Below are 57,671 nucleotides of genomic sequence, written 5' to 3'. Positions count from 1 at the left end.
ATAGGCCTTCTTGCGCGCCCAGTTCCAGATCGCGTTGAAACGCTGCGCTTCCGGGTTGTTTCGTTCCGAAACAATCACCGGAATGTCCAGCCCCGCAGCCGCCACAACGGATACGACGTTTATCTTGGTCAGGAAGCTCACCACAACGTCGGGGCGGATGCGTTTCAGCGCATTTCTAAGCGCCTTTGCGCGCCTGACCACCTGCCAAATCGAAATGACAAGCGGCGCAGCTGTGGCGCGGACGCCGAGTTGGACAAGCTCGACCCTCTCGTCGATCGGATAGTAAGGTTCGGTACCGGGCGGCTCGAACGTCACGATCGTCACCTTGCCGCCGATCGATGCCCAATGATTTGCGAGCCCGGAAACGATCCTTTCGCTTCCCCCGGCGATGAGGCCGGGCAGCACGAATACCACCTTCCCCTCCGGCGGACGTTCGCCTGCCTGCCGGCTCGACAAGGTTGAAATGTCCGACTGCGCTTCCACCTTGCACCCCCAACTCATCCGGCGGATCGACCGATACCGCCGGTCTATGTTCAGTGTAAAATCTTCACTGCCGCCCCTTCAAAGGCGCCAACGGCGGATGTCGGCATCCGCGACGGGAACGAAGAAACCAAATCCGGCAGTACCAGGATGTCATAAACCCGTCGCACCGATCCGGTAAGGTTCGAAGCGAGCAAAGTAGGAAAGCCGTCTCAGATTTCCCATAGTCGACACGCTGCAGATACCGCTGCGTCTTCGCACTCTTCACTTACCATCAATGCCGCATTATTCTTTTCTTTGTCTATGTTAAATTGGATTTGATCGGGTAACGTGATGTTCACAGCCAACCGTGAGGTGATATTGTCCGACACGCCCCGTTAAATAAGAATAGATGAATGATCAGTCGACAGTCAGGGCAAAGCTTCACCATATGATCTCTTTTTTGATGAACTTCGAACTGGAACCATCTTGGCTTCCCTGCAGCGATGTCATTCAACTTGGTATCTATCCGCCGCCTGAGAGATCGCCTGGGTATTGAGTGGAGAGCTTTGAAATGAAGGGCCGGTTGCGACGTATCGGGGCATGGCTTTTATATTTCGTCTGCCTCGCCGTTATCTTTGAAGCCGGCAGCTATTATCTGCTGAATTCCCTCGACAACCGATTGGGGGATATATCCGAACGTCATCTCTACAATTCCATCCGTGGTCATGAGCTTAATCCTGACTACCGGAGAAAGTTCGATACGGATGACCGAAAGATCCACTCCGATCAGGGCTTTCGTCGCGACGGCCCGGTCGAGATGAGGAAACCGGACGGCACGTTCCGGATTTTTGTCATGGGCGGCTCGGCCCTATATGGCATTGGCGTTCAGGCCGGCAGCGTCTATCCAAAGTACAGAACCTTATTCAACGACGAAACAATCACGCACTTCCTCGAGAAAAAACTGAACGATGCTGCGAAAGTCGCAGAAATTCCACTTGACATCGAAGTCATAAACGCAGGGGTAGTCGCTTACCAGACTTTTCAACACCCCCTATATTTCTTCGAAACAATTTATCAATATGAGCCAGATGCGATTTTATTCCTGGATGGGCATAATGATTTTTATAGAATCACAGACGACAATCAAATCAAGAGCTACGGATATTCTTCTTCGAATCTGATTAAAAATTTCAATGACAGGATGCCGCTCATAACGATTTATTCGGTCACGAGATATTTTGGACAATACAGTTATTTCTTCAAACTACTAGAAAAGATATCACGCCAACTCTATGCAAACTACGAAGGCCGACCCCGCAATATACGCTTGCCGAGCGAGGCTCCCGACTCGACCTTCGCCAAACGTCTTGAGGCATCGGCCCGCAACGGGTTTTTACGAAATTATCGGCTCATGCAAGCCTTCGCGGATTACTACGACTTCAGTTACCATGTCTTTCTCCAACCCGAGGTCGTTTTCGAGGACCCGAATAACCTGAACGATGTGGACCGCACAATAAGGCAGACGACCTTCGACCGGCAGGTGGGAGATGTCGGGCTGCTGAACATGAACAGAATGCGAGAGGAATTTCCTCGGCTTTTCGCAGATTTCGGAATTCCCTATACGGATATCGGGACGATCGCAGAGCCGGGCAAAGGCCAGCCGCCGCAACTCTATATCGACTATTGCCATCTCACACCTGCCGGCTCCGCAATTGTCGCCCAGCGAATGTTCCCAGCCGCCTTTGAGATCTTGCAACGCGACTGGCACGCCGGCAAGGAAACCGCAAGCGTCAGCGGGGCGGCGCCGGTTGAGTTGCCATAGGCAGCCGGTAGGGCTTCAGCGCCATGAGCGCGCATATCCCGCCAAATCCGGCTCCGGCACGGCGAGAGGCATATACTCCGACTGGAGTAACGGACACATGCGACCAACGGAGTGCCCGGCAAATGGCTGGCCGGATATTTCCTGAAATGCACGAAATCAGTCCACCTCCCGTTTCCCCTATAGAAAACTGCTCCTCATTCGTTTTACTCAAATATATTCCGATTCATTTATTCAAAAATATCGATATTTTTATTAGATTTACCACGTAATAAATTAAATATTACATACATTCGCAATATTATTTCTTTTTTATTTCGGATAATAAACTTAGATAATTTGATATATATTTTTATTCCCAAAATATGTTACTGTCATTCGAAAGAGAGTCCTTGTTAGCCAGCCCAAGAGGCATTGAAAATGGCCACCAAATCGACACTCCTTGCAACAACGTTCATTGTTTTTTGCGCCCTTGAATTTCCAGCCGGCAACGCAGTTGCGGAACAGACCAATCCCGCATTTCAGGGTGCCGTCGGTTTCGGGCGCAATGCTACAGGATGGCGCGGCGGCGAGGTGGTGCGCGTCACCAACCTTGAGGATTCAGGCCCCGGATCCCTTCGCGCCTGCGCCGAGCACGAAGGCAAACCCCGCGTGTGCGTTTTTGCCGTCAGCGGCACGATAATGGTCGATCGTTCGATCATTGTCGGCTCGAATACATATATCGCCGGCCAGACCTCGCCTGGAGATGGTGTTCAGCTTCGCCTTGGAGGGGCAAGGAACACGGCGCTGGTCATTGCGGATGCGACCGATGTCGTTGTCCGCTATCTGAAGATACGGCCCGGCCCGAGCAAAGAACCGTCACCATCGGTGGACGGTATCCTCGTCGAAAGCAGTAGCAGGGTTTATCTGGACCACCTCTCGATCCAATTCGCTACCGACGAAAATGTCTCCATCGGCACCGAACATCATCCGACCGAAGATATCACCGTCGCAAACAGCATAATCGCCCTGGGCCTCGACCGGGCCAATCACCCGAAAGGCAAACACTCAAAAGGTGCGCTTGTGTGCAGTAAGGACGGCCCGAGTTCCGAATGCGGGCGCGTTTCGCTGATCAAGAACCTGTTCGCGCACAATCGGGACAGAAACCCGGATATCGGCTCTTCGCCATCGGGCCCGATCGAGATCATCAACAATGTCTTTTACAACCCGACCAGCCAGTTCGGCGAATTCTACAACTACTACGGGAAAACAATGATCAGCTACGTTGGAAACGTGGCTCTTCCGGGCCCCAGCACGCGCAGTGCAAACAGACCCAGCGCATTTGACGCCTTCCCGCTGAGTTCGGAATTCCGCATCGAAATTTTCTCACAGGACAATATAAACCTCGACCGTCAACGCGGTGGCGAATGCAATTATCATCAGGAGTTGAGTATTGCAGGTGAGCGAACGAAACCTTTCCTGGTCGACGCCCCCGAACTTCCCTTGACGGTTTCCCCTATCCCCTCGACATCGACACTCGACGAGGTTCTTGAAACGGCGGGAGCCCGAACCGGGCCCGAACGAAATCTCGACATCCTTGACCGAAAAATTGTCGACGATGTTCGCAATTGCCAGGGGTCGCGCATCGACTGGCCGGACGAAGCCGGCGGATGGCCGGACCTGTCTATTAGCCATGCGCCCGAGGATGGCGACAAGGACGGCATGCCGGATGAATGGGAATTGGAAAAAGCGGGTCTTGACCCGGAAAATCCTTCCGACGCCTGGTCGGATCGGGATGGCGACGGATGGTCAAACCTCGAAGAGTATCTGAGCTTTCTCGCGGGAGATTTGCAGGATAATTCCAGGTAAGGGCAGCCGCCTTACGGATATATATCACGGTAGCGCGACACGATCGCTCCGGAATACCGATCACGAGGGCCCCTTCCCGACCAGACGTACCGCCCCGACCTCGCTATCGGCGGTTACCGTGATTGCTGGATGGAAGAACCGGCATTTCCGCGCGGGCCCACCACGGGATGGATCCGTCTGATGGCGCGTTTTTCTCTGCCCGGAATTTTCTTTTCTTTCGCTCGTTGAGGCGCTTTTTTCAAGACGCCTGCGGGATCGGGGCGGAATCCGGGAAGCACGGAGCGGATTACCCCGACAACCGCACTCGAATCTCCAGCTGCGACGGCCGCCTCCAGCTTGGAAAACGCATCGTAAAGAACCGGCAGCGGAACAGGTTTGGGTACCGCGCCCAATACATCGGGCACCGGAGGCGTCACGCGCTCCTCGGTGGAATCGAAGAGCTCTTCATAAAGCTTCTCTCCGGGGCGGCAGCCTATGAAGTTGATCTTCACATCCTCATCAGGGGTCAGGCCCGCAAGGCGGATCATGCGGCGCGCGATATCCACGATCTTGATGGGCTCTCCCATATCGAGAACGAAAATCTCGCCCTGTCCGATTTCCTTTTCGAGACCATAAGCCGATGCCTGCAAGGTCAGTTCCACCGCCTCGCGAATGGTCATGAAGAAACGTTTCATATCCGGATGGGTCACGGTGAGCGGGCCGCCGCGCGCAAGCTGGCGCTTGAAGAGCGGGATCAGCGAACCGCTGGAACCAAGCACGTTCCCGAAGCGGACCGTCATGAACCTCGGCGAGCCTTCCCGGCTGAGGCCCTCCAGGTCAAGCGCCTGGCAATAAAGCTCGGCCAGCCGCTTCGTCGCCCCCATGATGCTGGTTGAATTCACGACCTTGTCGGTCGAGACTTGCACCATGCCGAGCGCGCCCCAGCACATCACCGCCTCGGCCACATTCTTCGTGCCCAGAACATTCGTGTAAACGCCCTCGCAGGAGTTTAGCTCCACCATCGGCACATGCTTGAGCGCCGCAGTATGGAACACAAGCTCGGGGTGGTGCTTGGAAAACACGTCGTTGAGCCGGTCGACATTGCGCACATCGCAAAGATGGGCCGACCTTGGCACCTCGGGGAAGTTTTCCGACAGCTCAAGGTCGATCGAGTAGAGGTTGAACTCGCAGTTGTCTATGACCACGATGTGCGAAGGTCCAAGGGCTGCGATCTGCTTCGTCAACTCGCTGCCGATAGACCCACCCGCTCCTGTGACGAGCACACGTCGCCCACCAATGAAGCGATGCAGCGCAGCCACATCCAAAGACGCCTGCGGCCGCTCCAGAAGGTCAGTCAGTTCGATCGGGCGCAGCTCAAATTCGTCCGATTTGTGGGTGTTGCGCAGCGATGTTGCGGGATTCAGGCGCGAAACTGCCATCCCTAGCTGCTCCGCACGATCGACAATACGGTCGGCCCCTTCTATCGAGGCAACGGGCATGGTGAAAATCAGATGCCGCGGCCTTTTTCCCTGACTGTCCAGTTCCGCGATTACCGCATCGAAGTCACCGGGCGTTCCCAGAACCGGGACCCCGCGCAGCATGGTTCCGGTCTCGGTCTCGCAACTATCGATAAATCCCACCGGACAATACGCTGATGAATTGTCCCTCTGCAGGGCCCGCAAATAAAGATCTGCTTCATCGCCGGCCCCAACCAGCAGCACGGGAACCATCGAGCGAACATCGGGTTCGGCAATTCGCGATATCTGACCCAGGCTTTTGAGATCCTCATGCCTGAAGGTAAGCCTCACAGCGGCGATAAGCGGCACAAGGGCCATGATCTCAATGAGGATCACCGACCTGGGTACAAACGCAAGACGCGAATAGAGGAACATACAGGTCGTGAGTATGAGAGAGGCGATCAGCACGGCCCTGACAAGGATGATGTAGTCAAGCACCGAGGCGTAACGCCAATTGCGCTTGTAGAGACCGGCAACCGGGAAAGTAATGGCGCAAATCGTGACGAAGAAGAGGGTTGCAAAGGCAATAGAGCGCGCAAATTCCACATCGGCTATAAAGGCTTGCGGCCCAACACGAAGGGCGGCCGCGAAAACCAGGGCAAACGCGGCAAGAACGAGATCCAGGGCGTAGAGGCGATAATTCCGAACGACCGACTTTAAAATACCCAGAAATTTCGTACGAATCTTACCCAAAAGGCCTTCATTGCGTCGCTTGTGAGAATGCACCCAATTCTTGATGAATTCACCGGAGATTATATCGGACGCAAAAGATCTTACCTCAGCAACGAAGCGTTCTACGATAGACAACCTCCGGGAATACTGACCCCTTGGTATATAATCATGCTCCATCACCGCAGCTCCCTTCACGCGATACAAAAAAGAGACTTAAGTGTGCTTGAGTTATTTAAAGTTTTTACAATATTTACCTTTTAATATATTATTTTTACTTTGCTCTTCTTTTTGAAATAGAAATCCAATCAAGAAATAAAAAAAGATTCAAAGCCAACACACTTTATTAATAGTGCGTTAACTCGAGCGATATGCATAGGAGCGATAAGCGCAAACCATGTCAGTTAAACCCCTCCGCCACTACCGATTAAGCGAAGCGGTTCGGCAACGGTTTGATGCGCGTATACGATTGTTATTTCACCTGAATTTAAAGTCTCTCAGAGACGGGTCAGGCGGCAGTTGAAGCACTTGGATTGCGAAGCCAGCCGGACAGGTCCCGCCCAAGGAGGCGGCTCAATTTCTCTACGTCATTTGAATAATAATCGACAAGTGAATCGCGAATATGTTCAGGGATCGGTCTGTAACGTATCTCGGACGCCAGAACGCCACGCACTTTCTCGAAAGCCAGGCTCCCGCGCATCGGCGCCACGAGTGGCTTCAATGGGCTCAAAACCCGGCGAAGTTTCGGCTCCAGCGTAGGCGTGGTCTTGTCCTTGACCTTCGATTGGAGGAAACGCCCCGATTGGCCGGGTTCGAGGTCAAGAAAGCTCCTGACGGTTTCGAGCTGCCTCTCCGATTCCGTATTTATTGCCTCATAGAACGTGATGAGGATCTGTTCGGCTGAAAACATCTGATAATAGATTTGCAGTTGATTGTAATACTCTCCGGCCTCGATAAAACGCATGCCCTGGGAGTTGGCGGGGTCGAGATAGCGTTCGATGTCACGGCCAACCTCACCACGCCGGTAGAGCATGCAATAATCGGAGTAGGCGCGGTCGACCGGGTTGCGCAGTTGGACAATCAGCTTCGCGTTAGGCAGGCTTCGGGAAATGCGCGCCGCCGCTTGCGCATCCTCCAGATAGGAATTCGACTTTTCGCCGGTGACCTGCCCTCTTTTGCGCCCCTCGAACCGGACGAGATACCAATCTTCGCCCCGGTTGTATTCGCGGCTGAAGAAGTGGAGCTCGGGGTCGGGCATGAAGACCTTCGGGTCCGCCTGCAACGATCTTTGCAGCCATGTTGTCGCGCTTTTCGTTGCCCCGATAATCAGAAAGTCGATGTCCTTCATCTTCATTTTCTCGGCCCCTTACCCATTACAACGCCGATACGATCTGTTTTGAACGCTCACGCACCTCCCGTTCCGTGCGGTCCGGCCCACTTTCCATTCCCTCATCACGCCTAAATTCCGTTCGCCCAGCTGTCACTTTCGGCCTTCCAGGCTCGAACCTCGCAATGGTTCGTGCCTGCCGATACCGTCTTTGCGGCTTGCGAGCAGCTTCTCGTATATCCCGGTGATTTTCTTCACATGAACATCCACGCCGTAGCTTGCGTAGGCACGTTCTTTAGCCGTTTTGACTATTCGCTCGAGAAAGTCCGGCTGGCTGTGCAGCTTGTATATGGGCTCGACGAACTTCTCCGGCTCATCCGCCGGCACCAGAATTCCATTTATCCCGTCCTCGATCGCTTCCGGATTGCCGCCATCGTTCGTTGCCACCACAGGCGTACCGAGATACATGGCTTCTATGAGAGTTCTGCCAAAGGGTTCGCGAACGGCGGTCACAGGCATGATATCGATGGCGTGGATATAAGGTTCTATCGGCCTTCTAAAGCCCATCAGGCGGACGCAGTTTCCAATTCCCAGTTCGTCTATCCGCTGCTGAACCGTCTTATCGTAGTCCGGATCGCTCAATACCGGCATGCCGAACAAAAGCCCCATGACCGGCACCTCCGGATGACGCTTGAGAAAGGCTGCCACCGCCTCAACGAAGGCAATCGGCCGCTTCCTCGGCACGATACTGCCGAAATAACCCAGCAAAAGCGTATCTTCGCCACATCCCAATTCTTCCACCAGCGCGGCGCGCGCCGCAGCGCGATCGGCCGATTTCGATGGTGCGTCGAAGGGGCTGTGCACCACCGCGAACTTCCGGTCCACGTTGCGTATCGGCTTGCCGGGTTTGGCGAACCGGGAGACGGCGACAATCTGGTTTGAAACGATCGGAGCCAGATAGTTGACGCCAAACGCATCCGGATCCCCTCTGTGATGCCAGATGTGTCGCGCGCCGGCCAGGCGCGCCGGCAGGCTCCATACAGAGTGGATCTGGCCGTCATTCGTATGGAGGATGTCTACTTCGTGCTGCTTCAGAAATTTCATGATGGCTGGAAAGGCGCCCGCAACGAAACGGGCCATGGAAAGCATATTCGAAAACGTCGCCCCGCCCTGCGAGCGTAGCGAAGGCGGCGCCCCGACAGACAAGACCTCGTAAGGCACACCTCGTTCTTCGAGATAAGGCGCAACCGGGCCATCCCTCACGTGGAGTACGACAAGCGGGTTGTAGATTTTCGGGTCAAGTGCTTCGATCAGCTTGACGGCGGAGAAGTGGCTTCCGCCGATGTCATTGCCCACGAAGGGAAAGCATATCGTCTTTCGGCTTTTACTCATTACACCCACCGACTTCGACCAGAATAGGTTATAACCCGCCCGACACTGCCCGTATGATTACAACGTTTCCCTATTTTCTCTACGTAATATCAAGAAAAAACCTAATGCAACCACTGCTCTTTTATCGCGATCAGCATACCAGGTAATTCCGAGGCATTTTTTCTCTCACCTCACTTCGCCGGATACTCATTCGGACTCCATGGAGACCTTTGCGGTTGCCGTACCGACATCCGAAGGCACAAGCGTGGATGCGCGTAAAGCGGACGAATAAGCCGTCAGCAAGCCGGCCAGCCAGATCGCGGCCATGACCGCGTGAGCGACATTCGCCCCCATCGCCCCCATGAACGGGATTACGGCGACGGCCGTCGCATGGAACGCAACCGTCGCCACGACGACGATTTTCAGCACGGTCAATTGCCGGCCCATGGCAAGCAATGCCGCACGGGCTACACTGCCGCTCAGCATCATCGCCACCGCAAGCATCTGCACCATGACCAGCGGCGCGGCATCGATGAACTCCTCACCCAAAGTCCAATAAAGAATAGGATGGATGGTAAGTGTTATGCCGATGAAAACGAAAAGTCCGAAACCGGCCAGCAGCAATTCCATTTGCAGGACGGTCTTTCGGAATTCGTCGATAGCCCTCTCCGCCCAAAGGCGGGCGACATCGGGATAAAGCACCGCCTGCACCTGCACGCCAAGTTGAAGGACCAGACGGCCGAAACGCTTTGCAATGTGATAAAGCCCCGCCGCGGCCGGGCCGGCAAGGGCGCCCACAAGCAAAGTGTCCAGTTCGTTCGCGCTTGAACGGACCGTCAGCTCCACGTTCGAACCGATCGTGAAGGCCCAAAGCCCCTTGAACCTCTTCGAAACACCCTTGATCGGGGCGCGCAACAGGCCGCGTATGCCCTGGCGGCGCAATTCATGCACCGCAAGCCCCATGAAGAGAAGCGATCCAAGTATCTGGGACGCAGCGAAAACGATGACAAAATAAAAGACCCCGGCTTCGGCAAACAGCCCGACCAGGCACAGGATCAGGCGCAACGCCAAGCTCAGCACGGAGGTGTAGGCCATTATGCGAAAGCGGCCGGCTAGCCGCATTATCGCGGTTGGAAAACCGTTGATATGAAAGAGGAGGATCGTCGAATAGATGACAACGTGATTGACTGCCTCCTCGCCGACGCCGATCAACGGCCCGAAAAGAAGCACGCCACCAACCGCGACCAGGTAGGCGATGACGGCCGCCGATGCGTCGACTAGGAGACCGAATTTCATCAGCGACTTATAATCCTGCCGATGCTGTGTTTTTTTCAGCTCGGCACCGTATTTAATAAGCGGCTGCCAGGATTGGAAGGCTACCAACCGCTGTACGGCGCGGCCATAGCTGAGTATCAACGCGAGTATGCCGAAATTTTCCGTACCCAGCGCCCGGCCCGCCACCACGAATACGAAAAGACCGATCACCGTGCCGAAGAAGTCGCCGGTAAGAAGGTGACCGATATTAATCAGGCGCAAGCGCAGCGCGGCCCGTTCGTAAAAGAAGAGCGTGAAGCCACCCGTGATTTTCCCGATCGTGTCACGCAAAGATCGTTGTCACTCTTCGCTGGGACCCGGCAACTTCTCACTCCGAAGTTGCCGGTGTCGTTGATGAAAAAGCCGCCTCAGGCAATTGCCGACGGTTGAAATGCCATCGCCGGCAAGAGCCTGATGTTGATGATTTTTTACCCCTCAGCATTTCTCCATCAGTTCGTCGAGCATCGGATCAAGCTCATCCAGATTGTTTATCTTGCCATGCGGTAGATACTCATCGGCTGGAGCAGCCACATCGTGCACCCTCAGCGGGCGCTCCACCTGCACGGTGAGCCACCCCCGCGCGCGCGGCGTGACGAAATCCTTCAACGGGTTGTCTGCCACGTAAGCCAGGGGGGCGCCGAAGGGCCGGGCCCAGGATTCCACGATCTCGAATGCACGCGGATGAGGCTTGCCGAATCCCGGGCCGAAAGCGCCGGTATAGACGATGCGGTCGATGAGGCCTTCAAGGCCCAGCGCACGGACTTTCGAGCTCTGGGTTTCAAGAGGACCGTCGGTGATCAGTGCAAGCGGAAGGTCCCGTTCCCGCCGCGCAATGTAGCGCGCGCTATCTTCCGTAAGAGAAATTTCCGGCTCATGCGAGCGGTAGATTTCGACAAGCCTTTTGATGAGCGCGGGGTTCCTTTCCCGTCCGAGGCACTCAAGCGCCTTGTCGAAAATATCTCCACGCGCCCCGCTGTTCAAAAGCTCCTCGCAGATCTGCGAAAACCCCTCCACCGAAAGCTCATCGCGCAACCATCTTCCGACAGCCTCAAACCCGCTTCGCGCATAGTCGCGCTCCAGGTAGAGCGTATCGTCAAGATCGAAAACCAATATCACTTTGGCAGTCATCGCTCGCCCGTTCATCCTTCGAATACTGCCGCGTCATAGCGCAACATAAGCGCACCGGATCTCCAGTCGTCGCTGGCGGAGGACGGCTGCCCCGATATCTCCTCTAGCAGCCAACGCGTGAAATGGGCGCCAGCATGATGTGCCAGCGGATACCCGCCTCCGAACCGCGCATTGATCTCAAAAACGCAAGGGCCGGCCGTCTTGTCCTTTATCACCTGGAAACAAAGCACCCCACGCGCCTCAGGAAGCGCACGCAAGACGCCGAGAGCAAGCTCACGAAAAACGGGAGCGCGCTCGGTAATTCCTTTCTCAACCTCGCCCGCGCGCACGCGCAACCGGCGATGGGGGATCGCGCAACGCAGTTTTCCACTCTTATCGATGAAGATATTGACGGTGAACTCTGGCCCTTCGAGCAACTGCTGCAGGATCATCGGCTCTTCAGGCCGTTCCGGCAGCCCTTCCGGCCCGCTCACGGCACGGATTCCGCGGCTGGCGCTGCCGCCAGACGGCTTCAGGAAAAGCGGCCATTCGAGTTTTTCGGCATTTTCCCGGCCGAACTCGAGCGTGTAGGTGTCCGGTACGGGCACGCCGGCTGCTTTCAATTTTTCTGCCGTGAGGCCTTTGTCCCGCACAACACCGATCACGGCAGGCGGGCTGACGTGGACATGCGTTCCACACTCCGCGAAACGTTGGATGTTTGCCGAATAAACACTTAGTTCGGGGTCTATCGTCGGGACGATCAGATCGACGTCGCATAGAGTGGAAATTTCCAGCATCCGTTCGGCAAATGACGGGTCGTCGCATCTCGGCACCGAAAACGCCTTGTCCGCCAGCCGGCAGGCGGGGCTCAGTTCCGGGTCCATGTCGCAGGCAAGCACCTTCAGGTCGATATTCGCGTCGCGTGCGCTCGCGCGAAAACACTCAAGAAGCCCCACCCTTCTTCCCGCCGACGATATCAAGACAGTAACGGCCATCAGCGGAACCTCATGCCGAAGTTCGCGCTTGTGCTTCGGGTACAAACCCTTGAGCACTTTCGTTGCAGGCGGTGTCCACAGCCTCGCTCATGACCGAGGCGACGCAATCCGCAGCGCGCCGCATATCGGTTTCGTCCTGGCAGGGATCAACCAGAAACGCGAGGCTGGTTTCACCGAGTTCCGCAGCGACCGGCAAAGGCTGTGACGGTGTGAAGCCCGCTTTGACAAACGCCTTTTCCCGATAGATTTCCGAGCAACTCCCGCTGAAGCAGGCAATGCCGCGATCTGAAATCGCCTGCATGATCCGGTCTCGCGACCAGTCGGGCTTCAGCATTTCGGGCCGCGCGAAGGTATAGAACCGATACCAGGCATGGCGAATTTCCCCAGGCGGCTCCGGCGTCCTCAGGCCGGGTATCTGCTTGAATGCCCGCATCAGGATTTGGGCGTTCTCGCTGCGTTTCGCATGCCAGCCGGGCAGCCTTTCAAGCTGCCTCAGACCGAGCGCCGCCTGGATTTCCATCATCCGGTAGTTGGAGCCGAATGATTCATGAAGCCATCGAAAGCCCGGCGGATGGCTTCTCCGATGCACCGCATCGAAGGATTTTCCGTGATCTTTCCGGCTCCATGCCTTGCGCCACCAGACATCGTCATCCATCGCGAGAAGCCCACCCTCGCCACCGGTCGTGATGATCTTGTCCTGGCAGAACGAGAAGGTAGCGATATCCGCAAAGCTCCCGGCCGGACGGCCTTTGTACTCACCGCCATGCGCCTGCGCGCAATCTTCGATAACGAAGAAACCGCGCTCCCGTGCAAGCTGCATGATCGGCTCCATATCCGCCAGCCACCCGCCAAGATGCACGACGATCACCGCTCGCGTTCTCGATGAATGCACCCTGGATATCGTCTCGGCGGTAATCGCCTGCGTATTCGCATCGACATCCGCAAATACCGGAGTGCCGCCCGCCATCGCGACGCAGGAGGCCGACGCGACGAAGCTCCTCGGCGTGACGATCACTTCGTCGCCAGGCTGTAGATCGAGTGCGAAAAGAGCGAGGTCCAGCGCGACCGTGCCATTCGCAACCGCGATCGCATGCCGCCGGCCGAGTGCGGAAGCATAAGCTTCCTCGAACTCGCCGACCTTGTTTCCGGTCCAGGCGTTCACCCGTCCGGATCGCAACACCTCGGCGACATCCTCGATCTGTTCTTCATCGAATTCAGGCCAGCGCCGCACTACACCCTCCCCCGAATGCTCGAGAAACGGCTGAGGCGCGGACAGGCGGTTCTTCCATTTCCGGAACCGGCGTCGGCGCCTTGGCCGAACGCCTTTCGGCGTATGTCCAGGTCATCTATTGCCCCCCAGCACGACGTGCGGAGCGGGTGGGGCTTGCGCGTCATCGCTCCGCCATTTCGTCACCTCGATGCAGTCGCCATTGCCGCAGCAGACGACGAAACCGAGGTTGGTATGCCCCCGCACCTCTCCCGGCGCACCTCCTCCGGCATATTCACCGGGAGGCCACGGCCTGGCGTCTTCGATGAACAGGTTGCAGCCATCGAGCGATGTGAAAGCTCCGCTGTGAAACCCGTCGAATGCCCGAATGCGGCGCAGCACCGCCTCAGCGGGATCATTCCAGTCGATCAAACCCTCCTGCGGCCGCAGGTCATCGCAGAAGGTTGCTCGTTCATGGTCCTGATCGATTTTCGGAGGGTTCCCGATACGGATGAGGTCGAGCGCGCTTGGCAACATCAGTTCCAGCGCATCGGCTTGCTTGCGCCAGAGGCTGGCCGCCGTTTCACGGGCATCCAGCATAATCGGCGTTTGCATCAGTAACGGGCCGGTATCGCCCGCCTCCACCATCCAGTAGAGCGATGCGCCCGTGGCTGGCACACCCTTGAGAATTGCGCAAGGAACGGCGGAGCGGCCCCGCATCAAGGGCAATGGCGAAGGGTGAAAGCCGATGGTTCCCAATCGGGGGATCGAACCGATTTTTGGCGAAAACAACTCTGGATGATCGAGAATAAGGAGGATGTCCGGATCGAACGCTTCAAGCAGGGCTGCAAATTCGGCTTCGTCCATGCGCGCCGCGCCTGTCGCGACATCGCGGCCGCTTATGGTGCGGAGCCTATCGCTTCGAACAAGGTTGGAGCCAGCCTCAGGCGGGACCGGAATATCGATCATGAGCGCCGGCTCCTGGCCTGAATCTTCCAGAGATCCGCGAGCGCGCGCGACGAGGTCGGGCACGCCGGCCAGCGCGACCCGCATCTGAAGGCGCTCCTTGAAACGATTTCCCTTTTCCTTGGGTTCGCGCGATCTGACGATCAGGTAGGCCTGCGCCTCCGCAAGTGGTTTTCGGCGGATACGCTCCCCGCGCACTAGCATGAGCGCTGTCAGCACCAGAACCCACGCATTCAAGAGCATCGTCCGATGCTCGATAAACCAGAGATCGAGCGCGAGCTTTTCGATATTGGTAAGTTTCGTTCCGCCATTTACCTGCGCCCAGCCGGTCAGCCCCGGCCGAACGCGCCCCCGCATCACGCCCCACTCCCCGAAGGTGGAGACCGTGACAGGCAACAATGGCCGAGGGCCGATGAAACTCATGTCGCCGTACAGGATCGTCAGTAATTGCGGAACTTCATCGAAACGCAACCTGCGAACCAGGCGCGTAAGCGCCGTTTCCCGCTCACGATCGGGCAGCAGATGCCCGTCCGGGCCACGTCGGTCGTTCATCGTCCTGAATTTGACGACCGTGAAATTTCGCCCCTCAAGCCCGCTGCGGGTCTGACGGAACATGAGCGGGCGCCCGAGCGTGGCCCAGATCAAGACCGCCGTTAACGCGGCAGGCACCGCAAAGACGATCAGTGCCAAAAGCGCGGCAACTCGCCCACCGATGCCGGACAACGTCAGCGAAGGGCGCGAACGCGCGATCGTTTCGTTGTCCGTTCCTGCGAACACATCGCTCCCCTTTTCCGGCGCCTGGGTCAATCGGCGTCTGCCGGCAGCGCAAATGCCGACTTGGGTTCACCCGGTTCTTCGTCGGATGATGGCTGGGAAGCGGGGTCCACATTTGCGTAGCCGCTGCTCTCGCCCTCACGAAGCATCCGCACTGTCACCACATCGCCCGGCGCCATCAGCGTATCCGGCGATCCGCTAAACACCCTCGTTTTGCCGCCGACAGTGCGACGGATCATGAAGTCAAGGATAACCTCCTTGTTTTCGGCCAGTTCCTGTTCCGACATCGTCGAAAGGAGCACGAGTTGCTCTTCCGCAATGCGCCTGCTGAAGACGATCTTCGCGAGCCTCGCATTCCGCTGCTGCATTTCGGACAGGATGTTCATTTTCCGCGACTGCTCCAGGCCGGCGAGCTTGCGCTTCAAGGTGCCGATACCACGGCGTTCGTCGGAAATAACCGTCAGGATCTGAAGCATCCTGGCTTCTTCGTTCGTGAGCTGGCGTTCGATATTCGACACGTTTGACAAGGTTTGGATGCCGCGCTTCTGCAACTCCTTGGCGCGTTCCAGGTCGCCTTTTGTGAAGCCCACGGCTTTTTCAAGTTTCTGGTAAAGCTGCTCGAAGAGGCGAAGGCTGTGCTCGGCCTCCTTCAAACCTTCTTCCAGATTGTCCCGCTGCTTGATAAATCCTTCGATGTCGGCTTCCAGGATTTGCAGTTCCACATCCCGGTAGATCCGCGCCAGGGATTCATCCATATACGGGCGCGCCATCGGGGGAATGTCGTCGTTGCTGATCTTCAGGCGACCGTCCAGTTGGGCGTTGAGACGCGCGTGCGCCAGACCTTCCGCGATGATATTCGCCTTGAGCGCGGAAAGCTCTCCGCGTATGCGGGCCCGCTGAAGAAACGGGTCCTCCGCCGGTTTTGCCTTGATCTGACCGCCGGCAAGCCCGACCGCCTTTTCGACGGTAAGCTGAGGCTGATAAGGATAAGATCCGGGGCTCTGCACATCGCCTATCACGAAGACAGGTCGAAATTCCGCTACAGAAAGACCAATCTTCGGCCGGCGGAATATCTCGCTTTCAATATATCGGCGGTTCAGTTCGTCTAGCGCCGCCGGCAGGGTTAGTCCCGCGATATTGACGGCGCCGAGAAGCGGCGCCTGGATTACGCCTTCGGTGGAAATCAGCAGATCGATGGGGTCCTTGTCGTCGTCAAGGATGTCGAATTTGACCGTATCACCCGGCGCAAGGACGATCTGGAATTCCTGTTCCGCCCCTTGCGGGGAAGAGGCTGCGTGGCCAACCGAGACCGGCAAGGCCAGAAAGACAGTTATCGTGGCCAGCCGCTTCAGGATTTTCATGCAACGTTGCACCGACATCTCATTACCTCCGGCTGCAGGATGTCCGAGACATCCTTTGCGGCCAAACGAGCCGCGTAACTCATCACATCATCAACAAGTTCCTGGCCTTCACGGCATGCAGCATCCACTTCATGAATTCCGCAGGAAAGCCGCCTACCGTCCAAAGTAGGCCCTGGCCTCTTGCTGATAACTCGAAGCACCCAGCGGCTCCTTCACGGTTTGCGCGCGCGGGTCGACAAAATTCAGCACCGCGCCAATAAGAGGAGCACGGTTGATCCTTAACCGCTCGACAGCGCCCTGAAGATCCTGATCCCGTGTCTTGCCGAAACGCGCGACAAGGACGACTGCATCTACGTAAGGTGCCAGCGAATTCGCGTCTTCGACGATAAGCACCGGGGCGCAATCCAAGACGATCAGGTCGTATTTCATGCGCAGTTGGCTTAAAAGGTTTCGGACGTCGTCCGTATGCAACGGCTCGCCGTTTGAGCCCCTGTCCAGCAAGCTCGATCCCGCAATCAGATCGAGACCCGGGATATGCGGCACATGCTGAACGGCATCGATGTAAGGATAGACGCCGTCCTTGCTCGATTGTGGCTGGATTGCCTCCTTGGGCTTCGGCAGGCCGATCATCCCCAGGTCCATGACGCGAGGGTCGAGGTTGACGTAAATGGTGCTTGCCCCGTCCTTTGCCGCCGCAATAGAAAATCCCATGGCGACGGAAGTGGTTCCGCTTTCCGGAAGAGGGGCGGTGAACAGGACTGTCGAGCTATTGCCGGGGGCTTGTGCCCGGAAAGCGAAATAGAGGGACCGCATCGCTTCCGAAAACGGGGTGCGCCCTTGTTTGATGAAGTTCGAAACAGGCGTTCGGCCCCATGAAATAAGGGACCTTTTCGCCTTCGGCACCACCGCAAGCATGGGCTGCGCCGTCAAATTCATGACCTGCCTGACGGAGCGGATACGCGTATCGTTCGCCTCAAGGAGGATCGCCAGGATCATCGAGAGGGCCATGATGCCTACGAAGCCTCCGGCGACGATCTGTTTCTTCAGCGGATAGGAGGGATTTCGCGGCACTTCGGCGAAGGACACGACGCGAGCGCTGGCCTTCGCTATCTCCGCGAAAGGATCAAGACTGCCGATCCTCGCCAGCACGAGATCGTGCAGCTTTTGATCGGCCTGCACCTCCCTTTCCAGCTCGCGCATCCGGATTTCGGCAAAGCTGCGCTGGTGAACGGTGTCCTGCCATCCCGATATCTGCGCTTCCAGTCGCCGCACCCGGTCTTCGATGATCCTTTCCTGACTGGAAAGTTCGTCGATAATCCGGCGCATCTCGCCCGTCATCATCTCGCCTACGCTCGCAAGTTCGGCGTTGGTCCTGATAACCTCGGGATGATTGCTGCCGAAATTGGAGGAGTACTGTGCCCTTTCACGCAACAGGCGCGCCTGTTCTCCTCTCAGCGTGTCGAGCAGCGCCGAATCCAGAGTGGTCGTATCGAGATCCTTGTTTCCCTCGATCACCAACCGCGCCTGCTCCATGCGAGACTTGACCTCGGCCCATTCCACACGTGCCGCCGTCAACTGGGCGTTCAATCCGTCGATGCGCTGGCGCACCACGTCGTCGCGAGAGTTCGCGGACAACTGGTTCTCCTGGATCATCGTGGCGATTGCCCGTTCGTTTTCCGCGATGCGCTTTGCGATCTTGGTGGAGCGTTCGCGCAAAAAACCCACCGCTTCGCTCATGGCCTTGCGTGTATTTTCGCGCGAAAGCTCCACGTAAATTCGGGCAACCGCATTCGCCAGATCGGCGGCGAGCTTTGGCTCCGGCGCGCGTGTCCTCACAGTGACGGCAAGCGTCTGCCCGTTCCGCGAAACGCCGAGGTTGGAAAGGAACCTCGAGATAGCATGGTCGCGCTGAACGGCGATTTCAGGCGGCTCAGGCTGCTCTTCCGGGGCGAAAATGCCGAAATTTTCTTCAAGCCAGGCTCGGGCCGGCTCAATCGCGAGCGCAAGCTTCGATGCCTCTTCTTCCGAAGGAAGATAAGAATTGAACCATGGATGCTCGATGAGGTTCATCTCATCCACGACCCTGCCAGCAAATATGCGTGAGGAGACGATGTCCATCTCCGTCTCAATCGCAACCAGATCGCGCGTTTCGCCCTGTATCTGCGTAACCGCCTCCAGCATGCGCGATTCATTCCTTTCCAGCACGAAAGTCGCGGATGCCGAATAAATGTCCTTCATGGACATCACGAGCAGCACAAGAAAGATGATGCTCACAGCGCCTATGCCTGCAAACAGCAAAAGCCTGCGTCTTAGAACCGACAGGATTTCACGAATGCCGATGATGCTGCCGGAAGCAGGCGCATGTTGCACGACATCATCCGCATCGACGGCTGAGGGATATCCCTTTTCCTTGCCTGTCATCTTCTCGAGCATATCATACCCTTACGTTACCTTCGTTACATTACACATGATTATAAGTATTTCGAGGCGTAATTTTTGTAATATATTTTTTGAATTGCTAATGTTACTGTTTTTCTCCTGCATGGTTTGATCCACAATCCGATACGAACCGGAGTATTGTTAACCTTGTCCAGAGTATTGCAGATCTCGGCAGCTGCGAGCGATCGCCCCAGAGCCCACCGGATCGAATTCTTTCTGGCCTGCATGTTCGTCTATCTGTCGCCAATGAACGTGTTCATGGTGCCGACGTTTTTCTTCACCGCGAGCGATGGTTTCGCATGCTTGTGCCTTCTTGCCATGATCTCCCATCACAGCCTCAACCTGCGGCCGCTTGGCCCCGGCACTTTCCTCTGGGTGATCGGCTTGGTGACGATGGTGGGAGCACTGTTCATCAGCAGCCTCGCGGCCGGGGTTCCCGTGCGCGGGCTTATTCTCGTGGGTCAGTACCTCTTCGCCTTCCTCGTCGTCCCCTTGATCCTGCTGACCCGCTCCAGAAAAGAGACGAACATCCTCCTGAAGGTGTTCCTGGCTTCGATCCTGACCGTGGTACTCCACGGCATCTATGTTATTCACTTCGTCGGGGAGACGAATACCATCTTCGTAAGCGGGAGCGGCAGGCTCATGGGCCTGGTTCGGCGCATTAACGCCGGCGGCTACCTGATGGCATTCACGATACCGATCGTTTTTTCGATGATGCACGCCAGGCTCATTCATCCTCTCCTCGCCAGCATCTCCATCGCCCTGCTGGTTTATGGCGTCATCCTGACAGCTTCCAACACGGCCTTGTCCGGGCTTGTTTTCGGCGTGGCCATATACTTCATCATGTCCGCGAATTTTCAGCGCATCTTCATTGCCGGAACCCTGTCGGTGCTGGCAATCGGCGTTCTCAGTTTCACCGATCCGCACACCATCTTGCCGGAGATTTTCCAAAGGCGCGTCTTGGCGGGCCTCGAATCCGGCGACATCAACGAGGCCGGCACCTTCTCCGACAGGTTGCTGCTTATTCGCGAAGCTCTTCAGCTTGCCGGCGATACGATCTGGCTCGGCGTCGGGGCCGACCAGTTTCGCGTGATGAGCCAATACAACCTGCCGGTTCACAACACCTATCTGCTGCTGTGGACCGAGGGCGGCCTTATCTCGCTCTTCGGGTTTGTGCTGATGATGATGGGTATCGCGCTTCTTATCGTTTATGCATGGCCGATCGAACGGGCCCGTCCCGCCGCAAAGGCGGCTATCGCGACGACAGTTGTATTCCTGATCATAATCAATTCCTCGACGCACATTTACGGCCGTTTCGTAATCATCCCCATCTTCATATCGCTTGCCCCGCTGGCGGCCGCCCTTCGCGAGGAATACCGCAATGGAGGTCGGCCCACCCACGCGCGAACCTGAGCTGCCGTATGAATGGCCCCGGTCAGCAAGCAATATGCCAATGAGGTGAATTTCGTAGCCCGCTGCACTGGCGCTCGCGCTCGCCTGGCGGACAGCAAGGCGCCATGACGCCGGCAATGCCAAACTCATGCGCCCGCGATTTCGCAACGCCCGATTACGCCGTCGGCACAATTGCGCATATATTAATGAATCGAAAAACGAGGCGCCGGCGGAGGCATTCACACGCCCTCTAAGTCTGGCCTGCGCGCCCGCGGTGTCAGGATAGTCGATATACCTGTGCGAAATTATCACAATGAATGCCCCATTCTCTGTGCGACGCGAGAACAAACTTCAGAGAACGCGATGCAAGGCGCGTTGAAACTTCATGCCACGAGGCGTATCTCGGTCTCTGCGCCCCTCCCGGACTCAACCCCTTTTTTCTTGCCTGCGCCACCGTGAGCTATGGCTTTACCGCACGCTTTACGGAAAGATAACACAAGATGAATCATGCATTGAAAGCTGCTCGCGGATTTAAAACCTGACAAAGCATGCGCTACATCCGAAACTTGTCAGGGAAATAACTACGAGACACCGCTTCAACTATTAGCAGCCGGTTCTTCCCACCTCATGACGGCAGGCGTTTATCGAATATTCAGAACCCCAGAACGGACGATGATTTCCAGACAACCCAGTCTTACCGCTTGTGATAATTTCGCCTAACGGTTGAAATTATTGCCAGTTTTTCAGGGGGTGTTCGACTGCTTGACTCCTTCAGTTACTCAACGTAAAATGTTGTATTAATTAATAATTTTTTGTTAACATTAAGTTGAATAACCTTAATAAGAATGTTTTTATCTACGTATTCATTTCCTGTGTTTGTTTTTCTAAAATCCTATTAAAATGTCTTTGAAATAACACTGATCCAAGAGGCGTATAAAACGAGTGGGGGCTGGTAATGCGTAATTCCCCAGAGGGATCTACATTCAGATCCCAAATCCGGAAACTGACGCCTGTTGATGTCACCAGGCGATACTTGAACACAATAAGCAATCGAGAGCCTCACGTCGTTGCAGGCTCGCCAGCATCAATCGAATTTGTACCGGTTGCCGGGCAAAAAGAACGCGCGGGTGGCGGATCGATCGAGATCCCTCAATCCCCGGTGTCGGATCCGAGGAAGCCCGTTGCTTCCGGACGTCCTCGCATGGCATCCGCCACGCCGCCGGTACGCCGTGGCGAGGCGGAAGGGGCTGAACGTGCGGTTGTGGAAGCGGCTGTATCCGCAGAGCGCAAACGCATCGCCCTTGACCTGCATGACCACTTGGGCCAGCAGATCGTCGGCGCCAAGCTCATCCTTGCAAGCCTGGAGCGAAATTCCGAAAGTCCAGAGTTGGTGCCCCAGATAGCCGCCTTACGCGCATCCCTTGAGCAATTGAGCTTGGAGATCAAGGCCATCTCATCCGGAATGCGTCTTGGCATCCCGTCTCCGGACCGGCTCGTTCTGGCCTTGGAAGAGATGGCGAACCGTTGGATGGGCCACACCCGCATCCAGGTGAATGTTTCTTGCGATATCCTCAAAAGAGCGCGGTTTTGCAAGAAAATATCCGAAGTCGTCTACCGCGTGGTTCAAGAATCCCTGACCAATATCGCAAAGCATGCGGCGGATGCTTCGCTCGTCGAAATCCGAACTGAGTTGCAATACGGATTTTTGATCCTAACGATAGAGGATGACGGGCCAGGCTTTGCCAATTCACCGGAAAACTACTTCGCGTGCCAGCAAGGACGCTACGGAAACGGCGGGATTTCGGGCATTCGCGAGAGGGTCGGCAAGCTTGGCGGCGATGTGACGATACGCCGGCCTATCGGCAAGAAGCGAGGAAGCGCGATCTCGGTATCGATACCCATCGGACACCCGAATAATCGTTCCAACACCGGGTAGGTCGATGACTGAAAGGAAGATCCGCACAATCGTCGTCGACGATCATCCACTCGTGGTGGCCGGTGCGCGCGCCCTGATCGAAGCATCGGATGACATAGTCTGCGTCGGCGATGCGAATAACGGTGCCGAGGCGGAAGCCCTGATCGAGGAACTGAAGCCGGATGTCGTTGTACTGGACGTTTCGCTACCCGACGTGAACGGGTTGGCGCTTGCGGAAAAGCTACTGAACGGAGGCTTCCCGGGGCACATCGTGATGATGACGCTTTATGAAGAACGAACCTTCGTTCAAAAGGCGCTGCAGATCGGTGCGAAAGGCTTCATACAAAAGCGTTCGGCAGACCAGAACCTGCTTCTGGCGATACGCTCGGCCATGCTTGGCGGCCTGTTTCTGGATCCGCCTACCGCGCGCGATGTGATGGCCCCATCGGCGGAAGACGGTACCGACTTCACCCATTCGAACAACGAACTCGGACTGACGGAGCGCGAGGAATATGTTTTGAAGATGGTTGCCCTCGGCTACGCCAACAAGGAAATCGCGGCACGCGCCAATGTCAGCATAAAGTCGATCGAAACCTACAAGGCCCGCGCGACCGAAAAACTCAAACTGCATTCACGGGCGCAGATCGTCCGCTTCGCGGTCAGGCACGGGTGGATGAACCTGACGGATGCCGGCGAACCGACGATCCCGAATTGAACATCGAACCGGAAGCGTTTTCGCATCACGACTGCGCTCCAGGAACACAGCCGTCGAAACAACGCCCTTCCAGCAATCGCTGAATGCCTTCAGCCGGATCCCCATCTCTCAACCCAGGCGTTGAACATCAAGATATTCCAAAGCTTGGGGCCCCAATTGCGGCGGCCTGACTGGTGTTCTTTCCAGCATTTCCGGACAGGGTCAGGGTTGAATATTCCATCGCGCTGGAGCCGCGAGCGGGACAAGCTTTCGCTCGCCCATTCCTCAAGCGGACCACGCAGCCAGTCGTTGATCGGAATGCCGAAGCCGCGCTTGGGCCGGTCCATGAGTTCGGCCGGCACCCTTCCCTTCAGCATCCTCCGCAAAGCGAGTTTGCCATTTCCGTTTTCGATGCAAAGCCTCCTTGGGCTTCGCCATGCCAGTTCGATCACCCGGTGGTCGAGCAGCGGCGCCCTCATCTCCAGCCCGACAGACATTGACGCCCTATCGACTTTCACCAGCACGTCATCGGGCAGATACGCTGCGGTATCCCTGATCATCATGCGGTCGAGTTCGCGAAGGCCGGCCAGCGACCGTGCGCAGGTCATTGCGGTTTCCGGTTCATATCCGCCCGAAACCACCTTTTCCGGCTGGGACCATTCCGACAAAAACGCCAGATAACGTTCGTCGAAATCGCGAACCTGCATGAGTTCGGCCAGCTTCTTGATCCTGTCGGTGGATATCTCCTCCCTCAGCGAAGACGGGATTGCTGGGCCGCCAAGCGTCAGCGCTCCGCCAACCACCCATGCGGGCGCAAGGTCCACGGCTTTGTTGACGAACCCCGGTACCTTCCTCGCAAGGCTGTCGAACGTCATCATCTGCCGATACCTGTTATACCCTCCAAAGGTTTCGTCGCCTCCGTCGCCGGACAGCGCAACCGTCACATCCCGGCGCACCAGTCTGGAAACAAGCATTGTCGGGATTTGCGACGGATCGGCGAAAGGCTCGTCGTAGGTTTCCGGCAAATCGTCGATCAGATCGAACACGGCGCTCGGTTCCGCGAGGATCTCCGAGTGATCCGTTCCCAGATGTCCGGCTATGGCAGCCGCAGCATCCGCTTCGTTATGAGACCCTTCATTGAAGCGCACGGTGTAGGTGCGCACTTTCGATGAGGAGACTTCCTGCATCATGGAAACGACCAGCGAGGAATCGATGCCGCCAGACAGGAGCGCGCCCACGGGGACGTCCGAAACCATGCGTTCACGAACGGCCGTCTTCAAAGCTCCTTCCAGAAGCTCCATTGCCTCTTCATCGTCGATGATGGGATCGGCGCATCCGGCTTCCGCGACTTTGAAAACATTCCAGTAGCGCTGGAACCTGTCCCGCAGGCCATGCGCGAAATCCGGCCTATCGTCGGTGGAAACAGCGAGCCAGCAACCGGGTGGAACCTTTATGACATCCCTGTAGATCGTATAGGGGCTGGGAATATAATTATGCCTCGCAAAAAGGGTCGCCGCACCGCGGTCGAGAACGGGACTTGAAAACGCCGGGTGCTTGCGAAGAGCTTTCAATTCGGAGCCGAAAGCCAGGGTCTGTCCGGCAAGCCCGATATAAAGCGGCTTCTTGCCGACCCTGTCCCGCGCGAACAGAACTTGTCTCGCCGCGCGGTCGTATAATGCGAAGGCGAACATGCCGTTCAACCGGATCAGCGCGTCCTGAAAGCCATATGCCTCCACGGCTTCAAGCAGCACTTCCGTATCGGAGTGACCGCGAAACCGCGCACCTCGCTCTTCCAACTCGTCTCTGAGTGTCTTGAAGCCGTAAATTTCACCATTGAAGACAATAGTGTAGCGTCCGCTGGCGGAATGCATCGGCTGGGCCCCGGCAGGCGAAAGGTCGATAATCGACAAACGCCGGTGCCCGAAACAGACATTGGCCTCATCATCAATCCACGTACCGGTATCATCCGGGCCGCGGTGGGCGAGCGAAACAGTCATTCCGGTGAGTATTTGCGTCGTCAGTTCAGGGGCTGCCGGAGAATAATTTATAAAGCCCGCTATACCGCACATGAAGGTGCTCCTATGGCACGCAAAACTTGGCCATTGAGACAACGAAATCCGATAAACTTTCGCAATAGGGTACACAACTGCCCGGACCGCTGCCTGCCATCACTATAGCAGTGTCTTACCTAAGGGCATCTCACAATTTTTGGGTCGAATTCATTGCGCACCTTTGAAAATCTTCATTCACCTCAAATCGATCAACCGATTGGAGCAATCAATTCGATACCAATCCGTCGCCGTCCTTAAGCGCGCAAGAGTGCCTCGATCTCGCCAAGCTTGGGCATTGACGGCGCCGTTCCCGGACGGGTTACGGAAATACCCGCCGTCGCCGACCCGAAACGAACCGCATCCACCGGGTCCTCTCCTCGGGCCAAAGCGGCCGCAAACCCTCCGTTGAAAGCGTCTCCCGCCCCGGTGGTCTCCACGACGGGGCCCGCCCGGAAAGCCGGAATGTGCAGGCTGCGCTCACGATCGCGGAATAGCGCCCCTTTCTCGCCAAGCGTGATGATCGCCGTTCCAACACCTTTCTCAAGCAGCGCATTCGCCGCGCGCTCCGCATCGGACAATGTTTGGACCTGGATGCCGGTAATACCTTCGGCCTCGGATTCATTCGGTGTCACGAAATCGCAAAGCGCAAGCATTTCGCGCGGAATATCGGCAGCCGGTGCCGGGTTGAGCACCGTCCTGACGCCCGCGGCGCGCGCGATTTCCAATGCCCGGTGCGCCGCATCCATCGGCTGTTCAAGTTGAGTCACGAAGACGGACGCCGAGGCGATCAATTCCCGCCTCATCTCGATATCGGCGGGCGAAATTGTCCGCGCCACGCCAGGGCAAACTATAATCGCGTTGTCGCCCGTGGCCTCCTCCACGAAAATATAGGCTGCTCCCGTGTAACTGTCGTCATGCTGGGTGACTTCCGGCACCACGCCCGCATCGGCCCATGTCCGCAAGGCCATGTCCGCGAAGGTGTCCTTGCCGAGCTTCGTGACGAAGTGCACATCCCCTCCGGCGCGGGCCGCCGCGACTGCCTGGTTCGACCCCTTACCGCCGGGGCCGAGGGCGAAACTGTTGCCCAGGATCGTCTCGTGCATTCGTGGCGCGCGGTCGGCTCGATAAGCCGTGTCGGCAACGAAAACTCCCAAAATGACTATTTTTCCGCCCATTTTTTCACCTTATTTCACCTTTCACGACGCTGGCGGGATAACGCCTTTCCGGAACATGAAACAGCCGTAAAACCGCCGTTCCCCGGTCTGAATGACAGCGTAAGCCCGCTTGGCGCGATCATAGAAATCGAACCGCTCGATCCCCACCATCGGTCGACTCCGGCCTTCCGCGGTATCGATCGCAGCTTGGACCTCAGCTTGCACGGGCGGAATTTCATTTGGCGAATCAACGATTTCCATACGGCCTGCGAAATCGTCGACGAAGGTATCGAGCGGCAGAACCGAAAGAATAGCCTCGGCAGCTTCCGCCGCCGTCAGGTTGTCCATCCGCAGAAGATCGCCATAGACCGTTTCCCGGGCAATCGAATCGGCGGGAAAATTTGTGTCGGCAATCACCAAAAGATCGCCATGCCCCATCGCCCGCAAAGCAAAAAGGACTTCGGCATTCAGTCTCGGGTCCAGCCCCTTGAGCATTGTCTTCCTCCCAATGGTGTCAAACGGCGAAGCGCGGAGTGTTTCGCTTGGGCGCGTTCAGTTCAAAGCATTCTTGCGACGTCTTCGGAAATTACTTTGCCAAGCGCGGCATGCGCGTCCTCTTCGAAATGCACACCATCCACCTGTGAAATCTGAATTACCTTCCCCGCGTCAACAAATCCCGCGCCGTGCTCCTTCGCCACATCCGCGAGCAAGGGTGCAAAACCACGAGATTTCGTACTACCGCCTTCAAAAATACCCGCGAGGCACCCGCGCTCCTCGATCGGCGGCGGAGCGATCAGAAGTACCTTGGGAACACCGGAGTTCGGCCCGCATTCAGACACTTTCACAATGCGCAGCAACCGATCTATCGATCGCGCGACGTCCGCTGCGGTAACGGAATAGCGCGCCTTGAAATCGTTCGTGCCAAGCATGATCAGAAGCAAATCGACGGGGCGATGGGTCTCAAGCGCGACCTGTAGCGCCGATAGCCCGTTCTTGTGCGCGCCTTCGATCGGGTCGTCGTGAACGGTGGTGCGCCCTGGATGGCCCTCCTCGATCAGCATGACATTTTTCGGCAGTGCCCCACGAAGATACCCGGTCCAACGCACGTCGGCTGCATATCGCCCGCGTTCGCCAAAATGCGCCATGGGTTTCGTTCCATGGGTATTGGAGTCTCCGAAGCAAACAAGTGTTTTCGGATTTGCCGCCATGCTCACAGGATCCTCACAGTCGTCGTCTTGTCGAACAGATGGATCGCATCCGGTTCGGCCGTGAAATGCAATGGCTGGCCAGGTTGAAGTTGATGACGGTCCCTGAATACCGCCACGATTTCGCCGCCGCCCGTCTCGACCACGACATGCGTTTCCGCGCCCGTGGGTTCCACAACGGAGACTTTTCCCTCAAGGCCGCTATGTGCCAGCAAAAGTTTTTCCGGCCGGATCCCGATCGTGACCTCACGCCCCTCCTCGATACCTTCGCGCGCCACAATCGGCAGATGGGTTCCGTCGACTTCCGCCGCCCATCCGTCACCATTCTTCCGCACTATCCCATCGAGCATATTCATCGAGGGCGAACCGATGAAACCTGCAACGAAGGTGTTGGCGGGCATATCATAAAGTTCCAGCGGCGAGCCGATCTGTTCGATATGGCCGTTCTGCATGACCACGATTTTATCGGCCATCGTCATCGCCTCGATCTGGTCATGCGTGACATAAACCGTTGTCGTCTTAAGTCTCTGGTGTAACTCGCGGATTTCCGTGCGCATCTGAACGCGCAATTTGGCGTCGAGGTTAGACAGGGGTTCATCGAAGAGGAACACCTGCGGGTCGCGTACGATCGCGCGGCCCATCGCCACGCGCTGGCGCTGCCCTCCGGAAAGTGCGCGCGGGTAGCGGTCGAGGTATGGCGTAAGGCCCAGGATTTCCGCCGCACGGTCCACCCTCGCCTTGATTTCGGATTTCTCCATGCCGCGCATGCGCAACGCGAATGCCATGTTCGATGCCACGGTCTTATGCGGATAAAGCGCGTAGTTTTGAAAAACCATCGCGATATCGCGCTGCGACGGCGGCAGATTGTTCACCACCCGATCCCCGATCGCGATCGTGCCGGAAGAAATAGCCTCAAGACCCGCGATCATTCGCAGAAGCGTCGATTTCCCGCAGCCCGACGGACCGACCAGCACAACGAATTCGCCATCCTGAATATCGAATTCGACGCCGTGAAGCACCTCGACCGTGCCATAGGATTTGCGCACATCGCGAATTGTGACTTCGGCCATACGTCCCCCGCTGCGAAAATTTCACAGCACGATAAGCCGAGTGGAACGCGGCTGTCCATTCTCTCGACATGCTAACATGTTAGAAGCTTGACAGGTCCCTACATCGTTGTGACACTTTTGCAATCGGTCAGGCTTGGTCGCGCAATATCCGGCCGGCCAGGGGCGATACGGCAGCGGATACCCATAAAAATCCAGAGATTACCGTCCACCGCCACCCGCCAAAGTCGCCCGGCCGCCTGCCAGAGGGAGGAAACATTCATGAAGGTCGATTTGTATAACCAACTGATGCGTGCGGGGCGGCTTGGCCGGCGCGACGTGCTTAAAGGAATGGCCAGCACCGGCGCACTTGCCGCGTTTTCCGGTGTTGCAACCGGCATCAGCGCGCGCCCGGTGTGGGCGGCGGACAACGCGAGCCTGCGCGCGCAGATATTGAAAATCCCGGGCGTCGGCGCCGGATCACCCACGGATGCCGACTGGCAAAAGGTAGGCGAATTGTGTCTCGGCCCTGTCAAGGAGGTCGTGCAGGAAGGGGAATTCGCCGGCGTCGAACTTACCTTCATGGGCCTCAACAACCAGAACCTCCACAACTTTTTGTTCCGCGGCTTCCTGAAGCCGTGGGAGGCCTATACCGGCGCTAAGATCAACTGGATCGACCTGGCCCAGGCCGATTACAACGCTCGCCTGCAGCAGTCGATTGCCACCCAAACGGTGGATTTCGACATCATCGAGATGGGCGCTCCCTTCGAAGGCGACGTGACGGGCCGCGGCCTTGCGTCCGTCATGCCCGACTGGGTGAAGAGTATCATCGATATGGACGATTACGTCGGCTATCTCAAAGCGCCTGTCGGCACCTGGGACGGCAAGACCTACCGTGTATCTATCGACGGTGACTGCCACACGTTTGCGTATCGAACCGACTATTACGACAACGAGGAATTCGCCAAGGCCTGGGCCGAAGAAGGCGACGGAACGCCCTGGGAGCCGCCGACGACCTGGCAAATGGTGCAAAAGCACACCAAGTTCCTGGCCGGCAAGAAGGACCCGCTCACAGGTCTGGATGCGCACGGATACCTCGACCCGCTGAAAGGATGGGGCGGCTTCGGCTTCTACTTCCTGGAGTCGCGGGCAACCGCCTACGCCAAGCACCCTGACGATCCGGCTTGGCTATTCGACCCGGAGGATATGAAGCCGCGGGTGAACAATGCCGCTTTCGTGCGTGCGATTCAGGATGTGATGGATGTCATGTCCACACAGCCACCCGATCAGATCAACGCAGACCCCGGCACGACCGCCTTCCAGCAGTTTCTTGCCGGAACCGGCTCGATGATCAGCTGGTGGGGCGATGTAGGTTCGAATGCGCGCACCTCCGATTCCTCGGTCGTGGGCGATGTGGTTGGCTTCCGCCATCTGCCCGGTTCCGACGATGTGTGGAACCACAGGAAGGGCGAATGGGAAACGCTGGCGAGCGGCCCCAACGAAGCACCCAACATGGCCTATATCGGATGGGGCGTTTACGTGATGGCCCGCGTGGATTCCGATTCCAAGAAGCAGAAAGCCGCCTGGTCGGCCGCAGCTCACCTTGGCGGCAAGGATCTGTCGCTTTGGACATCGGCCTACCCCTCCGGCTTCCAGCCTTACCGCAATTCGCACTTCAACTACGGCGAATGGGAAGAGGCCGGGTACGACCGTGCCTTCGTGGAGGACTACCTCGGGTCGAACGCCGACAGCTACAATCACCCCAATGCGGCGATCGAACCGCGTATTCCGGGTATCTTCCAGTACTATTCGGTCGCGGAAGACGAACTCGCAAAAGGCTTTGCCGGTCAATATGGCTCGGCCCAGGAAACGGCGGACGCGATTGCCAAGGCCTGGGAAGAGATTACCGACCAGATCGGCCGCGAGCGTCAGGTTGAACTCTACAAGGCCTCTCTCGGGCTTTAATGAAAACCGGAGCCGGCGGACAACCGCCGGCTCCCTTGAATCTCTTTCCCGATTACCCTTCCAAACCGGCAGATTGCATTGTTTGATTGCTGGCTAGCCGGCCGTTATCGCCGGCGTGGCAAGAGGACCCGATCCATTGAAATCATCACGAGCGCATTCGGCATGAAGGCATGAGCAAGGAAGGCGACCTCCTCCACGTCGTCACATTCGACGATATGACGCCGATGCGATTGCGCCTCGGCAAACTGCTGATCTGGGGCTCGGCGGCGGTCATGGCGCTGACTTTCGCCGCACTGGCGCTTGCCGAGGCCGGATATATCGGGCTGGAATTCGAGAACTGGCGGCCTGCCCTTTACGGATTTCTGTTCTGGAGCGTGTGCCTTTGTATCGCTCAGGTCGTACTCCATGGCGAACAGGGAAAGCGCACCCTCTTCGTGCTTCCCGCCGCGCTGTTCGTCGTGGCGATGGTAATTTTCCCGCTCGTTTTCGCGCTCGGGATTGCGTTTTCCGACTGGAACCTCTCCTCGCCGACGGGACGTCAGTTCAACGGTTTCGACAACGTGCGGCAGATGTGGGGCGACCCGTTCTACTGGAACGCACTGAAAAACATGGCGTATTACACGCTCGCGATCCTCGTGGAATACGCCGTTGCCTTCGGCCTCGCACTATTGCTCGCCTCGGATATCAAGGCGCGAAAGTTCTTCCGCGTCGCCTTCCTGATGCCGCTGATGCTCTCCCCCGTTGCTGTGAGCTGGATGGTCGGCAAATCCATGATGGAGATCCGCTTCGGCCCGCTTGCCCGGCTCGCCCGCTGGCTTGGCTGGGAGAGGCCGTCCTTCTTCGGCGATCCCGAGGTTGCCCGGGCCATGATCATGATGATGGACGCCTGGACGTTCATTCCCTTCATGATGATCATGATACTGGCCGGGCTTCAGGCGATCCCGCGCGAGTTGCAGGAGGCGGCGCGCGTGGATGGCGCGAGTGCGTGGCGTGGCTTCTGGGAAATAACCTTCCCGCTCATGCTGCCGGTTTCGATCACGGCAATCCTGATCCGCATCATCTTCAAGCTGAAGCTTGCCGATATCATCATCAACGTCACATCGGGCGGCCCGGGAGGCGCGACCGACAGCGTGACGAGCTTCATCTTCCGGGAGTATCGCGACCGCTCCAACGTCGGCTACGGAACGCTGCTGGCCATTGTCTATCTGGTGCTGATCGTCGTCGCGATCACGACCTTCATGAAGCTCGTAGACCGCTGGATGAACCCGAGATACTGAGATGTCCGACAAGCAGATTTTCCACGATAGCGAATTCGACCTGCTTCAGAAAACGCGCTGGTTTTCCGGAAGAGTCGCGGTCTATGGCATCCTGATTTTCTGGACCGTGGTCTGCCTGTTTCCGATCTACTGGACGATCACGACCTCCTTCAAGATGGCGCCGAACGTCATGCAGGGGCATCTGGTGCCTCTTGTCGACTTCACGCCGAGATGGCTCGGCTGGAAATCGCTTGGCCTTTCGCCCGACACGATCTGGGCGGAATCGACCGTGCGCGAAGAATTTCTGAAACGCTTCACGAATTCCACGATTTCAGCTCTCGCCTCCTCGACACTCGCCGTCATCCTCGGCAGCATGGCGGCCTATGGCCTGAGCCGCTTTCGCTACCGTTTCGGCTTCATGCGAAACCCCGATATTTCCTTTTTTTTCCTGAGCCAGCTTATCCTTCCACCAGTCGTTCTCGCCCTTCCGTTCCTCGTGCTTTACAAGCAGTTGGACCTTCTGGATACGAGTATCGGCCTCGTCATGCTCTATACGCTGACGGTGCTGCCGATCGTCATCTGGATCATGCGAGACCAGTTTTCTTCAATTCCCGTCGAGCTTGAGGAAGCAGCTCTCGTGGATGGTCTTTCAATCTGGGGCGCTTTCCTGACGATCGTGCTGCCGATCGCCCTTCCAGGCATGGTCGCCGCCTTCATCCTCTGCCTCGTGCTCACCTGGAACGAATATTTCTTCGCGGCTCTTCTGACCTCGACGGACGCCAAGACGCTGCCCGTCATGGTCGCAAGCCAGACGGGCAGCCAGGGAATCAACTGGTGGGCGATGGCAGCGCTCAGCACGGCCGCGATCCTGCCGCTGATCATTATCGGCATCGTGCTGGAGCGTTACATCATCAAGGGCATGGCCGCCGGCGCGGTGAAATAAAAATTCGGACCGGAGCGCGTTAATCAGCGCTCTCGCCGAGGGCGGCAGCGATGTGTTTGGTGCTTTCGTAAAGCTCCCGAAACAGCTTGTACTGGCTCTTGTAGACGGCATGTTCTTCCGCCTTGATCGTGGAATCTGGCGGGTTCCAGAGCAGGATGTCCTCTGGTGCCGCCGCCCCGATCGCGACAGCTGCCAGAAATGCATCGCCATAGGCAGCACCCACCGTCTTCTCGCAGACGATCTGGTCAAGCCCGCCGATATCCGATGTAGCCTGCAGCCAGACGTCGTTCTTCGTGCCACCACCGACAGCAAGGATGCGGGCAGGTGCTTGCCCGGCCTCCCGATAGGTCTCGATCACATGCCCGGTGCCATAGGCGATACCTTCCAGGAGCGCACGATAAAGATCGCCGCGCCCATGCGTGAGGTTGAGACCAAAGAACGCGCCTTTCGCCAAAGGGTCATGTATCGGCGTTCGCTCACCCGAAAAATAAGGCAACATGATCAGGCCCTTCGCGCCCTTGGGCGAGCCTCTTGCCTCTTCCGCGAGTGCCGCAAAGGCAGCGTCTTTCGAAAGTTCTGCGGCGAATTCGTCTCGAAACCAGTGGGTCAAGGTTCCGCTTGTGGCAAGGCCGGCCATAGATGCATGAGTGCCGGGATATAGCCAGGGCGCGTACCACAGGCGGCTGTCCTGCACGCGCTCCCCCGTCACCAGGATGATGAACACGGTGGAGCCGTACATCATCATCATATCGCCGGGTTCGTGCACTCCAACGCTCACCGCTTCCGCTGCCGCATCGATCGTGCCGGCGGTCACCGGCGTGCCTTCCGCCAGCCCCGTTTCGGCTGCGGCTTGAGCCGATATGCGGCCCGCGATCTCCGTCGACCACATGAGGCGTGGCAGGCGAGAGGGATCGGCAATTCCATCCGAAAGGTCCGCAGCCCAGTCTTGCATACGGACATCATAAAGCGGAGAGAAATTGGCCGCCGTGTAGTGGTCGATGACATATTCGCCCGTGAGGCGAAAAACGACATAACTCGTAGAAGTCAGGAACTTCGCGGCTTTTTCATAAATCTCCGGTCGGTTCCGCTTCAGCCAGAGAATCTTCGGCCCGACGGACTGCGAGGTCAGCGCATTGCCGCATCGCTCGAGGATTTTATCCGCGCCAAGGTTATCCGTCAGTTCGACAATTTCCTGCTCCGCCCTCGTATCGACGCCGTAAAGAACACCGTTCATCAAAGGTATTCCGGCTTCGTCGACCGGCAGCATGCAAGGGCCGATGGCGCTGGTCGCGACACAACGGATATCGGATGGATCTATGCCTGAAGTATCCAGAAGCTTTCGGCTAATGGTCTTGAAATCATGCCACCAATCCTCGTCCGCCCGGTGTTCCGCCCAACCCGGCCGGGGCACGATCATCTTGTGCGGCGAAGCGGCACTGGCGACGATTTCGCCAGCCTCATCGACGATAACGCCCTTGGATTCAAAAGTTCCGATATCAATACCGAGCGTATAGCTCATGCACCCTCCCCGTCGCGCCCAAGTTCGAAATCGCCGCCAATTCTTGCGAGCGCGGCAATCAGCAATCTGGCAAGTCCTTCGAGGTCTCCGAGGTCACAGACTTCGAGGCTCGAATGCGAGTAGCGCATCGGAAAACCGACATCGACCGAGACAACCCCTTCACCGATCAATTGAACGTACGAAAGGTCGGTCAGTACACCCACCTGCGCGCTGCGTTGCAAAAGCACTCCCGCCGTAACCGACGTTTCCTCAAGCAAACGAACCGCCGAAGGATGCGGGATGACGCCATTGAGCGTGCCGCGCCCGTGAAACGAATAAAGGCTCAGGCCCGGCCCGCCGCCGAGACGCATATCGCCGCGATCCGCCATTTCGGGCGTGTCAGTCGCGAGCATAAGGTCGATCTGGATGGCGATATCAGGCTTGAGCGTTTGCGCAGCGACCACGGCGCCCCGAAGGTTGAATTCCTCTTGAACGGAGAAAACGAGGTGAACCGTTGGCCCGGTTTTTCGATCCTTCAACGCGCTCGCTATCTCCATCAGTACGGCACAACCAGCGCGGTCATCAACGCTGGTACCGGCAATCCGGTTCCCGGCCAATTCGAAGACATTCGGCCTGTAGACCACCGGGGTCCCAATCGTGATACCGGCAGCTTCAACCTCTGACTTCGACGAATGTCCGGTGTCTATCCGCAAGTCCGCCGCCTTCAGGACGGTGTATTTCTCTTCCGGAGAAGTCGCATGGTGGCTCTTGTTGTAGAGCACGCCCGGAACGTCGCAGCCGTTTCTTCCGCAAAGCAAAACCGCCTGGGACGCCAGCGCACGTTCCGGAACCCCGCCCAGCCGCTCGACGCGGATCAGGCCGTTTTCCTCGACTTTTCTGACGATGAAGCCGAGTTGGTCCATATGTGCGAAGACCATGACGGAGGGCAGTGCGGTATCGCCTTCGAACGAAGCGATGAGGTTACCGATGCGATCCGATCGGCATCCAATGCCATCCACACGAAGGCGTTCGGCGATCCACCTGCGCACACGATCCTCATGCCCGCTCAGTCCCGGGATCATCATGAGGTCGCTCAGATTGGAGCGGAGCCGGTCCTTCATCAGGCTTCACCCCGCGCAGCTCTCGCGCGCTGCATGAAATCAGCCGCACGGTCGGCGTCGACCGGCTTCCATGTGTTGCCATCGACTTTCAACGCGGACCCGACGATGCAGCCATCCGCCACTTTCAGCACATCCGCAATGGTTTCATGCTTTACGCCGGTGTTCGCCAAAACGGGTGTTTCGGGAAGAACTGCTTTTACCGATTCAAGATCCGAAAGCGCGGCGGCCTCGCCTGTGATCTGACCGGACACCAGCACCGCATCCGGAATGCTGGAAAAGACCGCGCTTCTTGCGCGATCCGGCAAGGAACGCAGGTCGAGGCTGTCCGCAAACTCGGCAGAGACATTGTAGAACATGGCCACGTCGTCACCTCCCAACCGATTGCGATAGCGCATGGCCGCACCCGCATCAGGCTTCCACACACCCATGTCCGACGCGTAGGTGCCGGTGAAGATTTCCCGCACGAACCGGGCACCCGTCGCGGCGGCAAGCGCAACCGTGCTCATCGGGTCCCAAAGCACGTTCACGCCGAAGGGAACGGTGATTTCGTCGCGCAGGCGCCCGATCACATAGGCCATTGTCGCAGTTGACGCGGTATCGACCTTAAATTCATAAGGCCGGTCATTCTCGTTGCCAAACATCACAGCATCGAAGCCTGCCACCTGCAGGGCTGAAAGGTCGGCGCGCGCACCCTCGACCAGACCTTCGAGGCCAGACTCCCGATCATGGAGCGGAGTGCCCGGCAACGCGCCGAGGTGTACCATCGCGATTACCGGCTTCTTTCGCCCGAACACGCTTTGAAACCGGTTCATGCAGCCTTCCTCCCGACGTTAATTTTTAGCGAACCCGATGCTGAACCCATTGGTTCCCAATAATAATCATACTAACATGTTAGAAAACAGGGAGAGATTTATGAGCATCGCGACACGCCACTGGGACAGGATCGGCAATGGCGGCCTGACATTCACCGAACTGGGGTTCGGCAGCGCACCACTCGGCAACCTATATCGGTCGATTACGGATGAGGAAGCCGACGCCATACTTGCATTGGCGTGGGAATCTGGCGTGCGCTACTTCGACACCGCGCCCCTTTACGGCCTCGGCCTTTCCGAAACACGATTGAACCGTTTTCTCCGCGGAAAGCCACGCGATGAATACGTTCTATCCACAAAGGTCGGCCGGCTTTTGAGCCCGGCGACTGCGGAAACGCGCGACGGCATCGGCAAGTGGTTCGATGTGCCAAACCGGAAGGAAATCTACGACTACACCTATGACGGAGTGATGCGTTCACTTGAATTTTCCCTGGAACGCCTTGGCGTCGACCGTGTCGATATTCTCTACGCCCACGATCTTGATGTCTTCAACCACGGAACGCAAAGCGCGCTCGACGAAAAGCTAAACGAACTGATTGCCGGCGGCTACAAGGCGATGCTCTCGCTCAGGGACCATGGCGTTATCCGTGCCTTCGGCGCCGGCGTGAACGAATGGCAATCCTGCCAATGGATGGCAGAGCGCGGCGACTTCGACCTGTTCCTGCTTGCCGGCCGCTATACCCTTCTGGAACAGGAAGCTCTCGACAGTTTCCTTCCGCTTTGCGCGGAGCGTGGCATCGGCATCGTGATCGGCGGGCCGTACAACTCCGGCATCCTGGCGACCGGGCCGCGCCAAGGAGCTTTCTACAACTACGACCCCGCCCCGCCAGAAATTCTGGATCGTGTCGGCAAGATAGAAGCGGTGTGCGAGCGCCACGGCGTGCGCATGCTGGATGCGGCCTTCCAATTTCCGCTGCACCATCCTGCGGTCGTTTCCATTATTCCCGGCGGTCAGGGTGTTGAGGAAATGCGCTCCAATCTTTCAGCGAGCAAGGCGGATATTCCACCAGCCCTTTGGGCCGATCTGAAAAGCGAAGGCCTGCTGAGGCAGGACGCCCCAACCCCTTGAGGAGAACGACTTGACTCAGGTGGACGCTCATCAGCATTACTGGAACCCGGCTCGGGGCGATTACGGCTGGATGCCCAAGGACGATAAGGTTCTCACCCGCATCTATATGCCTGCCGATCTCTCGCCGGGACTGGCAAGGCACGAGATCGAGGCGACGGTGCTCGTCCAGGCCGCCCCCTCGATCGAAGAGACCGAATATTTGCTCGGCATTGCCGATGCGACGGCGCATGTCGCAGGCGTCGTCGGTTGGGTGGATTTCGAGCGCCCGGAAGACCGCAGACAACTGGAGCGACTTGCCCGGCATCCGAAGTTTCGCGGGGTCCGTCCCATGATCCAGGACATTCCGGATAAGGACTGGATGTTGCGCGCGGATGTGCAATGGGGCTTCGAAGCCTTGAACGAGCTGGACCTGACGTTCGACGCGCTCGGATTTCCGATCCATCTGGAAAACTTTCTGACCATCCTGAAGCGCTATCCGGAAATGCGAACCGTTATCGATCACTGTATGAAGCCGGAAATTCGCAATCATTCACCCGAGAGTTTCCAGCATTGGGCGAACGGAATGTCACAGCTAGCAAATGAGACGAAAGCCTGCTGCAAGCTGTCCGGGTTGGTCACCGAAGCCTCGCAAAACTGGATGCTGGAAGATCTGAAGCCCTATGCGGAGCATGTGCTATCCGCATTCGGTGCTGAGCGCGTGATGTGGGGATCGGACTGGCCGGTTTGCCGGCTGCGGGCGGAATATTCCGATTGGAGGAAAATCGCAGAAGACCTGACGTCTCACCTCTCGAACAAAGAAAGGCAGAGAGTATTTGGAGAGACCGCCGCCGAATTTTACCGTTTAGACGTTTGACTTTTTCGGTTCGAAAAGATCGGGGTGTTCCTTTTCCAGCGGGGCAAGGAAAGTCATGAGTTGCCGTAGATGGCCGCGCATTTCCTTGCGGGCGAGTTCCGGGTCCCGTTTCTCCAAAGCCGTCAAAATCGCCCGATGTTCGTCGAGCGTGGCGGCAACCCGTCCGGGTACCGGCAAGACGAGACGCCGCGCGCGATTTACATGCACCCATGCGCTTTCAGCGACCTGACCCAACTTCCGGTAACCCGTGAACGAAAGAACCATCTCGTGAAATTCGCGGTCCAGCTTGTAGAAACCGGCGTAGTCCCCATCTTCGATCAGGACTTCCTGAACGCGGATGTTCCTGCGCAGTTGGACCAATTGCTCATCGGCGACGACAGGCGCGAGTGCCTCAATTGCGGCAAGTTCTATCGCTTCCCGCAAAAAAGCGCCTTCACGTATTTCGTCCATTGAAAACCGGGCGACGAAGGTTCCGGCTTGCGGGATGACATCCACAAGACCTTCCGCTGCGAGACGAGTGATCGCTTCTGCGGCAGGCGATCTCGATATGCCGAGTGTTTCACAGATTTCCGCCTTGCGCAGCAGCTCTCCCGGCCTGCATCTCAAATCCAGGATCGCCTCACGAAGGGACATATATGTGCGAGCCGCCAGCGATCCGCTAAACGCATCGAGCGAGCGAAATCGTCCACTTTCCGGCGCTTGTTCTTGAATATGGTCGCTTTGGCCTTGCAACATGCTAACATGTTAGCTTTAGGTAAGATTGAGTCAACTACTGCCGCCCGAAGTACAAAAGGACCATGGACATGGCAAGCGCAGGACATCAGGCGATCCGTCTGAATCCGTCAGACAGCGTCGCGGTAGCCCTCGCGAATCTCGCTAAAGGTACCAATCTCGACGACATTCCCGTCGTCACGCGTGATGAAATCGGAAGAGGCCACAAACTGGCGATCACCGATATCGCGAAGGGAAGTCCAGTGCTGCGGTACGGACAGATTATCGGCTATGCCAAGGAAGACATTCCCGCCGGCTCACACGTCCATTCCCATAACCTCGGTATGGGCGATCACAGCCGTGATTACGGCCATGCCAGCGAATCCACTCCCCTTCCCGTCATCGAGGAAGAACGGTTTTTCGACGGATACCATCGCGCGGACGGCAAGGTGGGCACCCGCAACTACCTTGGCGTCCTGACGTCGGTGAACTGTTCGGGAAGCGTCGCCCGCTTTATCGCCGAAGCCGCGGAACGAAGCGGACTTTGCGATGAATTCGCGAATATTGACGGGGTCGTGCCGATCACCCATCAGACCGGCTGTGGCATGTCATCCAAGGACGAGGGGTATCGCACTCTCTTTCGCACATTGTCAGGCTTCGCGGCGCATCCGAATTTCGCGGGTATCCTCCTGATCGGCCTCGGCTGCGAGGTCATGCAGATCCCCGATCTCATCGGCGAGAGGAGGATGCGCGAGGACGGCAACTTTCGCTACATGACCATCCAGCAGTCCGGCGGCACGCGCAAAACGATCGAACAAGGCCTTGAAGCCCTGCGAGAAATGGCGAAAGCCGCCAATCAGGTTACGCGGGCACCGGCGCCCATAAGCCACCTTACCATCGGCCTGCAATGCGGCGGTTCGGACGGATACTCCGGCATTACCGCCAACCCGGCATTGGGGCACGCATCCGACCTTCTCGTGCGCCATGGCGGCACGACGATCCTTTCGGAAACGCCGGAAATCTATGGTGCCGAGCACCTTCTGACACGCCGCGCCATCAGCCGGGAGGTTGGTGAAAAGCTGATCGAGCGCATTCGCTGGTGGGAGGATTACACCGCCCGCAACGGCGGCGAGATGGACAACAACCCGTCCCCCGGCAACAAACGGGGCGGCTTGACGACCATCCTTGAAAAATCCCTCGGCGCAGTCGCCAAGGGTGGCACGGCACCGCTGACGGACGTCTTGAAATTCGCCGAACCGGTCACGCAACGCGGGTTTCTCTATATGGACAGCCCAGGCTACGACCCCTGTTCGGTAACCGGCCAGATCGCATCCGGGGCGACGCTCGTCGCCTTCACGACGGGGCGCGGGTCGGTTTCCGGTTACAAGCCCACGCCATGCATCAAACTTGCAACCAACACGGAAATGTACGAGCGCATGCAGGAGGACATGGACATCAACTGCGGCGACATCGTTTCAGGCGACGCGAGCGTGGAGGAAAAGGGCCGGGAGATTTTCGAGCATTTCATCCGCATCGCCTCAGGCGAGAAGACAAAGAGCGAAACTCTCGGTTTCGGCGGAGTGGAATTCGTGCCCTGGCAAATCGGCGCGGTAATGTAAACTGATCGGAGAAAACATGCTTCTTCAAGGAAAAAAAGCATTCGTTACCGCAGCAGGGGCTGGCATAGGGCTTGCCACCGCGCGGGCATTCGCGGCCGAGGGCGCCGAAGTTATCGCGACCGACATCAACGATGCAGCCTTGGCCGAAATTAATGACGAGAGGATCACCGCCAGGCGTCTGGATGTCATGGACAAGGCTGCGGTTCAAGCAGTGGCTGCCGAAATCGGTGCCGTCGATATCCTCTTCAACTGCGCGGGCTTCGTGCACCACGGCACGATCCTCGACTGCGAGGAGGATGACTTCGACTTCAGCTTCAATCTGAACGTCAAGGCGACATATAATGTCACCAAGGCGTTCCTGCCGGCGATGCTCGACGCAGGCGGCGGCTCGATCGTCTTCATGTCATCGGCGGCATCATCGATCATCGCCGCTCCGAACCGCTTCGTTTACGGCGCGACGAAGGCTGCCGTCATCGGCATGACGAAGTCCATCGCCGCGGATTTCATAACTCAAGGAATTCGCGCCAACGCGATTTGCCCCGCGACAGTCGAAAGCCCGTCCCTTCGCGAGCGCATGAAGGCCACGGGCGATTATGAAGCCGCCCGCGCGGCATTCATTGCACGCCAGCCGATGGGGCGTATCGGCACGCCCGAGGAAATAGCCGACCTTGTCGTGTTCCTGGCGAGCGACAAGAGCAGCTTCATCACGGGTCAGGCGATCGCGATCGACGGCGGCTGGACGAACGTGTGAGAAGCACGCAAGCCATCCCGGATTATTGCGCCTTCACCGCGTTTTCATACCAGGCAACGATCAGGTCCCGTTCTTCGTCGGTGATGAAGCTGACATTGGCGGGCGGCATCGCATTGCTACGCCCGGCCTGCAGGTAGATCTCCCGGGCGTATTTCGCGACCTCGGCATCGGTCTCCAGCTTCACCCCCTTGGGCGCGGTATGGATACCCTCCCAGTAAGGTTCGTTTGCGTGACACATGGAGCACCGCCCAAGCACCGTGTCCCGCACTTCCTCGAAATGCGCGGCGCTCGCGAACCGCTGCGCGCGATCCGTAAACGTCGCCTCATCGGCAGCATCCGAACCCGCACGCTGCATCGTCGACAGCCAGATTATGATGATGAAGATGACAGCCGCCACCGGCCACGTCCAAACCGGATTGCCGGTACCTGCGTGGCGCGAGTTGAAATAGTGGCGGATAAGTGCGCCCATCGGGAACACCAGCGAGGCGATTACCCAATTAAATTCCGTGCCAAATGCGAGCGGGTAGTGGTTCGACAGCATCAGGAAAAGAACAGGCAACGTAAGGTAATTGTTGTGCGTCGAACGCTGCTTCGCCTGGGCACCGAGGGCCGGGTCCGGCGTTTCACCGGCTTTCAGCGCGGCAACGACCTTTTTCTGGTTCGGGATGATGATCAGGAAGACATTCGCCGACATGATCGTCGCGGTGAATGCGCCGAGATGCAGCAATGCCGCCCTGCCCGAAAACACCTGCGTATAGCCCCAGGCCATGGCGACAAGCACGACCATGAGGAGCAGCATCAGCCTGGAGTTATCCTTACCCAAGGGCGACTTGCACAAAAGGTCGTAAAACACCCAGCCGATCCCTATGGACGCGAGAGAAATCAAGATGCCAGTGGTTACGGAAATGTCGAGAACGTTGGGATCGACAAGGTAAAGTTCCGCCCCGGCGTAATAGACGATGCAAAGCATCGCAAAGCCGGAAAGCCAAGTGGCATAGGATTCCCATTTGAACCACGTCAGGTGCTCGGGCAGGCGTTCGGGAGCGACCAGGTATTTCTGGATATGGTAGAAACCACCACCATGGACCTGCCATTCCTCGCCATGCGCACCGGGCGGCAGATCGGGGCTTTTGCGAAGGCCCAGATCGAGCGCGATGAAATAAAACGACGACCCGATCCAGGCGATGCCGGTGATCACATGAAGCCAACGCACCGCGAACGCGAGCCAGTCCCACCAGATTGCAAAGTCAAACATGGATTTCCCCTCAAATGCCTAACTAATGCTCTTGGCAAATTTGCCCGGCATTAGGAAGCGGTTTAAATTCCAAGCACTTTCAAATTTTTCCGAATAATGAGCCGCCTCACATGGCATATGTCAGCAATCTGAAGACGTTCGTCAGGGTCTACGAACTGGGCAGCATGTCTGCGGCAGGGCGGGATCTGCGCGTATCAGCCGCTGTCGCAAGCAGCCGCATATCGGAGTTGGAAAAGCATCTCGGCGTGCGCCTTTTCCACCGCACGACGCGCAGTCTGAGGCCCACCCAGCAAGGGGAAATCTTCTATAAGGGGGCGACGCGTATCCTGGAAACGATCGACGAGGTGGAAGGCCAGATTGCAGAAATCACTGCAAGCCCGAAAGGCACGCTCTTCGTGGCGGCTCCGCTCGGCTTGGGCAAGAAGCTGATCACGCCGCTGATCCCTGAATTCAAGGAAAGATATCCGGATATCAATGTGCGGCTGCGGCTTTCCGACCGAAAGATCGATGTCGCCAACGAGGGGCTGGACCTTGCTTTCGTCACGGGCGACCTGACGGATTCCGAACTCCGCGTGCGCCATATCTGCGATTTCGAACGCATTTTATGCGCATCGCCTTCCTATATCGCCGAACATGGAATGCCCCGCAGCGGCGACGATCTCGTCACCATGGCTCATAAATGCCTGCTGCTGCGCTATCCGGGAGCCTCGGAATTCTTCTGGATGCTCAAGGTGGACGGGAAGCTGAAGCGATACGACGTATCAGGCTCTCTGGAATCGGACGATGGAGATGTCCTGACGTCCTGGGCGCTCGCCGGCTGCGGCATCGTCAACAAGCCGCTGTTCGAGGTGGCGGCGCTGGTCGAAGCCGGAGAGCTCGTGAAAGTGGCGGCCGATACGCCGCCCACCCCCTTGCCGTTTTCATGCGTCTATCCGCACAAGCGCCTGCAGGACCCGAAAGCGCGGCTCTTCATTGAACATATTGTCGACGGCTGCCACGCCGCGTTGGGGCTTTGATCCGCGAAGTCATCAGCTCCCGCGATAGGTCGAATATCCGAATGGCGAGGCAAGCAGCGGGACGTGATAGTGCTCGCTCGCATCATCGATACCGAAGCGTACGGGAATAACATCAAGAAACGGAACTTCGCTCACAAGTCCGCGCGCTTTGAAATAGTCGCCGATATGGAAGACGATTTCATAGGTACCCGCTTGAAGGTTGCCTTTGCCGATTACGGGCTGATCGGTTCTGCCATCCGAGTTCGTGCGGGCGTTCGTCAGTTCTTCCCGATCCTCGCCTTTAATGCGGAATACCGTGATCACCACATTCGCGGCGGGACAGCCATTCGCCGTGTCGAGAATATGTGTTGTCACATATCCGGCGTTATCGGACATCATTGCCTCCATCCGGTTCGTCTCCGCATTTATTTGCGATCCAGAGTCGTTTGAAAACGACAACCTGCCTGAAGGTTCTTCAATTTAATTTTGAAATTACCAGGGATTATCCTGCGGTATAGGTAAATTCGATATCATAGGCGGCCTTTAATCGGGGGATGTAGGGTGACCATTCGCTATCCGCGTGACCTTCATGGATATGGTGCGAAGCCACCACAGGCCGGTTGGCCTGGCGATGCCAAGATCGCTGTCCAATTCGTGCTGAACTACGAGGAAGGTGGCGAGAACTGCATTCTCCATGGTGACGAAGCGTCCGAGGCCTTCCTTTCCGAGATCATCGGCGCAGCCCAGTGGCCGGGCCAACGCCACTGGAACATGGAATCGATCTACGAATATGGAGCGCGCGCCGGCTTCTGGCGGCTACACCGGCTTTTCAGCGAACAGGATATCCCTGTCACCGTTTATGGTGTCGCAACCGCCCTCGCTCGTGCCCCCGCTCAGGTGGAGGCGATGCTCGATGCCGATTGGGAGATTGCATCGCACGGCCTGAAATGGATCGAGCACAAGGACTATGCAATCGAGGACGAGCGCGAGACCATACTTGAGGCAATCCGCCTGCATGAAGCGGTAACCGGCTCGCGGCCACGCGGGTGGTACACGGGCCGTTGCTCCGTCAATACCGTCGACCTTGTCACCGAAGAAGGCGGCTTCGACTATATTTCGGACACCTATGCCGACGATCTGCCCTATTGGCGACGCCATGCCGGGCGCGACCAGTTGATCATCCCCTACACACTCGATGCGAATGACATGCGCTTTGCGACCGCGCAAGGCTTCAACTCCGGCGACCAGTTCTTCGCCTACCTGAAGGACAGCTTCGACACCCTCTATGCGGAGGGCGAAGCGGGCAGCCCCAAAATTATGTCGGTCGGTCTGCATTGCAGGCTCGCTGGACGTCCCGGGCGAATGGCATCCGTCAAGCGCTTCATCGAATACGCGAGGTCTCACGGAAGCGTTTGGTTTGCAAGAAGGATCGACATCGCCGGGCACTGGGCGAAGCATCATCCGCCAAAAGCCGCTCCCATTGTGCCGTCCCATATGGAGCGCGAAGACTTCGTAAGAACCTTTGGAGGCATTTTCGAGCATTCGCCCTGGATTGCAGAACGCGCCTGGGACGGCGAACTCGGGCTCGCCAATGATACCGCCGTCGGCCTTCATTCCGCACTTTGCATACAGTTTCGTTTGGCAAGCAATGAGGAAAAGCTCGGCGTTTTGAGGGCTCATCCCGATCTAGCGGGCAAACTGGCGGCTGCCAAACGCCTGACGGCGGAATCTACGAAAGAGCAAGCCGGCGCCGGCCTCGACGCCCTGACGGATGAGGAGCGTGAGCGTTTCACGGTGTTGAACGAGGCGTACACGGACAAATTCGGCTTTCCCTTCATTATCGCGGTCAAAGGGCTCGACAAGGCACAGATATTGCTAGCATTCGAAGCGCGTATCGGGAACGACCGCGACACCGAATTCGCCACGGCCTGCCGCCAGGTGGAGCGCATCGCGCGTCTTCGCCTCAACGACATGCTTTCGGGATGAGGACAGAAAAATGACCGCCCGCACATACTACGCACCACATGGCGGACTGCCGGGTCAAACACAACTGCTGACAGATCGTGCCGTCTTTACAGAGGCCTATGCCGTTATCCCGAAGGGTGTGATGACGGATATCGTGACCAGTGTCCTGCCGTTCTGGAAAAAGACGCGCGCATGGATCATCTCCCGGCCCCTGTCCGGATTTGCCGAAACTTTCTCGCAATACATCATGGAAGTGAGACCGGGCGGCGGCAGCGAAAGGCCGGAGCTCGATCACGGCGCAGAAGGTGTGCTTTTCGTCGTCGAAGGCGAGTTGTCGATCGCCATCGATGGACAGCCTCACTCGCTACAGGCAGGCGGCTATGCCTTCCTCCCTCCCGCCAGCAAGTGGACCATCAGGAACGAAGGAAATGCACCCGTTCGCTTTCACTGGGTCAGAAAAGCGTATGAGCGCGTCGAGGGGATCGACGCGCCGGAAGCTTTCGTTACCAACGAAAGGGAGGTTGCGCCAACGCCGATGCCCGATACCGACGGCAAATGGGCGACAACGCGCTTCGTCGATCCGGAAGATGTGCGCCACGACATGCACGTCAATATCGTGACATTCCAGCCGGGCGCGGTCATTCCCTTCGCAGAAACGCATGTCATGGAGCACGGGCTCTACGTGCTGGAAGGCAAGGCCGTCTACAGGCTGAATCAGGATTGGGTGGAAGTGGAGGCTGGCGACTACATGTGGCTGCGCGCCTTCTGTCCGCAGGCCTGCTATGCCGGCGGCCCCGGCCTCTTCCGCTACCTTCTATACAAGGATGTCAACCGACACGCCAAACTGGGCGGAACGCGCGCATAAGGAGTGCAATCGCCATTTCCGGCCAATCGGAAGCCGGAGCAATCACTGCAAATATCGCTCAAAACATAAAATCCAGAGGGCGATTGTGCATGTAACCCATCACGCGGAGGAGAATGCAATGGCATTTGCAGATTCGGATATTGGTACCCCGGCGCAATTGAAAGACCCAAACTACACCCCACCGATCGTCAAGGCGATCCCGCTCGGCATCCAGCACGTGCTGGCGATGTTCGTATCGAATGTCACACCAGCAATCATCATCGCAGGTGCGGCAGGTTTCGGCTTCGGCTCGAATTCCCCAGATTTTCCGTCTCTTATCTACATGATCCAGATGTCGATGCTCTTCGCCGGCATCGCCACTCTTTTCCAGACCATCGGCTTCGGCCCGGTCGGCGCCCGGCTTCCCATTGTCCAGGGGACGAGCTTCGCGTTTCTGCCTATCATGATCCCGCTGGTCGCGGGCAAGGGCGTGGAAGCGCTTCCCGCGCTTTTCGGCGGCGTCGTGCTCGGCGGCCTCTTCCATGCGTCCCTCGGCGCCGTGATAGGCAAGATCCGCTTCGCCCTTCCCCCGCTCGTCACCGGCCTCGTGGTGACGATGATCGGTCTGGCGCTCGTCAAGGTAGGCATTCAATATGCGGCAGGCGGCGTTCCCGCCGTCGACAAGCCTGAATACGGCAGTCTTCTCAATTGGTCGGTCGCCGGCACCGTTATTCTTGTTACCCTTGGTCTCAAGTTCTTTGCCCGCGGAATGCTTTCGGTTTCCGCCGTGCTGATTGGTCTTCTCGCCGGATATGCGGCTGCCTATCTGCTCGGCATGGTGAGTTTCACGAATGTCGAGCGCGCGGCCGCTTTCCAGGTACCAACTCCTTTTCACTTCGGGTTCGAGTTCAGTCTGGCGGCCATCATCGGCTTCTGCCTCATGGCTTTCGTTTCAGCGATTGAGACCGTCGGAGACGTTTCAGGCATTACCAAGGGCGGCGCCGGGCGAGAAGCGACCGACAAGGAAATCGCCGGCGCAACCTACGCCGACGGCCTCGGGTCCGCGATCGCGGGTGTCTTCGGCGCCCTTCCCAACACCTCGTTCAGCCAGAACGTCGGCCTCATCGCAATGACCGGCGTCATGAGCCGGCATGTTGTTACGCTCGGTGCGATATTCCTGATCTTCTGCGGCCTCGTCCCAAAGGTTGGCGCGATCATTTCAACCGTTCCCATCGAAGTCCTCGGCGGTGGCGTGATTGTCATGTTCGGCATGGTGGTGGCGGCCGGGATCTCCATGCTTTCCGATGTTGACTGGAACCGCCGCAACATGGTGATCTTCGCCGTGGCGCTTTCACTTGGCCTCGGTCTGCAACTGGAGCCCAAGGCGCTGCAGTACCTGCCGGATACCCTGCGTATTCTTATGACATCAGGGCTGCTGCCTGCGGCGTTTATCGCGATAATTTTGAACCTCATCCTGCCGGAGCATCTTTCCGAGGAGGCGACAGAGGAGGTTTCAGGAGGAATGGCCGGACACAACGCAGGGCTGAAAAAAGACCCGGCCGAGTAAAACGCGGAACGGATGTAAAAGACCCGGCAGGTCGGCCGGGTCTTTTTGCCATTCTGGCGCTACGCGTCGTTATTCTTCGATCACCAGATAAGGATCATCAAAAAAGAATTCCTCAAGGTTGTTTCCTTCTCCGCCACGATCGACGACGACGAAATCGGAAACCGCTTCGAGTGGCGTCAGCACCCCATGCCAGGTGCTTGGGAAAAAATTTATGCCCTGACCGGGAGCCGTGCGGAACGCACGCGGTCGTATAGGTACGCCATCCTCGTCTTCACAGGCGATCACCAGGAAAGGGCGGGCGGACAAGGGCACGAAAGCCTGGCTGCCAAGGGGATGACGCTCAACCATCTTGAGCTCATAGGGAAAAGATATGGGGGCGCTTTCAAAGATGTTGACGAGCACCCTGGCCTTGGAACCCGTCGTTTCCACGGTCGCCAGATCATGATAGCGCGTGCAGCGGCCATCATTGATCCTGAAACTCTCGGCTCCCGCCTTTTCGATTACTTCGCCAAACGGCGCAAATCCCGCATTAGTAAGGCTTTCCACCTTGATCGATTTCACAAAGCATCTCCCTTATTAACGCAACACGTTCCATGGTTTTTTACACATTCGGCACTTTCGAAATCCTTTTGATTAAATAGAAGGTGCCGGCAAGAACTGCTTTCCCCTTCGCCGAGCTTCTTTCTCGATCATGGCCGATATATCGGCGATGATCCGGTCGACGCTCTGAGAAACGTCAAAGCACGCGCCGGGCGCTTCATTCGCAGATGGTCGTTCTAGGTCACCTAATTGACTGTCGAGCAGCGCAGGCGGCATGAAATGATCTTTCCGTGCCTCAAGACGCCTCAAGATCAATTCGCGATCCCCGTCGAGATGAATAATGAAGAGTGGCCCGAGCCGCTTACGCATGAAATCACGATATTTCTTCTTTAACGCCGAGCAGGCGACAAATACCGAGGCGCTCCCTCCGCCACTTTCCGCGCGAACATGCTCGCAGAGGCTTTCCAGCCAATACCACCGCATATCATCGTTCAGGGGAATCCCAGCCGACATCGCCTCGACGTTTTCCGGTGGATGAAACCGATCGGCCTCGACGAAACTGCCATTGAAATGCTGGGCAAGCCTCACCGCAACAGTCGACTTGCCGACACCACACACCCCCATAACCAAATAGATCGCACGTGTCTCCGCCACCACATCTCCTCAGCGCGGCTATATCATAAACACTCGCAATGATTGTCATGATAGCGCTGTCATTGTCAAATTCACCATGGTTCGCCAAAGGCATGTAACACCCGACAAATAAGAGAGAACCTGATCATACTTTCAAGTACTGCATGCGATCTAATGCAATCAAAAATAAAATTTACATTACCATAACCTCAATTATGCAGAATAATATTCCAATAACATATATAATTAAAAATCTATCGTATTTTTATGTACATTTTAAAAATCTACGATAACGCTTGCAGATCTTCACCAAAGAATAGTTGTCGTCAATGCGCTGTCTCGCCGCTTTGGAAAGTTCTGAAAATTCTCTTGCAGGCACGTGATACATCATCTTCATTGCGTTACACAATGCGAACGCATCTCCCGCCGGAACGATTCTGCCGGTATCTCCGACGATCACCGCAGCCTCTCCCACATCCGTCGCAACAACCGGGATACCATGCCCCATCGCTTCCGCGATAACATTCGGAAAGCCTTCGGTCCTGGAAGATAACACCAGCACATCAATACTTCGATAAAACGATTCCATGTCTTCCGTCTCGCCGCGAAGTTCGATCGCATTTTCCTCGAGGCCCGCATCTGAAATCATAGTCCTCACGGTTTCATTTTCCCAATTCAGCCCCCTGCCTACCGCGATAAAGCGAACGTCGTCCTCCTGCGCGGCTAACTGAGCAGCAGCCTTGAAAAACAGTGCGTGGTCTTTTTGAGGATGAAAGCGTCCGGCAATACCGTAGATTCTTGGTCTTCGGGTATAATCTCTCACGGAATCAACGGGCGGAAACCCATTGGGAATTACTTCAATATTATTATTTTCAAACCCGAAACGGCGATGCAGTTCCATTGCTCTTTGTGAGTTGTAAATTATTCCGTCCGGTAAGCGAGAAAGCACACTTGAGATCTTGGCGGCGATCCTTGAACTGCGCGAAAGCACATTCACATCGTCAAGCGATTGCCTGACATTCCAGTATATAAGCGCTTCGGTTCTTGCAAGGCGCCCGGCAATTATACCCGCCACCATGGCGTGATACATCCAACAGACAATGACTTCCGGCTTTTCTCGCCCGATCAACCGCGCTAGACGAACGCCAGCACCTGCATAGCGTGTCCATGAGTTCATGCCCAGCGCCACACACTTAACGTGGTCACCGGCAAGCTTTTGATTTCGTTCTGAAACGTCTTTCAACGATACTACGAACGCCTTTTCGGGAGAAGCTCGCAGGAGGCGTGTAAGCATCGTCTCCGCGCCACCGATATCGCCAAAATTCGTAATTATATGCATGATCATCGGAGGACCAACCTCAGACCCTGTACTGCTTTACTCTGGCCAGCGAACGCGTTCTCCTAAAGAGAGATTCACGCAATTCAAGCTCTCCTTACGATTGAATAACACAATCGCCCTTGGATTTTGAATTATGTTTCAGCTTTTTATCCTTCGATTAGCAGATATTCGATAATAAAAGATGTTTTAACCAAAATATCTCCTTTCATATGCGTTTCCATTCCCTCTATTATTGATTGATGAAGTGCCGCCGTACCAATCCTTGGCAAGCCGATCGACTTGCCTATCCAGATGTGCAAGAACGACTTTTTCCATTTTCTGTTCATTCGTTGCATTTTCCGGGATCAACCAGGATTGGAATTTCGAGATGATTGAAGCTATCGCGGAGGTCGTTGCGTGAGTTTTGCGAAAATCCGCAGGCTCGTCTCGACAACCCCAAAACTGCAATCCGCATTCGGTGCGCAAGACTAGCGAATGAAATGAAAAGGAAAATTGATCAATATCGATTAAGTTGAGTTGGTTCTTCTCTGTCGAGTAGCGTAATGGAAGTGGAGACCCGAATGATGGCTGCAAATACCGAAGCTTCTCCGAAGCGGGTCCGCGTGGCCATGATCGCAAGCCTCACCTTTTCCCTTGTGAATTTTCGGCTGGAGTTGCTGCGCAGCCTCGTTCGAAGCGGCTGCGAAGTTTACGCGCTTGCACCGGATGACGATCCTGAGAGCATTGCCAAGTTGGAAGAGTCCGGCGTTCGTTTCCGCCGCATTTCCATGGAACGCGCAGGAACCGGGCTGTTTGCGGATATCAAGACCCTTCGGTCGATAAATACCGAATTCAAGAGCATCCGCCCCGATATTGTCCTGCCCTATACGATGAAACCGGTCATCTATGCGGGTATCGCCGCACGAATGGCCAACATACCGAAGCGTTATGCGCTCATTACGGGCCTTGGCTACGTTTTTACGGGAGGCAACCCGAATTTTAAAAAGAAATTGCTACGAAAAATAAGCATACTTCTTTATAGATCGGCTTTGAAGAATGCCGATCGCGTTTTTATTTACAATAAAACGGATTCTGAAATATTTCGAAGCCTCGATATAGTAACCAGCGAGAACTCGATGCTCGTGCCCGGTTCGGGAATCGATACCCGCCATTTCAACGAGAGCGCCCCTCCCGACGGACCACCGGTCTTTCTTCTGATTGCGCGATTGCTGAAGGACAAGGGTATTAGGGAATACGTCGAAGCTGCAAGGATACTGCATGCTAAATACCCGGAATCGAAGCTGCAACTGCTCGGCCCCTTCGACCCAAACCCGGCAGCGATCTCCAAGGAAGAAGTCGAAGAATGGACGGCGAGCGGGGCGATAGAGTATCTGGGCGAAGCGAAAGACGTGCGCCCCTATTTGCGCGGCTGCTCCGTGCTTGTCCTTCCGTCCTATCGCGAAGGTATACCCCGTACCGTACTCGAGGCGATGTCGACCGGCCGTGCAGTGGTCACCACCGACGCTCCAGGATGTGTGGATACCGTGGCGGATGGCGAAACGGGCTTCATCGTGCCTGTCTCGGATTCCATCGCACTTGCCGGTGCGATGGAGAAGTTTATTACGACGCCGTCATTGATTTCGGAAATGGGCGTGCGCGCGAGGCAACGTGCCGTGGACTGCTATGATGTGCACGTCGTCAACCGTATCCTGATTGAAGAAATGGGTTTGCCCTATGTTCCTCCGGTCGATTCCCACCGCGAAGCGGTCTGCTAAGGAGTATCGAGTATGAGCATCGGAACGTCTCCGCTATCGGAACGGATCGCGATCATCGGGTTGGGCTACGTCGGCTTGCCTGTGGCCATAGCATTCGCGAAGGTAGCCGAACATGCGGTTGGTTTCGACATTTCGCAATCAAGGGTCGAAGAGCTCAAAGCCGCCCACGATCAAACAGGTGAAATCTCAAGGGAAGAGCTGCTCGAAACCAGTCTTCGGTTGTCGAGCGATCCACAGAGCCTTTCCGGCGCAAGCATGTTCATCCTCACCGTGCCTACACCGGTTGACGATGCCCATAGACCCGATTTCAAACCGCTTCTCTCGGCGTGCGAAACGGTCGGCCCGCATCTGAAGCACGGGGCGATTGTCGTGGTGGAAAGCACCGTATATCCCGGAGCCACGGAAGAAGTTTGCGGACCCGCGCTGGAACGGGCTTCCGGCCTGAAATGCGGAACGGATTTCTTCCTCGGCTACTCGCCTGAGCGGATCAATCCGGGCGATCGGGAGCATCGCCTCGAAACGATCGTCAAGGTCGTCTCTGGCCAGGACGATGCGACCCTTGAGCGTGTCGCGGCGGCTTATGGCGCAATCGTTCATGCCGGTGTCCACAAGGCAAGCTCGATTCGCGTGGCCGAAGCGGCGAAGGTGATCGAAAACACTCAGCGCGATATCAACATCGCACTGATGAACGAACTCTCCATGATTTTCGAGCGTCTCGATATTCCCACTCGCGATGTGCTCGCGGCAGCCGGAACGAAGTGGAATTTTCTACGCTTCTTTCCTGGCCTCGTTGGGGGGCACTGCATCGGCGTTGACCCTTACTATCTGACCGCGAAGGCCGAGCAGGTCGGCTACCAGCCAGAAGTTATTCTGGCCGGGCGGCGCATCAACGACGGCATGGGCAGGTTTTTGGCCCGCAAAACAATAAAACTCATGGTTTCCGCCGGCCGCTCACTGACCGGAGCCCGGATCGGTGTCTTGGGCCTGGCTTTCAAGGAAGACGTTCCGGACCTTCGCAATTCGAAGGTGCCGGACGTCATCGACGAAATGCGTTCTTTCGGCCTTGCGCCACTCCTTCACGATCCGCATTGCAATGCCGAAGAAGCGCGGCACGAGTTCGGTCTGGAAATTGACGACCTGGAACGGTTTTCGAAGCTCGATGCACTGGTCCTGGCAGTTCCACATCGAGCCTATCTGGACCGCAAATCCGAAATCTTGAAAATGCTGGTCGACGGTGGTGTCCTGATCGACCTGAAAGGCGCGCTTGCCCCGGAGGACATTCCGGCGGGCATCCTTTGCTGGTCTCTATAGAATTGACTTCGCTGCGACATTCAATTCGAAACGATATTCGCTGATCTGGCGATACTTCTCGCCCGGGCGCAATATCGCTTGAGGGAAATGGCGGTGGTTCGGCGCGTCGGGCCAGACCTGCGGCTCCATGGCAAAGCCCGCATAGGCCCCATAGTAACGGCCTTCCAGCCCGGGAATTGGCCGGGCAACCTTTTCGCCGCTGTAAAATTGCAATCCCGGTTCCGTCGTCCAGACTTCCATTGCAACGCCTGAACGCGCGCCTTCCACTTTCGCCGCCCGTCGCAGTCCCGCTCGATCCGCGAAAAGGCAGAAATTGTGATCGTAGGCAAAGGTCCGACCTTCGGCCAAGGACCGGATAGCTCTCGTCTCGCGAAAGTCGAACGGAGATCCTCCGACAACCAGAACATCCCCCGTCGGTATTAATTCCGAGTCCACCGGGAGATAGGCTTCCGCCTCGATCATGACCTTGTGATCAAGACAATCCCCCTCCCCTCCATCGTCGAGGTTGAAGTAGGAGTGATGGGCGAGATTGCACAGCGTCGGCGCATCCGTTTGAGCATCCAATTCAACGACCAGACGGCCCGCATCGGCCAAGCGGTAGGTACAGGTAATGTCGAGGTTGCCGGGAAAGCCCATTGCTCCGTCAGGGTCGCACAGGGTCAAGGTCACGAAATCGTCGCCAAGAGCGGCGATGGACCAAACGCGCTTTCCGATCCCTTCTGCCCCGCCATGAAGGAGATGCTTGCCGAGGAAATTCGTATCGGTCTGCCACTTTATCCCGTCGATGAAAAACCGCCCGTCGCGGATGCGGTTCGCATAGCGCCCTGCGATCGCGCCGAAATATGGAGAATGGGCCGGATAATCCTCGAAACGATCGAAGCCAAGCACAAGGGGAGCATCATGCCCTTCAAGCCGCAAATCCTGGACGACTGCGCCCCAGGTAATAACCTTCGCTGACAGCCCTCCACCTTTCAGGGTGACGCGCTCGACCGTTTCGCCCGATGCGGTTTCACCGAATAATTCACGTGTCATGAACGCTCCTGCGGGTTCAGGCGATCAGGGAACGAATTTCCTGAAAAAGGGACGCGTCGACTTCAATCCCGTTTTCGCGAACTCGCGCGGCGACTTCCCGCCTGCGGCTTCCTGGAACGCGCGCACCTTCCTGCCCCGCGATCAAGCCTGCCATCTCGGCGAAGCGCCCAAGCGCGCCGGAACCGAATGCGGCCGGGTCGATGGCGATCAGCGTTTGCCCGGTTCCCGGCGGATCGCCCTTGTCATCGAAAAAGGACGTCTGCTCGTAGGCGTAGTTCGCACCGGTAAGCCCCGCACACATGAGTTCCACCATCAGCGCCAGCGCCGTGCCCTTGGCATCACCGAGCGGGATCATCGTTCCCGCCATTCCGGCGGCGGGATCGGTGGTCGGGTTACCTTCCGGATCAAGCGCCCAGCCTTCCGGTATTTCCTCGTTTTTCTGCTTTGCCGCCATCAGTTTGCCACGCGCGACCTTGGAAAGCGAAACATCGACCACGACCGGATCGCCATTTTCTGTCGGCGCGGCGAATGCGATCGGGTCCGTGCCGAAGAGCGCCCTCTCCCCGCCCCATGGGGCCATGGCGGCCGGTGCGTTGGCAAACATGAGGGCCACAAGCCCGCGTTGGGCCAATCTCTCTACGGTGATGCCCGCAACACCCGCGTGGTGCGAGCGGTAAACACCCGCAATCGCGATACCTTGTGCGGGAGCGATTTCGGAAAGTTCGCTGATGGCGAGATCGAGCGCGGGAAAGGCGAAGCCATAACCGCCATCGACCCTCACCACGCCTGGCCGTACGCGGGCGGCAGCCGGGATTGCATGCCCCTTCACCTTGCCGGCGCGCACCTGTGCTGCATAGGCTGGGACGCGCCTAAGCCCATGTCCGGCCTGGCCCGCAAGTTCCGCACCGATCAGGGCATCGGCCACCGATTTCGCGTTTTTCTCCGATGTATTGCTTGCAACGAGCGCATCCACGACCAGTCGGAGAGCGGCCTCAACTTTCATAACTTCGTTCGTCATGCTTTTCCGCCCAGATGGCGGATGACCGTCTCGGCGATAAGGTCGGATACCCGCACATTCGATTCCTGCGTTACACCAGCGATATGCGGGGTCAGGATGATATTGTCGAGCCCTTCGAATTTTCCACCTGCTTCCGCCGTGAGCGGCTCCTCCTCAAAGACATCGAGCGCGGCACCGCCGAGGCGCCCGGCTTTCAAAGCATCGGCGAGTGCAGCTTCCTCGACCACGCCGCCGCGCGCGGCATTGATCAAAACGGCATCGGCCTTCATCCTGGCAACTGCCGCTGCATCGATGATATGACGTGTCGCGTCCGTGAGCGGGACATGCAAGCTGACGACATCGGCCGATCGAAGGAGGTCGTCGAGCGTTACACTTTTCGCACCTTCCCAACGTATGTCGCCTTCAGGCAGGAATGGGTCATAGGCGACGACATCCATGCCGAATGCCCTTGCCCGTCCGGCCACCTCGCGCGCGATCGAACCATAACCGACAAGGCCCATCACCTTGCCTGAAACCTCGCGTCCTATGAGGGATTGACGGGGCCAACCACCGCGAGCGACCTCCCCGCCCGAAGCATAGGCGCCGCGGAGCAGCGCAAGCGCGGCGGTCATGACATATTCAGCGACCGAAAGGTCGTTCGCGCCCGTCGCCGGATAAACCGAGACTTCGCGCGCCTTGCACGCATCGACGTCGATATTGTCGAGCCCGACGCCAAGCCTGCCGACGCATTCAAGGCGCGGTGCGGCACAGAGCAGATTTTCCCGCACCTGCGTTCGGTTACGCACGATGAGGGCACGGGCTTGCAGCAAGTGCCCCATCACCCGCGCGGGATCATCAAACAGGCCGGGATCATAGACCGTTTCAAATCGTGCGCCGATCCGCCCGACCGCCGCCTCGTCCATGAATTCGGTTATAACGACATCCGCCACGGGATTATCCTCCGATGAAATACAAAAGGCTCATGACCGTCATGAGTAGCACGACAGTGGTGGCGATCGCGGCATAGATCGCCGTTCCGCCTATTGTGAGCATGTCTTTGATAGACGTCGTTAGGCCAATCGCCGCTACAGCGGAGACAAGGCACCAGCGGGACATGGATACAAGCGGTTCCCGCAAGACACCCGGCACGAGCCCGAGCGAGTTAACCGTCACCATCGCCACGAAACCAAGGGCGAAAAGCGGGATTGGCAGGCGCCGCTTGCTTCCACCTCCCCCTCGTTCCCGGAAGAGCAGTGAAACCAGGAAAACCACTGGCAGCAACATGGCAACGCGGAACAGCTTGACAATTGTCGCGGTATCGCCGGCAAGCTCGCTTACCGCATAACCAGAGCCGACGACCTGGGCGACATCATGAATGGTCGCACCGAGAAAGATGCCCGTCATCCGGTCGTCGAAGCCGATAAGATTGGCAAAGACGGGATAGGTGACCATCGCAATAGTGGAAAGCGAAGTCACGGCCACAACGGTAAAGATTGTTTGCTGCTGTTTCCCCGGCTTGTCGGGCAGCACCGACGAGATCGCAAGAGCAGCGGAAGCGCCGCAGATCGCGGTCGCCCCACCGATCAGAATACCGAATATCCGGCCATGACCTTGCAGGCTTACGATCGTGATGCCAGCCAATATCGTAATCGCCATGGCGATCAGAAGCACGATTACGGTACTTCCTCCAAGGGCCACGACGTCGCTCGCCGCGATCCTGAGACCCAGAAGCGCGACGCCGAATTTAAGAACCGATTTGGATGTGAAGCGGATGCCGGCTTCGACCTTGTCCCCCTCCGAAAGGAAGTTGAGCGCGATGCCGATCAGCAGCGCCAGCAGCATGACCGGCCCGCCATAAGTGTCGGCTACGAAACTAGCGGCAGCGGCAACAAGCAGAGCTGTCCCCATACCGGGAATCAGCGCACGCATTCGAGTGACCAAGCAACCTGTCTGAGCAAGAGAAGTCATGAGATCGAAGCTCTGTTCACCCGGCCCTGCTGGGTACGGTGCTGCCGGGCGCCTCTTCGCGCGAACGCCCGCAAACACCGTTACTCAGGCGCTTCTGTAGAGCTTGGTCATGGAGAACTCGCGGTGTCCGAGGGCTTCTGCGGCGGTGTTGCGGCCGTTCGAGGTGCGCACGATCATGTCGATGAGCGCGTCGCCCGCCTC

Annotated in this window: 49 protein-coding genes (1 of these 49 running past the window's edge); 19 read left to right on the top strand and 30 right to left on the bottom strand. The window is 57.2% G+C overall.

The annotated features are described in order from the left end of the window. A protein-coding gene (locus HPQ64_RS11525; RefSeq protein WP_172888660.1) for a glycosyltransferase family 4 protein crosses the window boundary here: on the bottom strand, positions 1-501 show its start. The gene continues 708 nt to the left of window position 1, outside the view; the window shows 501 of its 1,209 coding nt (coding positions 1-501); its start codon is at positions 499-501; its stop codon lies off the left edge, out of view. A 532-nt stretch (positions 502-1,033) separates the two neighbouring features. Between HPQ64_RS11525 and HPQ64_RS11520 the strand changes: the two genes are divergently transcribed. Then, positions 1,034-2,284 (top strand): SGNH/GDSL hydrolase family protein, encoded by a 1,251-nt coding sequence (locus tag HPQ64_RS11520; protein WP_172888659.1) that lies wholly within the window; start codon positions 1,034-1,036, stop codon positions 2,282-2,284. A gap of 417 nt (positions 2,285-2,701) precedes the next feature. Next, complete coding sequence (locus HPQ64_RS11515; protein WP_172888658.1) at positions 2,702-4,129, top strand: pectate lyase family protein; 1,428 nt, start codon at positions 2,702-2,704, stop codon at positions 4,127-4,129. Positions 4,130-4,242: 113 nt separating this feature from the next. Here HPQ64_RS11515 and HPQ64_RS11510 read toward each other — a convergent pair whose 3' ends face one another. The 4 genes from HPQ64_RS11510 to HPQ64_RS11495 all read right to left on the bottom strand — a co-directional run bounded on the left by HPQ64_RS11510 (position 4,243) and on the right by HPQ64_RS11495 (position 10,477). Continuing rightward, positions 4,243-6,318, bottom strand: coding sequence for a polysaccharide biosynthesis protein (locus HPQ64_RS11510; protein ID WP_246270688.1), 2,076 nt, complete (start codon positions 6,316-6,318; stop codon positions 4,243-4,245). 484 nt (positions 6,319-6,802) lie between these two features. Then, positions 6,803-7,648 carry a sulfotransferase family protein gene (locus HPQ64_RS11505; RefSeq protein WP_172888656.1) on the bottom strand — a complete coding sequence of 282 codons (846 nt, stop codon included), beginning with the start codon at positions 7,646-7,648 and terminating at the stop codon, positions 6,803-6,805. Between the two features lie 126 nt (positions 7,649-7,774). Then, entirely contained in the window at positions 7,775-9,013 is a 1,239-nt protein-coding gene (locus tag HPQ64_RS11500) for a glycosyltransferase family 4 protein (RefSeq protein ID WP_172888655.1), read from the bottom strand. A 186-nt stretch (positions 9,014-9,199) separates the two neighbouring features. After that, positions 9,200-10,477, bottom strand: a complete 1,278-nt coding sequence (locus tag HPQ64_RS11495; RefSeq protein ID WP_343036034.1) for a lipopolysaccharide biosynthesis protein — start codon at positions 10,475-10,477, stop codon at positions 9,200-9,202. Between HPQ64_RS11495 and HPQ64_RS20705 the strand changes: the two genes are divergently transcribed. Then, entirely contained in the window at positions 10,361-10,696 is a 336-nt protein-coding gene (locus tag HPQ64_RS20705) for a hypothetical protein (RefSeq protein ID WP_343036046.1), read from the top strand. The two genes, HPQ64_RS11495 and HPQ64_RS20705, sit on opposite strands and share 117 nt — an antisense overlap. 45 nt (positions 10,697-10,741) lie before the next feature. Here HPQ64_RS20705 and HPQ64_RS11490 read toward each other — a convergent pair whose 3' ends face one another. The 6 genes from HPQ64_RS11490 to HPQ64_RS11465 form a co-directional block, all read right to left on the bottom strand. Continuing rightward, positions 10,742-11,434: an HAD family hydrolase gene (locus tag HPQ64_RS11490; RefSeq protein ID WP_172888654.1), complete on the bottom strand. Its 693-nt coding sequence runs from the start codon at positions 11,432-11,434 to the stop codon at positions 10,742-10,744. An 11-nt stretch (positions 11,435-11,445) separates the two neighbouring features. Next, positions 11,446-12,408 carry an ATP-grasp domain-containing protein gene (locus HPQ64_RS11485; protein ID WP_172888653.1) on the bottom strand — a complete coding sequence of 321 codons (963 nt, stop codon included), beginning with the start codon at positions 12,406-12,408 and terminating at the stop codon, positions 11,446-11,448. 10 nt (positions 12,409-12,418) lie between these two features. Next, positions 12,419-13,639, bottom strand: a complete 1,221-nt coding sequence (locus HPQ64_RS11480) for an aminotransferase class I/II-fold pyridoxal phosphate-dependent enzyme (protein ID WP_172888652.1) — start codon at positions 13,637-13,639, stop codon at positions 12,419-12,421. A gap of 111 nt (positions 13,640-13,750) precedes the next feature. Next, a complete protein-coding gene (locus tag HPQ64_RS11475) occupies positions 13,751-15,388 on the bottom strand; it encodes a sugar transferase (RefSeq protein ID WP_172888651.1) in 1,638 nt (545 codons plus the stop codon). Then, the gene (locus HPQ64_RS11470) at positions 15,385-16,734 is read right to left on the bottom strand and encodes a polysaccharide biosynthesis/export family protein (protein ID WP_172888650.1); all 1,350 of its coding nucleotides are present in this window, start codon (positions 16,732-16,734) and stop codon (positions 15,385-15,387) included. Before HPQ64_RS11470 ends, HPQ64_RS11475 begins: the two co-directional genes overlap by 4 nt. Before the next feature lie 135 nt (positions 16,735-16,869). Then, positions 16,870-19,149 carry a GumC family protein gene (locus HPQ64_RS11465; protein WP_172888649.1) on the bottom strand — a complete coding sequence of 760 codons (2,280 nt, stop codon included), beginning with the start codon at positions 19,147-19,149 and terminating at the stop codon, positions 16,870-16,872. 153 nt (positions 19,150-19,302) lie between these two features. Between HPQ64_RS11465 and HPQ64_RS11460 the strand changes: the two genes are divergently transcribed. The 3 genes from HPQ64_RS11460 to HPQ64_RS11450 all read left to right on the top strand — a co-directional run bounded on the left by HPQ64_RS11460 (position 19,303) and on the right by HPQ64_RS11450 (position 23,177). After that, positions 19,303-20,568: an O-antigen ligase family protein gene (locus HPQ64_RS11460; protein ID WP_172888648.1), complete on the top strand. Its 1,266-nt coding sequence runs from the start codon at positions 19,303-19,305 to the stop codon at positions 20,566-20,568. A gap of 1,180 nt (positions 20,569-21,748) precedes the next feature. Beyond that, entirely contained in the window at positions 21,749-22,483 is a 735-nt protein-coding gene (locus tag HPQ64_RS11455; RefSeq protein ID WP_172888647.1) for a sensor histidine kinase, read from the top strand. Between the two features lie 4 nt (positions 22,484-22,487). After that, a complete protein-coding gene (locus HPQ64_RS11450; protein ID WP_172888646.1) occupies positions 22,488-23,177 on the top strand; it encodes a response regulator in 690 nt (229 codons plus the stop codon). Positions 23,178-23,266: 89 nt separating this feature from the next. Here HPQ64_RS11450 and asnB read toward each other — a convergent pair whose 3' ends face one another. The 5 genes from asnB to HPQ64_RS11425 all read right to left on the bottom strand — a co-directional run bounded on the left by asnB (position 23,267) and on the right by HPQ64_RS11425 (position 28,636). Further along, entirely contained in the window at positions 23,267-25,225 is a 1,959-nt protein-coding gene (gene asnB / locus HPQ64_RS11445) for an asparagine synthase (glutamine-hydrolyzing) (RefSeq protein ID WP_172888645.1), read from the bottom strand. A 236-nt stretch (positions 25,226-25,461) separates the two neighbouring features. Further along, positions 25,462-26,382: a ribokinase gene (gene rbsK / locus HPQ64_RS11440; RefSeq protein WP_172888644.1), complete on the bottom strand. Its 921-nt coding sequence runs from the start codon at positions 26,380-26,382 to the stop codon at positions 25,462-25,464. Positions 26,383-26,403: 21 nt separating this feature from the next. Further along, on the bottom strand, positions 26,404-26,856 hold the full coding sequence (locus HPQ64_RS11435; protein ID WP_172888643.1) for an RbsD/FucU family protein: 453 nt from the start codon (positions 26,854-26,856) through the stop codon (positions 26,404-26,406). A gap of 62 nt (positions 26,857-26,918) precedes the next feature. Continuing rightward, positions 26,919-27,569: an SGNH/GDSL hydrolase family protein gene (locus tag HPQ64_RS11430; RefSeq protein WP_172888642.1), complete on the bottom strand. Its 651-nt coding sequence runs from the start codon at positions 27,567-27,569 to the stop codon at positions 26,919-26,921. A gap of 2 nt (positions 27,570-27,571) precedes the next feature. Next, positions 27,572-28,636, bottom strand: a complete 1,065-nt coding sequence (locus HPQ64_RS11425) for an ABC transporter ATP-binding protein (RefSeq protein ID WP_172888641.1) — start codon at positions 28,634-28,636, stop codon at positions 27,572-27,574. A gap of 258 nt (positions 28,637-28,894) precedes the next feature. On the opposite strand from HPQ64_RS11425, the gene HPQ64_RS11420 reads away from it, so the two are divergent. From HPQ64_RS11420 to HPQ64_RS11410, 3 genes are all read left to right on the top strand, one after another. Further along, positions 28,895-30,577 (top strand): type 2 periplasmic-binding domain-containing protein, encoded by a 1,683-nt coding sequence (locus HPQ64_RS11420; protein WP_172888640.1) that lies wholly within the window; start codon positions 28,895-28,897, stop codon positions 30,575-30,577. Positions 30,578-30,747: 170 nt separating this feature from the next. Then, complete coding sequence (locus HPQ64_RS11415; RefSeq protein WP_172888639.1) at positions 30,748-31,854, top strand: carbohydrate ABC transporter permease; 1,107 nt, start codon at positions 30,748-30,750, stop codon at positions 31,852-31,854. 1 nt (position 31,855) lies between these two features. Beyond that, complete coding sequence (locus HPQ64_RS11410) at positions 31,856-32,776, top strand: carbohydrate ABC transporter permease (RefSeq protein WP_172888638.1); 921 nt, start codon at positions 31,856-31,858, stop codon at positions 32,774-32,776. 19 nt (positions 32,777-32,795) lie between these two features. On the opposite strand, the gene HPQ64_RS11405 is transcribed toward HPQ64_RS11410, so the two are convergent. Genes HPQ64_RS11405 through HPQ64_RS11395 form a run of 3 tightly spaced genes read right to left on the bottom strand, consistent with a single transcriptional unit; the run spans position 32,796 to position 36,207 of the window. Continuing rightward, positions 32,796-34,295: an FGGY-family carbohydrate kinase gene (locus HPQ64_RS11405; RefSeq protein ID WP_172888637.1), complete on the bottom strand. Its 1,500-nt coding sequence runs from the start codon at positions 34,293-34,295 to the stop codon at positions 32,796-32,798. Next, a complete protein-coding gene (locus tag HPQ64_RS11400; protein ID WP_172888636.1) occupies positions 34,292-35,395 on the bottom strand; it encodes a M42 family metallopeptidase in 1,104 nt (367 codons plus the stop codon). The genes HPQ64_RS11405 and HPQ64_RS11400 overlap by 4 nt, the downstream gene beginning before the upstream one ends. After that, complete coding sequence (locus tag HPQ64_RS11395) at positions 35,395-36,207, bottom strand: BtpA/SgcQ family protein (RefSeq protein ID WP_172888635.1); 813 nt, start codon at positions 36,205-36,207, stop codon at positions 35,395-35,397. Before HPQ64_RS11395 ends, HPQ64_RS11400 begins: the two co-directional genes overlap by 1 nt. Positions 36,208-36,313: 106 nt before the next feature. Here HPQ64_RS11395 and HPQ64_RS11390 point away from each other — a divergent pair, with 106 nt between their 5' ends. Next, positions 36,314-37,336: an aldo/keto reductase gene (locus HPQ64_RS11390; RefSeq protein ID WP_343036033.1), complete on the top strand. Its 1,023-nt coding sequence runs from the start codon at positions 36,314-36,316 to the stop codon at positions 37,334-37,336. 19 nt (positions 37,337-37,355) lie between these two features. Continuing rightward, positions 37,356-38,189: an amidohydrolase family protein gene (locus HPQ64_RS11385; RefSeq protein ID WP_343036032.1), complete on the top strand. Its 834-nt coding sequence runs from the start codon at positions 37,356-37,358 to the stop codon at positions 38,187-38,189. On the opposite strand, the gene HPQ64_RS11380 is transcribed toward HPQ64_RS11385, so the two are convergent. Next, positions 38,178-38,924 (bottom strand): GntR family transcriptional regulator, encoded by a 747-nt coding sequence (locus HPQ64_RS11380; RefSeq protein ID WP_172888632.1) that lies wholly within the window; start codon positions 38,922-38,924, stop codon positions 38,178-38,180. The genes HPQ64_RS11385 and HPQ64_RS11380 overlap by 12 nt on opposite strands. Before the next feature lie 62 nt (positions 38,925-38,986). Between HPQ64_RS11380 and HPQ64_RS11375 the strand changes: the two genes are divergently transcribed. Beyond that, positions 38,987-40,519, top strand: coding sequence for a UxaA family hydrolase (locus HPQ64_RS11375; protein ID WP_425483818.1), 1,533 nt, complete (start codon positions 38,987-38,989; stop codon positions 40,517-40,519). A 16-nt stretch (positions 40,520-40,535) separates the two neighbouring features. Beyond that, positions 40,536-41,270 (top strand): SDR family oxidoreductase, encoded by a 735-nt coding sequence (locus HPQ64_RS11370; RefSeq protein ID WP_172888630.1) that lies wholly within the window; start codon positions 40,536-40,538, stop codon positions 41,268-41,270. A gap of 22 nt (positions 41,271-41,292) precedes the next feature. On the opposite strand, the gene HPQ64_RS11365 is transcribed toward HPQ64_RS11370, so the two are convergent. Then, positions 41,293-42,525: a urate hydroxylase PuuD gene (locus HPQ64_RS11365; protein WP_172888629.1), complete on the bottom strand. Its 1,233-nt coding sequence runs from the start codon at positions 42,523-42,525 to the stop codon at positions 41,293-41,295. Between the two features lie 110 nt (positions 42,526-42,635). Here HPQ64_RS11365 and HPQ64_RS11360 point away from each other — a divergent pair, with 110 nt between their 5' ends. After that, entirely contained in the window at positions 42,636-43,541 is a 906-nt protein-coding gene (locus HPQ64_RS11360) for a LysR family transcriptional regulator (RefSeq protein WP_172888628.1), read from the top strand. Positions 43,542-43,553: 12 nt separating this feature from the next. Here HPQ64_RS11360 and uraH read toward each other — a convergent pair whose 3' ends face one another. Continuing rightward, positions 43,554-43,916, bottom strand: a complete 363-nt coding sequence (gene uraH / locus HPQ64_RS11355; protein WP_172888627.1) for a hydroxyisourate hydrolase — start codon at positions 43,914-43,916, stop codon at positions 43,554-43,556. Positions 43,917-44,087: 171 nt separating this feature from the next. Here uraH and puuE point away from each other — a divergent pair, with 171 nt between their 5' ends. From puuE to HPQ64_RS11340, 3 genes are all read left to right on the top strand, one after another. Further along, positions 44,088-45,506: an allantoinase PuuE gene (gene puuE, locus HPQ64_RS11350; protein ID WP_172889561.1), complete on the top strand. Its 1,419-nt coding sequence runs from the start codon at positions 44,088-44,090 to the stop codon at positions 45,504-45,506. Between the two features lie 10 nt (positions 45,507-45,516). Continuing rightward, on the top strand, positions 45,517-46,350 hold the full coding sequence (locus HPQ64_RS11345; protein ID WP_172888626.1) for a bifunctional allantoicase/(S)-ureidoglycine aminohydrolase: 834 nt from the start codon (positions 45,517-45,519) through the stop codon (positions 46,348-46,350). Positions 46,351-46,468: 118 nt separating this feature from the next. Next, positions 46,469-47,896 carry a uracil-xanthine permease family protein gene (locus tag HPQ64_RS11340; RefSeq protein WP_172888625.1) on the top strand — a complete coding sequence of 476 codons (1,428 nt, stop codon included), beginning with the start codon at positions 46,469-46,471 and terminating at the stop codon, positions 47,894-47,896. A 69-nt stretch (positions 47,897-47,965) separates the two neighbouring features. On the opposite strand, the gene HPQ64_RS11335 is transcribed toward HPQ64_RS11340, so the two are convergent. The 3 genes from HPQ64_RS11335 to HPQ64_RS11325 all read right to left on the bottom strand — a co-directional run bounded on the left by HPQ64_RS11335 (position 47,966) and on the right by HPQ64_RS11325 (position 50,414). Then, positions 47,966-48,457: an ureidoglycolate lyase gene (locus tag HPQ64_RS11335; RefSeq protein ID WP_172888624.1), complete on the bottom strand. Its 492-nt coding sequence runs from the start codon at positions 48,455-48,457 to the stop codon at positions 47,966-47,968. 72 nt (positions 48,458-48,529) lie between these two features. Next, a complete protein-coding gene (locus tag HPQ64_RS11330; RefSeq protein WP_210260252.1) occupies positions 48,530-49,090 on the bottom strand; it encodes a gluconokinase in 561 nt (186 codons plus the stop codon). A gap of 244 nt (positions 49,091-49,334) precedes the next feature. Continuing rightward, entirely contained in the window at positions 49,335-50,414 is a 1,080-nt protein-coding gene (locus HPQ64_RS11325) for a glycosyltransferase (protein WP_172888623.1), read from the bottom strand. Between the two features lie 536 nt (positions 50,415-50,950). On the opposite strand from HPQ64_RS11325, the gene HPQ64_RS11320 reads away from it, so the two are divergent. Both HPQ64_RS11320 and HPQ64_RS11315 read left to right on the top strand, forming a co-directional pair. After that, on the top strand, positions 50,951-52,162 hold the full coding sequence (locus HPQ64_RS11320; RefSeq protein WP_246270685.1) for a glycosyltransferase family 4 protein: 1,212 nt from the start codon (positions 50,951-50,953) through the stop codon (positions 52,160-52,162). 12 nt (positions 52,163-52,174) lie between these two features. After that, positions 52,175-53,473: a nucleotide sugar dehydrogenase gene (locus HPQ64_RS11315; RefSeq protein ID WP_172888622.1), complete on the top strand. Its 1,299-nt coding sequence runs from the start codon at positions 52,175-52,177 to the stop codon at positions 53,471-53,473. On the opposite strand, the gene HPQ64_RS11310 is transcribed toward HPQ64_RS11315, so the two are convergent. The 5 genes from HPQ64_RS11310 to HPQ64_RS11290 all read right to left on the bottom strand — a co-directional run. Beyond that, positions 53,468-54,505 (bottom strand): aldose epimerase family protein, encoded by a 1,038-nt coding sequence (locus tag HPQ64_RS11310; RefSeq protein WP_172888621.1) that lies wholly within the window; start codon positions 54,503-54,505, stop codon positions 53,468-53,470. The genes HPQ64_RS11315 and HPQ64_RS11310 overlap by 6 nt on opposite strands. Before the next feature lie 16 nt (positions 54,506-54,521). Then, the gene (locus tag HPQ64_RS11305; RefSeq protein ID WP_172888620.1) at positions 54,522-55,523 is read right to left on the bottom strand and encodes an Ldh family oxidoreductase; all 1,002 of its coding nucleotides are present in this window, start codon (positions 55,521-55,523) and stop codon (positions 54,522-54,524) included. Beyond that, positions 55,520-56,452 (bottom strand): NAD(P)-dependent oxidoreductase, encoded by a 933-nt coding sequence (locus HPQ64_RS11300; RefSeq protein ID WP_172888619.1) that lies wholly within the window; start codon positions 56,450-56,452, stop codon positions 55,520-55,522. The genes HPQ64_RS11305 and HPQ64_RS11300 overlap by 4 nt, the downstream gene beginning before the upstream one ends. A gap of 4 nt (positions 56,453-56,456) precedes the next feature. Continuing rightward, on the bottom strand, positions 56,457-57,431 hold the full coding sequence (locus HPQ64_RS11295; RefSeq protein ID WP_172888618.1) for a YeiH family protein: 975 nt from the start codon (positions 57,429-57,431) through the stop codon (positions 56,457-56,459). Positions 57,432-57,554: 123 nt separating this feature from the next. Further along, positions 57,555-57,671, bottom strand: a 117-nt coding sequence (locus tag HPQ64_RS11290; RefSeq protein ID WP_172888617.1) for a UxaA family hydrolase, incomplete at its 5' end; no start/stop codon positions are given.

The sequence above is a fragment of the Hongsoonwoonella zoysiae genome (assembly GCF_013266695.1).
In the GTDB taxonomy this organism is placed as follows: domain Bacteria; phylum Pseudomonadota; class Alphaproteobacteria; order Rhizobiales; family Stappiaceae; genus Hongsoonwoonella; species Hongsoonwoonella zoysiae.
This window is presented reverse-complemented; position numbering and strand designations above follow the sequence as displayed.

Coding starts and splice junctions, on each gene's coding strand:
- HPQ64_RS11520 (WP_172888659.1), top strand. CDS start 1,034: ATGAAGGGCCGGTTGCGACGTATCGGGGCATGGCTTTTATATTTCGTC.
- HPQ64_RS11515 (WP_172888658.1), top strand. CDS start 2,702: ATGGCCACCAAATCGACACTCCTTGCAACAACGTTCATTGTTTTTTGC.
- HPQ64_RS11505 (WP_172888656.1), bottom strand. CDS start 7,648: ATGAAGATGAAGGACATCGACTTTCTGATTATCGGGGCAACGAAAAGC.
- HPQ64_RS11500 (WP_172888655.1), bottom strand. CDS start 9,013: ATGAGTAAAAGCCGAAAGACGATATGCTTTCCCTTCGTGGGCAATGAC.
- HPQ64_RS11490 (WP_172888654.1), bottom strand. CDS start 11,434: ATGACTGCCAAAGTGATATTGGTTTTCGATCTTGACGATACGCTCTAC.
- HPQ64_RS11485 (WP_172888653.1), bottom strand. CDS start 12,408: ATGGCCGTTACTGTCTTGATATCGTCGGCGGGAAGAAGGGTGGGGCTT.
- HPQ64_RS11470 (WP_172888650.1), bottom strand. CDS start 16,734: ATGTCGGTGCAACGTTGCATGAAAATCCTGAAGCGGCTGGCCACGATA.
- HPQ64_RS11465 (WP_172888649.1), bottom strand. CDS start 19,149: ATGCTCGAGAAGATGACAGGCAAGGAAAAGGGATATCCCTCAGCCGTC.
- HPQ64_RS11455 (WP_172888647.1), top strand. CDS start 21,749: ATGGCATCCGCCACGCCGCCGGTACGCCGTGGCGAGGCGGAAGGGGCT.
- HPQ64_RS11450 (WP_172888646.1), top strand. CDS start 22,488: ATGACTGAAAGGAAGATCCGCACAATCGTCGTCGACGATCATCCACTC.
- asnB (WP_172888645.1), bottom strand. CDS start 25,225: ATGTGCGGTATAGCGGGCTTTATAAATTATTCTCCGGCAGCCCCTGAA.
- rbsK (WP_172888644.1), bottom strand. CDS start 26,382: ATGGGCGGAAAAATAGTCATTTTGGGAGTTTTCGTTGCCGACACGGCT.
- HPQ64_RS11435 (WP_172888643.1), bottom strand. CDS start 26,856: ATGCTCAAGGGGCTGGACCCGAGACTGAATGCCGAAGTCCTTTTTGCT.
- HPQ64_RS11430 (WP_172888642.1), bottom strand. CDS start 27,569: ATGGCGGCAAATCCGAAAACACTTGTTTGCTTCGGAGACTCCAATACC.
- HPQ64_RS11425 (WP_172888641.1), bottom strand. CDS start 28,636: ATGGCCGAAGTCACAATTCGCGATGTGCGCAAATCCTATGGCACGGTC.
- HPQ64_RS11420 (WP_172888640.1), top strand. CDS start 28,895: ATGAAGGTCGATTTGTATAACCAACTGATGCGTGCGGGGCGGCTTGGC.
- HPQ64_RS11415 (WP_172888639.1), top strand. CDS start 30,748: ATGAGCAAGGAAGGCGACCTCCTCCACGTCGTCACATTCGACGATATG.
- HPQ64_RS11410 (WP_172888638.1), top strand. CDS start 31,856: ATGTCCGACAAGCAGATTTTCCACGATAGCGAATTCGACCTGCTTCAG.
- HPQ64_RS11405 (WP_172888637.1), bottom strand. CDS start 34,295: ATGAGCTATACGCTCGGTATTGATATCGGAACTTTTGAATCCAAGGGC.
- HPQ64_RS11400 (WP_172888636.1), bottom strand. CDS start 35,395: ATGAAGGACCGGCTCCGCTCCAATCTGAGCGACCTCATGATGATCCCG.
- HPQ64_RS11395 (WP_172888635.1), bottom strand. CDS start 36,207: ATGAACCGGTTTCAAAGCGTGTTCGGGCGAAAGAAGCCGGTAATCGCG.
- HPQ64_RS11380 (WP_172888632.1), bottom strand. CDS start 38,924: ATGTTGCAAGGCCAAAGCGACCATATTCAAGAACAAGCGCCGGAAAGT.
- HPQ64_RS11375 (WP_425483818.1), top strand. CDS start 38,987: ATGGACATGGCAAGCGCAGGACATCAGGCGATCCGTCTGAATCCGTCA.
- HPQ64_RS11370 (WP_172888630.1), top strand. CDS start 40,536: ATGCTTCTTCAAGGAAAAAAAGCATTCGTTACCGCAGCAGGGGCTGGC.
- HPQ64_RS11365 (WP_172888629.1), bottom strand. CDS start 42,525: ATGTTTGACTTTGCAATCTGGTGGGACTGGCTCGCGTTCGCGGTGCGT.
- HPQ64_RS11360 (WP_172888628.1), top strand. CDS start 42,636: ATGGCATATGTCAGCAATCTGAAGACGTTCGTCAGGGTCTACGAACTG.
- uraH (WP_172888627.1), bottom strand. CDS start 43,916: ATGTCCGATAACGCCGGATATGTGACAACACATATTCTCGACACGGCG.
- HPQ64_RS11345 (WP_172888626.1), top strand. CDS start 45,517: ATGACCGCCCGCACATACTACGCACCACATGGCGGACTGCCGGGTCAA.
- HPQ64_RS11340 (WP_172888625.1), top strand. CDS start 46,469: ATGGCATTTGCAGATTCGGATATTGGTACCCCGGCGCAATTGAAAGAC.
- HPQ64_RS11325 (WP_172888623.1), bottom strand. CDS start 50,414: ATGATCATGCATATAATTACGAATTTTGGCGATATCGGTGGCGCGGAG.
- HPQ64_RS11320 (WP_246270685.1), top strand. CDS start 50,951: ATGGAAGTGGAGACCCGAATGATGGCTGCAAATACCGAAGCTTCTCCG.
- HPQ64_RS11315 (WP_172888622.1), top strand. CDS start 52,175: ATGAGCATCGGAACGTCTCCGCTATCGGAACGGATCGCGATCATCGGG.
- HPQ64_RS11310 (WP_172888621.1), bottom strand. CDS start 54,505: ATGACACGTGAATTATTCGGTGAAACCGCATCGGGCGAAACGGTCGAG.
- HPQ64_RS11305 (WP_172888620.1), bottom strand. CDS start 55,523: ATGACGAACGAAGTTATGAAAGTTGAGGCCGCTCTCCGACTGGTCGTG.
- HPQ64_RS11295 (WP_172888618.1), bottom strand. CDS start 57,431: ATGCGTGCGCTGATTCCCGGTATGGGGACAGCTCTGCTTGTTGCCGCT.